Consider the following 57,671-nt stretch of genomic DNA (forward strand, 5'->3'; position numbering starts at 1 on the left):
CGGGCGACTGGAAAGACCTGACCCGCCGCACTCCGTTATCGCAGGGTGAACAGAAAGTGGTGTGCTATCTTCCGCTGTTCGCGGCCGCGTCCGCACATTTCACCGGCATCGCCGGGGCATCGGCTTACGCACCACAGTTTATCCTGCTCGACGACGCATTCCCCAAGATCGACGTGAAAACCCACCCGAAACTGTTCGGACTGCTGGTCGACTTCGACCTCGACTTCGTGATCACCAGCGAACGACTGTGGGGCGATTACGAGACCGTGCCGAAGCTGGCCATCTACGAAGCGCTCCGGTCACCGACCGAACGGGGGATCGCCCAATACAAGCACCTTTGGGATGGGCGTAGGCTGCGCGCGGTGGGGATGCAGTCGGTATGACCGAGGTACCCAGGTGGCTGGCCGATCCCGCACTGGAACCGGTATGGCGCCGAGTGTCCGATGCCCTGGAACAACGCGGACTCCTACCGACCGGGCGTATCGTCTTGACCGGCATGGAACGGACCACTCGGCACGCCGTTGCTGGAATCCTCGGTAGACCAGTGCTCACTGACCGGGCACGGATCGACCTTGCGGAACTGGACCAATTCTTACGCGAACGCTCCCGGATCGGCGGACTCCGCGAGGTCGTGGAAGCCATCCAGGGCGAACCGCTGACCGACAAGGCAGCGCTGCGATCCGCCCACGGTACCTCCCGGCAGGCACCATTTGCAGCAGCGCATGCCTGGCTGGCCGCCCATCCCGAGACGCGACTGCCATGGGCCGACGAGTGGCTCGCGGGCTTGCGCCGAACCGGATACCTGACCAAACGGCGCAACCCCGTAGCGTTGATTGAACGCGCACTGGAAATCCTGGCAGAGCGGGACAGCGGAACAGACATCATCTCCCGCGCCGATCTGGCGGCCCGGACCTGCGGAGACGCACACGCCCTCGACGACGACCGCCCACTGACCCACCTGGTACTGCGTGGACTGGCAACCGCCTATGAGATGGAGTATCCGATATCGGCCACGCAGCGGCGCACACTCTGGGAACGCGCCAGCGTCCAAACGGACACCGTCTCCTCCACCTGCCTCACCTTCGGTCTGCGCGACGGACTGGCCCACCTCACGCTATGGGACCTCCAACGAACAGTGGTGCATGTGCCTTCCAGCAAGATTCTGGTGTGTGAGAACCCCAGAGTGCTCGAAGCCTTCGCCGAACAACGTCCCGAGGTCGCCGTGGTGTGCACCTCGGGAGAGCCCAACCTCGTCACCCTCGACGTACTACGCACATTGCGAGACAGCCGAGCCGAAATGCGATACCACGGCGACTTCGACTGGCCCGGAATCGCCATCACCAACCGACTGATACACGCCCTCGGCGTGTGTCCCTGGCGCATGAGCGCCACCGACTACCGACAGGCAGTCCAAAACCTCCCCGACCAACTCGAACTAACGGGAGCCCCTGTCATTCCCGACTGGGAAGCCGAACTCGGCCGTGCGATGGTCGAATTAGGGACCGCGGTTCACGAAGAATCCGTTCTCGAAACACTCATCACCTCATTTTGATCAGCTAATTCGACGTTTGAACATCTCACAAGGATCTGTGGCAGTCACCAGCAAATCATAAGGACCCGCCCTTTTGCGTCGTGGTCCGTTGAGTGTCAGATGGACTGCTCTGTCCTGATTTCTTCCCGCAGTACGTCGTTCGGTTCAGGATCACGGGGTGTGGTGTGGTTACCTGGCCGACTGGCCCTCGAAGGGGACAGCGGTCCATAGGTTTCGCAACAAACTTCCGCGGAGACCGCTGACACCCCAGGGCCACTGCTTCATGGAAAGTGCGACAGAGGGGGGCGATTGACACATCTATCACAGGTTCTCATCGGCGCCAAGAGATGAATCGGCAATGTCGTCCTCGTCTTGATCCTCGGCGGCGACTGGTTCCTCAGTGTTGTTTTTGGCTTCTTCGCTGCGGTAGTCGGGGTGGTCTTCGTCCGCGTGGGCAGCATAGTGGAGTGGTTCTGGGTAAAGTGTTCGTCCGTCCCATGATGCTGATTGGTCGCATAGGCGCGCACTTAGCGCGGTCAGGGTGGTCGGTTCCCAGGTGCCAGCGTTGATGATCGCGATTTGGATTGCTGTGTAGGCGTGCCAGTTCCGCCTTTTCTGCCACTCGAGGTCCTCGGGTAGGGTCCATCGGGTAAATTTCGCTCCGGTGTCGCCCCATTTTGCCGAGTAGGTTCGGGATACACCGGCAAGCAGCCAGACGGGATATTTTCCTTCTTCGAGTTTGTAGATTTTCCGCCCGGGAGCGGCGGGCTGTTGGGGATCGGCGGGAAGGTTAGCCCTATCGAGTCGAGTTACTGGGCGCCCGATTTCGGTGACGTCATCATTGCAGCGGATGACCGCAACGTCGGTTCCGGTGGCGCGTAGGCTGTCGCCGGGTAGCTCGGCGTTGGGAGTGCTGCTGTTTTGGAGACCCGGCCAGATCGTGCGAGTAGCTTGGGCGTCAACGAATATCACGACCGGCAGGTTTGTGTTGTCCTGGTCGCTGCTGAGTTCGGCCAGCGCATGCTCGACGTGCTCGCGAGTGCGGGCCGCCTTGTCAGCGTAGCGGCCGAGTAGCCTGTCACCTAGTGTGTTCGCGTGAAAGTTCGCGAGTGCTGGTCCGATCGGCTGCCATGAATTCCGGTATTCGCTATACATGGAGACTGGCCAACTTGCCGCTGGATCCGGTGTGGCGCGTAGGGCCACCATGGTGAGGATCAAGGGTGGATCCTCGTCACCAGTACCAGTTTGCTGGCGGCGGGCATGGATACCGACCAGTAGAGCCGGGCAGTTCAGTTGCTGTCGCAACCTGGGGTCTGTGGTGGCGCGGGCGACGCGGTGATCGATGATCCCTGCGTTGAGAAGTAGGCCGCGCAGGGATGCTCGGGTTGCTTCTCTTTTTCTTTTCGGGGTGGCGGGTTGAGCGTCGTCCGGAAGGTTCACCGGTTCGGTGGCGAGGAACTGTACCGGTATTGTGAGACGTCCTAGAAGTCGACGGAGGTGCGGTTTGGCATCGTGAATGATCTCGAGTTGGGGATGGTATTCGGTTTCTATCCACGCGGCGACGAGTTCGTCGTCAGTGGTCGTGACCGGCAGTCTGGCGCAGAGCGCGGCCCTGTTCACGTGCCCGTGGGCGAGTAGCTCCGGGCAGTGGTGGGCGAGCAGGTCGAGGCGCTCGTTGATGGGTGTTCTGTGGTCGTCGGCCGTAAGGGCGAAGGGGCGTCCTGCAAGTGCCTGTAACTCGGTGGTCATGCGCGTGCGGGCCTCGACCGTAGCGTAGAGGCAGAGGATGACGGTCCGGCGGTGACCGGTGGAATTGATTGCGCTTGCAGGCAGTCCGCCGGGGGTGTGTTTCCTGATCGGCTTGATGAGTTTTACTTGGTCGTCGATGGTGTAGCCGAGCGGTTCGAGTTCGGGCAGGTTTTCACGTACGTGCTCGTGCAGACGAAGCATGAATCGTGCGCCCAGTCCATATCCGAGTGGATGATGTCGGTTCTTCGCGATCTGGGGCCTGATCGGTCCGGGGGTTGACGGTAGCTGTTCTGGTAATGATGGCAATGGGTCAAGATCGCAGGTTTCGACGATCTTGGGGACGGCTTGGTTGAGATGATGCGAATAGGTTGTTGTGTCGGTTTCTTTGTCGTGGTGCGGACGGTGCTTGACGGGCAGTCGCAGCATTGGCGTTTCCGTACCTGTCCGCGCAATCCAAAGGTTTCTGGTGCCGGGCCATCGGTTGGCGATCCGAGTGAGGTGGCCGTCAAAGCAGACGATCAGGTCGTCGATGCCACGCATGGTGGCTAGGCGTAGATCGACGCGTGCCATCGCGTGAGCAGTGTCGTCGTTGTTGCGGATGAGGTCACGTTCGTCCCAGGTAAGGAGGCTTCCGTCGGTGTCGAGGCGGAGCGGCATCGGTCGGTGCCCGTCAATGCGCAGGACGGTGCCGGCGAGGTGCTGCATGATCTGCCATGCGGCGATGCGGAAGACCCAGTTGGGTGCCGACGGGGCTTCACCAGCGTGGTACGTGATCGCCTCACGTACAAGGCGATGGGGATCGGGTTCGGGTAGTAGATGCGCCAGCTCTGGTTGGCCTCGGCCCCTGCGGTGGTGTCGTTCCCAGGTGTCTACCGCGATCCGGAAGCTGTGGTTGAACGGTCTGCTAGTGACCAATAGCATGCGTTCACCAGCTGCACGTTCGGAATCGGTGAGGTCGGATTCGGCGAAGAGCCTCACGAACTGTCCGGTGGTGGCGCACAGCGCTGTGGTGAGCCAGCTGTAGCTCGGGCGTGTCGGCTTCCCCCGGTACATGTCAAACGGTAAGGCGTCCCAGGCGTCTTGGAACTCCGCCGTCAGTGGGTAAGCGGTGATCGTGCCAAGCATGCGGTCGAGGTGGCTTCGCGGAAGGCGGAAGGCGAGTGTGGACAGCACGGTCACTCCATTGGCGATTGCACGTGGGTATCCGGTGTGATGTTCTGCCTGGCGTATGCGAAGAAGGAATCCAGCGTCGTCCCGTAAAATTGGCGCATGGTGTCCAAAACTCCCATTTCGGCCCAGGCGTCGCTGAGTTGGCTGATGAGAGTAGCGAAACTAGTGCCGCCGTTCGGGTCAAGGAAGGCACCGTCGGCGAGATGAAGAACGGCGGACGTGCCACCGCGGCGGGCGCGTCCGATGAGTTGGATGGCACCGTTGACGATCTCCGCGACCACGGCGAGTTTGACCTCGTGGGGTTGTGCTTGGAAGTACGGCGGTCGTTTGATGATGTTCTCGAAGTAGGTTCCCGCCGTGTCGCGCCGATTGGCGAGCACATCGAGAGGATCGCTCGTGGGCCCGGGATGGTCGATCAGGGCCTTGGCTTGAAGCTGGGCGACCATCTCGGCGGGTTCATCGATCAGCGGGATCGGGCGGACGAGCAGCCATACCGAGCCCAGCGCTGATCGGTCGTCCTCGCCGATGATGTTGACTCCGCGCTGCACGCGTGCCAGAGGGGCGACGAGAATGTCCGCCTTGTCGACAGCGGGGAATTCCTCCAGTTGGTCTGCGGGGATTTCCAACCACTGCCCGGCATCAGTGACGATCTGTCCGTCTGGGTCATAGGGCGCGTCCCGACGAGGCCGCACGGCTAAGCAGATGCGGTGTGCGGGAACACCGGCGATTGCCAGGCCCTCGGCAACGTGTCGCGCACCCTCATAGGAGGTCGTGGCGAGCAGGATGCGTGCCCGGTTGGGATCGTTGTCACGGAGCCGACGTAATTCGGCGTCGAGTTCGCGGTTCCACAGGAGACGGGCAAGTAGTTGGGCAGCTTCCCGGCGGGCGGCGCCGTCAAGGCCTGAGATCTTCACCAGCGAGGCATCGCCGCGGGTGATAGGAGCGGGCTTGATTGTGACCGTTCCGGGGTTGTCGTCGCTGATCCACCACCGAGGCAGGGTGTGGACATGGTGGTGGGGTGCGAGTGGGAAGTAGGAGGTCGCCGAGAGTCCGAGGACGATGCGGCGGGTCTTAGCTAGGGCCAATGCGGTGGTGTCGCCGAGACTGAGTGTGTGGACGTGCGGGTCGCCACCGAACGCCGCGGTGGTCAGTCGGGTGGGTTCGTTACCGGTCTCGTCGTGGTGTTCGGTGAAGGCGAAGACGAGTCGCCCCAGTGGCCCGGTGGGAGTCACTCGCCATTTGCCGTAGTTGCCCAATGCATCGGCGATCGCCTCGGTGGATTCGACACCGACGGCAACGAGTTGCTGCGTGTTGGCCATGAGGCGGTGCAGCGACGTTCGGAGCTGTTCGAGAATCGCCCGACGGAGGATACGGTTGATCACTGTGGGACGGGTGGTGGCATCGATGTGTTCGAGCAGGTGATCCAGTTCGGCTCGGGCGCGATCGACGGCCGCGCCGCCGCCAGCATTCGTGGTCGCCTCGTGGATTAGCGGCCGGATCTGCTCGAATACGGGTGGTTCGTCGGGAAGTGTGTCAGCCTCGCCGGGGAACAACGACTGGAACATGTTCATCTGTTCGGCTGATACCGGCGTGTCTTTCTCGAGGTCGAACAAGCGGGCCGTTAACCAGGCATCCCACCGGCGAGGCACAACCCAGTGTCGGGCTGGCCCACGACGCGGGCGGCGTGCCGGCCGGGTTCGTGGAAGCCGGTCGTAGGCCAGGTGACTAACGTAGTTCTCAGCGAGGAAACGGATGTGGAACAACGCCGCCCGGACGCTGGCATCGACCTCGTCACGCACCCGCCCAAAAGCTCGCTTGAACTCCTCGTCGAACAAGCGCAATGGGGTTTCGGCGTTACCGGCGTGGTCGAGAACCAGGCCGCGGCCAGACTGGTCGATCGCCGCCTGCTGAAAGGTGTCGATTTCGTCAATGACGACCAGGTGGCTACGACGCAGCACCAGTTCCTCGACGGTGATCTGGTCATTGTCGCCGAGGCCGTCGTCCACCGGGACCTGGAGGCGACCGAGTAACAGGTTGGCGTGGGAGGTCACGATCACCCCGGCGGTGCAAGCGGTGCGAATAAGGCGGAACTTGTCACAGCACGTGCGCCACGGACAAGCCACCACACGATCCTTACGAGCCCGACCGCGCGGCGGCGCATGCAGGCTGGCGCAGGCTTCCTGCCCAGGTTGCCACGCATCGACCCCGCTTGTCGCTGTCGATGCCAGGGCACACCCATAGCCAAGCCGTGACCAGACCCAGTCCGCATCCGGGCCATGCCCTTCAGCCCGGTGGGCGTAGGTTTCCGCCGCTGTGAACGTTGACCGGGGAGACATCAGCGGGGTGACTGCGGTCTCGCATCCCAGGATCGCCAGGGATCGCTCGATGTGATAGGCGTGCCGGATCACGTCGGCGTTGTTCGGTACGACGAACGCGATGGTGACATCGTGCTGGGCCGCCCAGCAGGCCAGCGTTTCCACCAGCACGACCGACTTGCCGAAGCCGGTGTAAGCCAGCAGCTGATTCAGCGAGCCAGCGGTCAGATCGAGTGCGGCGACCGCCTGATCGCCGTGCTGACGGGCCTGTCGGATGAACCGGTGCACAGCCCGCGTGCGGTACCCCTCAGCGCCGTCGGAGGAATCGCCATAGGCTGCATCGAGTTCCGTGGCGATCACCTCCAACTCGGCGAATGGCACGCACAGTGTGGCCATGGGTGCTGCATTGGCGATCGTGGGGATTACACCGGCGCGCGTAACGTGGTGGGGACGGAGGTCGTAGTCAACGTCGATGAGACGCTTGCGGGCTCCGTCCGCGCCGACGAGCCGGATCGTCGTGTGGTGAGGTTCGGCCTCGGCCACGGGGCGACAGCGAGGTTCTTGCTGATGAAGCTCGTCAAGCTGATTCAGCGCGGCGTCGATAAAATCCCTCAGGGGCATACCCGGCGTGACGGCAACCAGCCCATCAGCCGTGTAATTCTCGGTGGGATCGCAGCCAGGTAGTTCCCCAGCCCACAACAAGGTATCGAACTGAGGACCGGCGAACTCGCCGTTGGCCAGTTGGTTGGGACGGCGTCGCAGCAGCCGCCCGAAACGGCATGCGTCCTCCTCGGCCAATGCGGGCCAGCCCGCCCAGGTCTCAAGGTGGCCATCCAACACGAAACACACGTGGTCCCGCGTGGTCAGTCCCTCAGCTGTGGGAAAAAACAATGCGGCTAGCCCCGCAGCAGCCCGCAGGGCGGTGGGATGTACTCGTGTCGCAGGGGTATCCGCCGGTGTCGGAGTCATCAGGCTTCTCGGGCAGCGCGCCGGACTGCCCGGCGGACCTTGGTCTCTGTCGTCACCCGCACCGAGGACTGCTCAGCGAGGAGAGCTTCTTGATGCTCGTGGCTGCGGGGCAACAAAATCTGGGCCCTCGGCGGTCGCTCGCGCAGATCATCGATCAAGCGGCGCACGGAGGTGTACTCCTTCACATCCAGAAGCATTCGCAACGATCCGACCGCGACGTCGAGGTCGTAGCTGTCCAGTTCCGGCCACAACGCAACCTTCGCTCCCAAAGCGCACAGTTCATCGGCTAGTCGAACCTCGTTCGCGCCCGGTACCACAACCGAGCGCCACACCTCCTCCTCCACACATACCGCGTCCTCTACCGATCGCGCTGCTGGCCCCGCCTTACGCGCCGTCCCCATCGAACTGGCGTCACGAACAGGCACGAGCCTTGGCGCGGCCGCGGGCCGCGAATTATCGGCGATGTGGAATATCGCGCCGTGCGGGCGATACCGACAGCGCACCGTCATGCCCCGGACCGTCATCGGCCAGCGGCAACGCGGGCATGGCCACCACCACCGCCCTACCGGCCGGGGATACTGCTGGTCTGAAGCCAGATCCCGGTACCGCGCCGCCAATCGGGCGTCGGCTTCGCGGAGGAGATCCTGCAATCTTGCGCGGAAACCGGCAGGATGCTCCACAAGAAAACGGCGTGCACGCACATAGCCGGCAGCGTCACCGGCCTCGATCAACGACGTGAAAACCTCCCGACGGAGCTGTTCGGCGCGCATCCTCGTCCAGCCTGGAAGCCATTGCGAGGTCGCGAACACCTGACTGAGCGGCGTCGCATACTCGGCTGCGACGCCAATCGCATCGTCACTGAGAGCGTCGTTAGTATCGAGCAACACGACATCAGTTACTTCGGTATCCGTGTCGCTCGCAAAGCGAAGCAGGGTGCCGAGCGGTCGGCGAAGCTGTTCGACCAGCTGCATAGGAGATGTTGGGCCGCGGCCGGGACCATGGGCCTCCATCATGACACCGGTCATGCGCGCGATCTCGCGCATCGCGTCGGGCTGGCGCTGCCGCACCGACCAGGCGTAGGCCGCACGTAACGCTGCAGCGACTACCCTTGCCTGCCGCTCGTTGAGGTCGTCCTGCTCCCGTATGATCCTGGTCATCAGTAGTCCTCGTCGTGCGGTCGCATGAACGCCTCCGGGCACCACTGGCTGACCGCACAACGGTGGCATTCCGGCCCCGGCTGCGCGCGGGCGGTGGTGTCTGCGTGCCAGCTCGCCGCCAGATTGTTGATGACCTGTCGCGCTTGCTCCATGTGATCGCTATTGGTCGGGTGGAAGCTTTCCACGACCGGCCCTGCCGGAGTCAGTCGTTCTAACTCGACACGACCGTTCGCTGAGCCGTCGCCGAGCACAGCATGAGCCAGGAGTAACAATCCCAACGACAATTGAGGGTACCGAGCCAGCGGATCGCCCCCATCCGTTCCTTCCGTAGTCTTCATTTCGCGGAGGACGCAGGCCGGACCATCCCGGTACACCAGATCGATTTTGGCGATCACCACCACATTCGCGTCGGCGTCATAAGCCGTCACCGTTCGTTCGACACCCACAGGGGAATCCGGCAGCAGATGGTGCAGCGGACACACCAAAGCATGATCCCCGATCATCTGGGCACCCAACAGCGCCTGGGAACCTGTCACCTCCCATGGCCCAGCCTGCCACGAGTCCGCGAACGGAGCCTCAGCCGCCGTACAAGATCGCACCGGCTGGCGACGATGATTCTGTTCAATCCAGGTATGGACCGCCTGTCCGCGAGTCGCGGATTCGCCGTACTCCACCGCTGACGCCCGCGGTAGGTTCAGCCGGGTCAGATACTCCTGGGCGGGGCAACGGATATAGGCACGTCCGTTTGTCACCGACCATGTTCGGCGTGGCCTACGGCGTTCAACTATGCCCAGGATCCCGTCAGCTCTTGGCACGGCCGTACACCCGTCGACTAGCTTGCACTTCTGGCACGAACTCCCCGGATTCCGTTGGCCACCTCCTTGCACCACCTCGCGCGCCCGGTGCTGCCCAGACTCCCGATACCGCTGTCGTGCCCCGTCGACATCGACATCGTCGAGAATATTGACCGATCCATCCTCGCAACCGATCTCAACCACCCGGAGCCGACGTGGCTGCTCTACGGTGTCGACGAGCGCGTGTGGTAGGTCAAACCTGGTTCTGCCCCGAGTGGCCCGGCCATGTGCGAGCACGTAGAGCGCGGTGGCTATCTCGGAATCATCCCGCTGTCGGTCTTTCACTGAACGACGACGAAGCAACCGTAGCTCCCGTACTTGCCGGTCTGCGCTGCAATAACGGCGCCCCCAAGCAGCAACCTCCAGGATCGGGGTTTCGAACCCGATCTCGCGCGGATACTGCACCACCCATTTCGGTTTGTGGGGTACCAAACGCAGGCAATCTCGATCCCACAGGAACTGGTGAGCCTCGAAGTATTGGATGACGGCGTGCCGGACCCACGTGCGCAGCCCCGGATGCACGGGACCACGGTTGGTCTCCACTGCCTTCAACGCGCTGTCGATGGACAGGTCTTGGAACTCGGCCGTATCCAGGACATCATTCACAATCCCCAGGTCGAACAGCTGCAGTCCTGGCAACCGCGGTTGCTGCGGCTCCGCCATCTGCATCGATGGCCGGGCCTTTGCTGCCAACTGGTCAGCACACGTCCACGGCCAAGATCTCGTATCGCTCACCATCACTCGTCGAAGTGACCGATCTTCGACGAAACCCGATGGTAGAGACCAATCAGTCATCGTGATCCGACCAAACCATCCATCCAAACACAGCAACTCACCATCGCATCCCATGGTCGCGTCTAGCATCCAACTCTGGGTAACGTACGCAGAAAATCCAGGACAGATTCACTCGATTGCACTAATCCGAGAAGACGCCCGCTGCATTTGACAGCGCGATCCGCATGTCAAATTCCGACCGAATATTGAGCTGCTCTTCCAGTTAGGCACCAACTTTTCCCCACGTTGATCACGGTGCCAGGTCTGCAATGCGGGTTCCGACGCATCACCTTCTAAGTTTGGCATGATTGTTCGCATGACGATCTACGCGGTTGAGGCGGCTCGCGGTGTTCTGCTGGCCACGTGGGACACGGGAGTCGGGTCGATTGCGTCTATGGTCGCAGGGCTACCGAAGGGGTACGCGGACGACAGCGCGGTCCGCCTGGCGTCGTATTTGACCGAGTTATCTCGGTTGGCATGGCATACCTATACACATCCGCCGAGTGCCGCTCAATCTCTCGAAGCCAACGGCGAAGGCTAGCGTAGGCAGGGTGAGCGTGACGCTTTTGCTGAGGTCGTCGGGGCGGTGCGGAACCCGAACTTGCCCGAGGGTGGCTATATGGAGCAGTCGTACATCCTGGTGAAGGAAGCTGCCCATCGGGTAGGACGCGCTCTGCATGCGCTGGGAGATCAGTCGCTGACTAATCAGGTGGTTGCCGATATCGAGGTGGAGCTCGCTGGGGTCGAGCGGGCTGAACGTGGCGAGTTGTCCGGCCGGGCGAAGCAGGCGGTGTTGCTCACCCGTGCCGATCCGTCACCGTTGCAGGTGGGTGCGGCGAATGACCTACTGCATGCGGATCCGCTTGGTTCGTTACGGTTACTCCAGGAGGTTGATCCGGCTGCGGCAGCTGTGGCTGCGGCGCATTGGCTTCAGGCTGCGGCCGATGTTGCTGCTGAGGTAGCGGATCTCCATCCGGCTCGGGTTGTGGCCGAAGCTGACGACATCGAAGCGCTGGCAGTGCAGACCCCTACATTGGTTCTCGAACGGCTTGATGCGGGCGAAACACCGCGGGAAGTCGTAACCGACCTGATCGCCACTGCGATGATCACCGCTGAAGGGAAGCTCGCAGCACCCGATGTACTGGTACGACAAATTGGCGATGCCAAAGAGAAAGCAAAACAGTGGGGACCGGGCGATGAGGAGCTACTCGCCGGGCTGATGCCCCGGATAACACCACTGGATCCTCAGCGTCCTGCGCGTGACCTGCTAGAAGACCTGCTCGACGGGATTCGCGGTAGTTGGCTGCTGTACCGTGAATACGTCGAGCTTGAGACCATCGACGACGAAGAGTGCGAAGATGATGAAGACATCGACGACTGCGGTGACACAGATTTCCTCGCGATGCTGAGAGATGAAGCGGCAGCGAATCATGAGCGATTGCTCTGACCACGAGTACGTCTAGCATTAGTCAGCCTCGGCGAGGCCTGTGGCTTCACACTGATTGCGGGTGGAGCAGATCTGGAGCAGAATGGTGTACTGAATGGGTTTAGACCGCATACAATGGCACTGAACGGTAGTGTTTTTCCTGCGGTTTCTCTATTCCCGCAGGTCAGAGGCGCGTGCCTACCACACTGGCAGTGTGGGGGTCACGGGTTCGAACCCCGTCAGCTCCACCTTAGAGGTACTACTAGAACACGTGCCTGATTGAAGGCCCTGGAGTAGTACCGCGACGCCGGAAGGCGAGGACGAGCCACGCGCTTGGCGGGTGGCTCTTTTGCTGTCTCGGGGCACCGGAACGGCGGGCATGCTGTGCTGTGTGTCGCGCGTTGACCGTTGCGTCTGCTGGATGGCATGGAGCTGACTGAACGGTTCCTGGAGATCGTGGTCGGTGACTTCCTCGTCCTCGATGTAGATGTTGTGGAAGACCGCCTGGTTGAGCAGGCGCCGCTGCTCGTCGTTGCACCGCCGGTACAACTGTTCGGGCCGTTCGAGCAGCTTCAGGCTCACGTCGATCAAGCGGGCGGCATCGGTGAGGTCGGCGGAGGCGGTGTCGAGGCGCTGGTTGAGGTGCCGTCTCTGGCGTTCGATGTCGCGGAGCTTGGCTTTGACCTTGGTCTGCGGCAAAGTGCCGTCGGCTGCGAGGTCGATCAAGTTCTCCTCCTGGGTGTCGAGTTCGGCAAGCTGGCTGGACAGTTGCTGGTGCAGCAGTCGTGCGGATTTCTCCTGTTCGCTGATGACGGTGTCGATCTGGGCTCGGACATCGCTGATGAACGACTGGCTGAAGCGGATCGTGGCGTAGTGCCGTTCGACGGCGTCCTCGACCAGTTCGGCGTTGACGTGCGGGGCGTCGCAGCTGCTGTTCTGCCGGTTGCGGCAGAAGAAGTAGAGGTATTCGGAGCCCTTGGAGTTGACGGTGCGCTGGATGATCATCCGTTGGGTAACCCCGGCTCGTCGGCAGCGCCCGCAGAACAGCGATCCCTTGAGGTAGTGGTGGTGCACCCGCCGCCGCTCCTTGGCCGCGGACCGGGCGGTGATCCGGTCCTGAACCCGGTCGAAGAGGTCTTCGTCGATCAACGGTTCGTGCCGGCCGCGGACCTCTTCGCCCTTGTAGGTCACGTAGCCGATGTAGTAGCGGTCCCGCAGCATCTGGGAGAGCTTGTTGATCGAGACCTTCTTCGCCGGGTGCTTGGCGGTAGGGCGGGTGCGTAGGCCGCGGTCGTAGAGTTCGTCGGCGAGCTCATCGAGCGTGTAGTCGCCGGTGTCGTATAGCTCGAAGGCGAGCTGCACGAACGGTGCCCGTTCGTCGTCGAGGACGATGGTGCGGATCACCCGGCCGTCGGAGTGGTCGATGTGGTTGAGATACCCGATCTTGGCGCGGCCGAGAGTGCCGCCGGTGCGGGCTTTTTGCCCCATCTTGTTGGCGATGTCAGCGCCGGACTGGCGGGACTGGTACTCGTTGAAGGTGGCCAGGATGCCGTGCATGAGCTGTCCGACGGGCGAGTCATCGACCGCTTCGGTGGCGGAGACGAGCGTGACGCCGCGCTTGCGGAGGTCGGCCATGACGATGGCGTCGTCGTAGCGGTTCCGCGCCATCCGGGAGAGCATGTAGACGATGACGTAGTCGACATCACCCTGAGCGCGCACGCGTGCCAGCATCCGCTGGAACGCTTCCCGTTTGGTCATCTCCGTCGCCGAGCGGCCGGGCTCGACATACTCATCGATGACGGTCAGGCCCAAGTCCTTGGCCTTGCGCAGGCACGCCTCCCGCTGGGCCGGGATGGAGATGCCTTCGGGGTCGTAGTCGGTCTTAACCTGCCCAGTCGAGGACACGCGCAGGTAGATCACCGCCCGCGCGCCTGGTTCCACGTCGTCCGCGGGGTGCTCGACAGGAACAGCGATGTCCTGCTGCAACTCGTCATTGGAGTCAGTGTATGCGCTGGTCATGACAGCCCTTCGTGATTCGGTGTGAGCAAAGGGGTTTCGTCCAACGGCTCACTGGTCAACAGCGGGTTGAGATCCCGACCCGGACCGGTTCCAGGAGGTTCAGGTTCGATTTCCCTCTGAGGTCGTGTCGTTGAGGCGGTGCGTGGGACATCGTCAGACCTCCTTGCGAGTGTTGCGTAACCGCGTGCTCGGTGTGGTGGCGGTGCGTGTTGAAGGGGGAACCCCCGGACCTACGCTGCCCGGCGAGGTTGTCGCTGGTCAACCGTCGTTGCGCTGTCCGATGCGTCGGTGTCGGCCAGTGCCGATTGCTCATCGTCGGTCTCGTCCTCCAACATCTCTGCCGCGAGGCTGGCGACCACTTGCGCGAGCTTGTGGATATCTGGTGGATCGCGGCGGACACCGCGAACGACCAGGTTCTGGCCGGTCCGGCGGGCGGTGCCTCGCCTTCGCGTCTTCCTGGCTGAGGCGCTGGCGTTGCCCCGCGGCTGGGGTTCGGTCGGAACCGTAACGCTGGCGCTGTCGTCGAGGTGGGGCAACTTGGCGACGGTGCCGGGTTCGTGTTCGCCTCCATCGGTCGAGGCGTGCTGGGCGTGGGGTTCGTCGGAGCACATGAGCGCACCTTTCGAGCCCGCGAGCCCGCTGCCGAGCGGGAGGTCGCGGGCGCTGGTCGGCCGGTTGGGCAACCGTCGACGCAGCGGACACACCCCAGCCGGGTCACCCGCGGCCCTTACCACGGGGGCTTGATCGGGCGCGGGCACGCGCCTTGACGCGCGCTGTGGTGGGTGGGGGTGTCGGCGTGGACGATCAGTGGGACTTCGACTCCCCGACTGCTCTCGGGCACACATCGGGGCCAGTACTCCACCGACCGACTGGACCTCGGCGCCCCGAGGCACACCCGTACGCGAAGCGCTCGGTACTGGGTGGGCGGCGCGGGACGGTCGACGCGCGGTCCAGATTTCAGTAAGCGGGATCAGGCGGTCTCTGTTGATTCGAAATCACGGTTCAACTCGTGGCTCGTACTCCTTTCCGATAGCGCGTTATGGCGCTGGGGACGCGGTAGTTTCGGATCGTCCGCTTTTCGGTCAGGCCGCCTCTCCGGCACCGCTGGGTAGCTCACCGAGAAGCCGACGAATGAATATGTCGTGGTAATCCGGCCGCAAGTCAATTCCTTGGAAGGATCGGCCCAACTGTCGCGCGGCGAGGCCCGTCGTGCCAGCGCCAGAGAAGGGGTCGAGGACGCGGCCGTTTTCGGGGCAACCCACCGCGATACACCGCTGCGGAAGGTCGATCGGAAACGGAGCACAGTGCGCATCCGGTAGCGGTCGTGTGGAGAGCGACCAAACGTCGCCGACGTTCTTCCCGGTCCGCCGCGGCTGCCACGGGGACCGGACCGTGTGCGGCTTGTTGCCCCCTCGATGGTTCTTCCGATGCTCCGGGCGGCTCTGCGACAACGGTTCGAGCGCGCGGGCTGCGTCGAAGTAGTAGTCCGGCTGCTTCACCAAGAGGAAAACTATCTCGTAGCGCACGGAGAACCGATCCGAGGCGGGGTCCGGTATGCCGTTGGGCTTGTGCCAGACCATCGCGTTGCGAATGATCCACCCGTCTTGTTGCAAGGCGAGTGCAGCCCGCCACGGAATTCCCATGAGGCTTTTGTGGCGAACGACCGAGGGCGCCTGTTCGTTTGGTATTTTGCGCGTGCTTCCCGTGCCGCTGTTGTGGTAGCTGAAACCATCTCGGAGATTGAGCCAATACGTTCCTCGTGGGGTCAGCAGGCGCCAGACTTCCGCGCTCACCTTCCGCAGCCGATCAACGTAATCATCGATCGTCGGCTCCAGGCCGTATTGCTGATCGTGCGCGAGAGCGCCGCACTTCCTGCAACGCTTGTTCGCGCTCGAACGAAGCCACGAGGATGTACGTTTCTTGGTGGTCCGGCGTTGATGGGGTGTTGTTCCCAAGGTGTGCCGGCATTCCGGGTTTCCGCCGATCCAGACCGCAGTTCCGTAATCACGCAATCCCCAGTGGGGCGGCGAGGTGACGACACAATCCACCGAGGCACTGGACAGCGATTCCATGACCTGAAGTGCATCGCCAACATGCAATTCGATGGCGTCCTCACGGTAATAGAGCCTGTTCATGCGACACCCCGCTGCGGAGTTTCTTGACGGCGTGCGGTTGCGGGGAGGCGGAAAACGAGCACGTCAAGGTGAGCAGAGATGGCGGTCATGTGGCCGTGAATATCTGTGCTTTCCGGGAGGTGTCCTGCGCGGCTGACGATTCTCGGGCGCACCCGGTTTCCTCGAATGGGCGCGGTCAGGGCGATGCAGTGGTCGGCGGGGACGAGCCCGATCGCGTCGGCGGCGTCGTGGATCTTGCCGGGCAGGTCGAGCAGCCGACCGTGACGGCGCCACGGGCGGCAGGTGATGACGATGTGCCCGCCAGGCCAGACCCAGTCGGCGACGGCGTCCAAGTCCTCATACAGCCCGACCAGCACCCGGCTGGGGTCGCTGCGCGGGGTGTGCCGCAGCCCCGTGAGCACGAGGTCGACGGCACCGGGCAGCTCGGCGGCGCGGGGATCGTCGACGCTGTCCAACAGGGTCGCGGTGCCGACCGGGCCGGCGAGGCGGGCGAGGTCGAGGTTGGCTTCCAAGGCGGATTCCCACCGAGGATCGGCGGGCAGGCCGAGCGCGTCCCGGCCCGCCCGGAGGGCTTCGGCCAGGACCAGTCCCGGTCCCGGGCTCGGGTCGCAGACGGTGTCGCCGGGAGCGGTGTAGGTAGTGATGATCTGCCGCGCGACCTCCGGGGTCAGCGCGGTGTCGCCGCGGGTGGCCCCGACGTGTCGGTCCGCGACCTGCTGGGCAGGGGTGGTGCGGCCGGTGTCCCAGACGCTGCCGGGGCGCAGGGCGGTCTTAGGCATGACGGACCTCCGGAAGCGGGGTCGAACGACGGAACACGGAGGCGGTGGTGTGGATGCGACGGTGGCCGCCGAGAGCGATCTCCCGGCGCCTGCGCCGGGTCGCCGGCCGAGGGGCGGACGGGGGTTCGTGAACCAGGATCAGCCGGTCGCTCAAGATCAATCCGGCCAAGGCCGCGGCCCGCGACAACTGCCCCGAATGGCCCACTCGCGCCCGCCAGTGATCGCTACTGTGCGTGAGTACGACGACAGTGCCGGTAGGAGCTAGCGCGGCCGTGAAGTCCGCCATCGCGAACGGGTCCGCGGGCTGCTCGGACCAGCCCGTAATGATCAACTCGAAGCCGTCGGAACCCGGACCGGACTGCTCGCCGGGGGATGGCCGGTCGGTCGGGTTCGCGACCGGATCGGTCGTGTCGCAGCCCCGGGGTCCGGGTCCGGACCCGGACCCCGGGGCTGCGGGCAGCTCCCCACCCGCCGCGGCGAATTCCTGATCGCTGTGAGACCGGAAGTCCGGATCGGTAGTCGCGCCGCGGCCGAGTCGGAGGACGGACTCCACGAGTCGGTCCCGACGCGTCCGGCTCGAACCGGTCGTCGGGGACTCGGGGGCCGCGAGCATGATCCGGTCGCCGGGCGCCGTGTAGGTGGTGGTGATCATCGAGACCGCAGCGGTGACGATCTCGTCGGCGTCTGCGGCGGGGTCGACAAGGCACAGCCGCACCGTCGCCGACACCGGCGGGCCGGTGCGTTCGCGGTGTGGTTCGCGGACCACCCCAAGGCGGGGGCTCGGTTCGTGGCTGTCGGGGGTGTCGGGAGGTGGTACCTCCGGGAGCGGGAGGGCAGACATCGCGTGCTCCGGTGATCGGTCGGTCTTGCCAAGGACACCCCTGAAGTCCGCGAAAACGGCCTCGATTCGCCACCGGCCTCCAAGATTTTTTGATGAACCCTCAGCCGGAGTGGACACCTAGCGTCACTGACTTCGTTCCCGCCGCCGTCCCGCTAGTTGATCTTGACCTGGCACCATGCAAGATCAACAGCCGCTCCGGATGGCGGGCGCCATACGAGCCCGCGGTGGGCCTGTCCAAGATCGCCCCGGAAATTTCCCAAGATCCTTTTTCTTGTTCCTTCTCTCCGTCTGGCCGGGGTGACAGCAACGGAACAGCGTCTGACTAACGTCGCAGCGCACAGGCTTGCTGTTCCTCTAGGTCGCGATCTTGGAGTTGATCAGAAGATGATCTTCTTGTTTCGGAACAAGGAGATCATTTTAGTTTCGTCTTAGTACGGAACCGTGCGCTGCGCTGTTCCTCGCCTGGCTCTCTCGGCGGCGTCATCAACCGCCGTTCGAGAGGAGTCGAGCAATGGCTCTCCCCACGCACTCCGAGCACGAAGAGTGGCCAAGCAACCCTCTGGACGCCGCCCGCGTGGCGTTCGGGTGGCTGACCGCGGGCGATCACCCAGTGGCTGTGGACGGCCGCCTGTTCGATCACCTGCCCGCCCGTGAGATCCCGGTCGACGAACTCCGGGACCTGCTGCTGGACCAGCGTTGCCCCCGTCGGGTGTGGGACCAGGTCTGGACCCACGTGATCAGCCGCGCCCGCATCGAAGGCAGCACCTGGACGATCACCGCGGTCGGGCTGGCGCTGCCCATGCTGACCCCCTTGGCGGCCCGGCTCACCGAGCGCTACGCCGACGACCCCAGCGACATCCACGCCGAGGTCCTGCGGGGGTTCCTGGACGCACTGCACACGGTCGATCTCGCCGAGGGGCGGATCACGGTCCGGCTGCGGTGGGCGGCCTACCGCGCTGGGCACCGCGCGCTGCTGGACGGGATGGACGGGCCGACCCCGAAGCCGCCGGGGTTCCACTCCAGCGAACCCAAGCCCCCGTCCGGGCATCCGGACCTGGTCCTGGCGCGGGCGGTCGAGGCCGGAGTCCTGACCCGGACCGAGGCCGAACTGATCGGCGCGACCCGTCTGGAAGGCATCGAGCTGGCCGACTGGCCCCGCCCGCCGGGGCTGACCTACAAGACCCTCGCCAAGCATCGGCGCAAGGCCGAGAACCGACTCGCCGCGTGGCTGGCCGAGTCCGACACCAGCCCCGACGACGGCGATCCCACAGGCGCTGCGGCCACGACGTGGCAGACCTCCAACGAGGTGACCGGCGACGAGAGCCAGTCACAGAACGTAGCGAAAAAAGTTGGGGTCGAACCGGCGAATCAGACCCCGAATTCCGGACTTCAGGGACGCGGGTGAGCCCTACCCGCTTCGCGCTCCCGCTGCCTCGCACGCGCTCTCTGGAGGTCTCTCTGATGCGCTTCTTGTCTACCCCATGCCGCTGCCGGCGCGGTGGTCTCCGGCTGCTGCTGGTCGCCGGGCTGGCCGCCGCCGGTCTGCTGGCGATCTCGGTGCCCGCGGTCGCCGAGACCACCCACGTTCTCGCGCTGGCCCGCACGATCGACGACGTTCTCAATAACATCCGCAACTGGATCATGGGTCTGCTCGCCCTGCTGGCCACGGTGTTCCTGACCATCGGCGGCGTCCGCTACGTGCTGGCCAACGGTGATCCCGGCGAGGTCGAGAAGGCCAAGCAGTCTTTCAAGTCCGCTGGGTTCGGCTACGCCCTTGCGGCGCTGGCTCCGCTGGTCGTGGAGATCCTGCGCGGAATCGTGGGGGCCTGATCTCGTGTCGGCCGCCGGGTACTCCACCTCGGGGGCGGGCCACCGCCTGGGCCGCGTGTGCACCGCGGTGGCCGCCCTGCTCGTGCTCGTCGTGGCGGCGGGGCTGGCTTTCACCGGTGCCGCGAGCGCCCAGCCCGCCCCGCCACCACCTGCTCCGTCCGCACCCGTTCCCGCGCCGCCTCCGCCGCCGTGCCAGGGGCCGAGCTGCATTCCCCAACCCGTGCCGGTGCCTCCGGCGAACCAGCCGCCCGGAAATCAGTCGAACCCCAATCAAGCTCCGGCCGAGGAGTCCTCGTGCGGGATTACTGACATTCCGGCCTGCGTGTCGGATGCGATCGAGTCGTTCTTCCGCGATCTGGCCACACCCGGTTTGAACAGCCTGCTGGACCTGCTCGCGAAATCGCTGTTGGTGACCCCGCAGCTGGACCAGCTGCCGGTCATGGGACAGATCTGGACCAGCTCGCAGCAGATCGTCATCGCGGTGTACGCGACGCTCATCCTGGTGGCTGGCATCATCGTCATGGCCCACGAAACACTGCAGGCCCGGCATTCCATCAAGGAAATCCTCCCGCGAGTGATCGTCGGGTTTCTCGCGTCCAACCTGTCGCTGTTTTTCGGCGGCAAGGTGATCGAAATCGGTAACGCGCTCTCACGGGCAATCCTGGGGGATGGGTTGAGCCCGGAAACTGCGGGGCGCGCCATGCGCGACACATTGATGCATGATCTCGATGGGGGTGGGCTTTTCGTCATCTTCATCGCGCTCGCTCTCATTGTCATGCTCGTCGCAGTTCTGCTGACTTACATCGTTCGTATCACGCTGACAATCATTTTGCTCGCGGGTGCTCCGATCTTGCTTATGTGTCACGCGCTTCCGCAAACCGAAGGTATCGCGTTCTGGTGGTGGAAAGCATTCGCCGGGGTGATGGCCATTCAAGTGGGCCAATCGCTCGCTTTGGTTGCGGCGCTCAAGCTCTTCTTTTGGCCCGGCGGCATCACGCTGTTCAACTAACAACAAGGGGGAAGTGCTGTGATTCAGTTTCTGGTCGCACTCGCCTTGTGCTATGTCCTCATCAAGATTCCGTTCTGGATTCTCGGATCTCTGCGCGGCGGCGGAGGTCGTTCTCTGGTCGGCAGTCTCGTCCGAGGGTTCATTGCCTACAAGACCTTCGGTCTCCTCAAGGGGATGGGAGGTGGCGGCGGCGGAAAGAGCGCTCGTTCCCGTGGCGGTCAGAAATCGCCCGAGTCGCCGGACCCGTATGCCACAACGCGGGCCACTTCCAACGGGCAGTACATGTTGCCGCTGAACGTCAAGAGAGTGCGGAAACCGACCCAACAGCGACCGACGCCGCAACCGTCCTCACGTTCGCGCTCCGCTGGGCAGGGCAAGCAGTTGGAGCTTCCGCTGGACGGCGAGTGGCCGGAGAACAAACCGCGGCTCGGCCGGGACGGCCAATACCAGCTCCCGCTGAACGTGCAGCGGCAACCCAAGCCGAAACCGGCTCCGGAGCCTCCCCCGGAGCGGAAGTCCTCGACGGGACCGCGTGGCCGGCAGATGAAATTCCCGCTCGACGGTGAATGGCCGGAGAACAAACCACGAGTCGGCCGCGATGGGCAATACCGGCTGCCGATCGAGGTGCAGCGAGTGCGGCGACCCGCGCCACCCCCGGAGCCGCCGAAACCGACCCGGCCGGCAACGCGGGGGCGACAGACGAAGCTGCCCGTCGATGGCGAGTGGCCGGAGAACAAGCCCCGGGTGGGCCGGGACGGGCAGTACCAGCTCCCGCTGAACGTGCAGCGCACGCGGAAGCCACCCCGCAGNCAGCCNCAGGCACCGCCGCCTCCNCCGCAGCGGCCGGGGCCGCGTCAGCAGGAGTTGCCGCTGNACCTGCCGAAACTCCACCCGCNTCGACCCACNACNCGCAAGAACGGAGGTGACCACAGGTGAGCGTCCGGATTCCCGCCGACGTCGATCGCGAAGACCGCATTCTGGCAGGNTTCACCGCCCGTCAGGTCGCGGTGATGGCGGTGACCGGCCTGGTGCTCTACGGCGGCTGGCAAGCCACCCGCGCCGTGATCCCGGTGATCGCCTACGTCGCCGTCGCGGTCCCGATCGGGGTCGCGGTGACCGCGCTGGTCGTGGTGCGCCGCGACGGCGTGACCCTGGACCGCCTGCTGCTGGCCGCGCTGCGGCAGCGGCTCCAACCGCGGCGCCGGGTCGCGTCCGGCCAGCAGCCCGCCGAAATACCGGAGTGGCTGTCCGGAGTGGCCCACGGACACGAAGCCGTCGCCGCGGGCGGACTCGACCTGCCCGCCCAAGGGGTCGCCGAAGCCGGCATCGTCGACCTCGGCGACGACGGAGTGGCACTGGTGGCCGCGTGTTCGACGGTGAACTTCGCGCTGCGCACCCCGGCCGAGCAGGAAGCACTGACCGCAGCGTTCGGCAGGTACCTGCACAGCCTCGGCGCGAGCGTGCAGATCCTCATCCGCGCCCAACGGCTGGACCTGTCCGGCCAGATCGCGGAACTGCGCGAGCGGGCCGCGGGATTGCCGCACCCGGCGCTGGAATCCGCCGCACTCGATCACGCCGACTACCTGGCCCAGCTTGGGCAGCAGGCCGACCTGCTGCGCCGTCAGATCCTGCTGGTGGTCCGCGAACCGGTGCGCACCACCGGCAAGGACTCGTTGACCCGGCGCCGCCGCTTTGGTCGCCCGCGCAGCGGTGCTGATCAGCCGTCGGACGGAGCGCGCCGGGCGGCGGCCTCCCGGCTGCTGCGGCGGATGAGCGAGGCCACCGAACTGCTCTCGCCCGCAGGCATCAGCGTGACCCCGCTGGACGCCGCCCAGGCAACCGCCGTGCTGTCCACCGCCACCAATCCGGACAGTCCACTGCCGCCCTCGGCGGAGATGGCCGGCGCCGGCGAGGTCATCACCACGCCCATCGGCTCGGACTGGGACCTCGATACCGAGGAGGATTTCTCGTGATCACCGCCAAGAAGCGTCGCGAGCAACCCGCAGCGGCGAGCGCGTTCGCGCCGGACGCGATCGAGGTGCACCCGCGGCACCTGCAGATCGGGCAGGACTGGGTCGCCTCGTTCGCGGTCACCGGCTACCCGCGCGAGGTGTATCCCGGGTGGCTGCAGCCGTTGCTGACCTACCCGGGCCGGTTGGACGTGTCGTTGCACATCGAGCCGATCGATCCGCGCATCGCGGCGGACCGGTTGCGCAAGCAGCTCGGCAAGCTCGAATCCGGCCGTCGGCACTCCGCGGCCCACGGCCGGTTGCAGGACCCGGAGGTGGAGGCGGCCACCGAGGACGCCTACGACCTCTCCGACCGGCTCGCCCGCGGCGAAGGCCGTCTGTTCCGCCTGGGGCTGTACCTGACGGTGCACGCGGCCTCGGAGCAGGAACTCGTCGAGGAGATCGGCGCGCTGCGCGCGCTGACCGCGTCGCTGCTCATGGACGCCAAGCCCACCACCTACCGCTCCTTGCAGGGGTGGATCACGGCGTTGCCGATGGGCCTGGACCAGATCGGCATGACCCGCACCTTCGACACCGCAGCCCTGTCGGCCGCGTTCCCGTTCACCAGCCCGGACCTGCCTCCGCCGGATGTCACCTCCGCCTCGACCGCGGCCGGTGTGCTCTACGGCTGGAACCTCGGCTCCCAGGGACTGGTGCACTGGGACCGGTTCGCCTGCGAGAACTACAACTCGGTCATCCTCGGCCGCTCCGGCGCGGGGAAGTCGTACCTGGTCAAGCTCGAAGCGCTCCGCAGCCTGTACCGGGACGTGGAGATCGCCATCATCGACCCCGAGGACGAGTACGCTCGTCTGGCCGGCGCGGTCGGCGGGACCTACTTCCCGCTGGGTGCTGAGGGCATTCACCTCAACCCTCTGGATCTGCCGATCCATGTCCGGCCTGATGGGCGCCGCTCCGCACCCGCCGATGCGGTCACCCGACGCAGCTTGTTCATCCACACATTGCTGTCAGTCCTATTTGGGCAGCCGTTGTCCGCGGACGAACGGGCTGTGCTGGACCAGGCGGTCACCGCCACCTACCAGCAGGCCGGGATCACCGACGACGCCCGCACCTGGACCCGGCCCGCACCGCTGCTGTCCGACCTGCGTGCCGTCCTTGCCCACCTCGGCGGCGACACCGCCTGCGGGCTGGCCAGCCGGTTGCAGCCGTTCACCGACGGCGCCTTCCGCGGGCTGTTCGACGGACCCACTACCGCACCGCCGGAGGGCCACTTGCTGGTGTTCTCGCTGCGGAACCTGCCCGACGAACTCAAACCCGCCGGCACCCTGCTGACCCTGGACGCCGTGTGGCGCCGGGTGTCCAACCCCGCCACCCGTCGGCCACGGCTGTGCGTGGTCGACGAAGCCTGGCTGCTTATGCAGCAACAGGCCGGCGCTGAATTCCTGTGGCGCATGGCCAAATCCGCCCGCAAACACTGGGCCGGGCTCACCGTGGCGACCCAGGACGTCGGCGATGTCCTGGGCACGGATCTCGGCAAGGCTGTCATCGCCAACGCCGCCACCCAGATCCTGCTGCGCCAGGCACCCCAAGCCATCGACGACATCGTCCGCACCTTCGCGCTGTCGGAAGGCGAACGGCAGTTCCTGCTGTCAGCCGGTACAGGCCAGGGCCTTTTGTCGACGGGGACTCAGCGGGTCGCCCTGCAAGCCATCGCCTCCGACGGCGAGCACGCATTGATCACGACAGATCCGGAGTTCCTCGCAAAATCGGAGGGTTCGGAGAACAACTCCGGGTGGGTGGATCTGCCGTGAGCGTATATGTACTCGGAAGTTCGGGAACCTCGGAACGTTCAGTCCGTTGTGGACGACGCCCATTGGGCGATGCCGGGGTGGTCGACGGTGGTGGTGTAGCGGTAGGCGCCGGCGATGGACAGGCCGAACAGGGCGCAGAGTTGGCGGACGTCGCCGCCGGTGGCGTGGGCTTCGTCGAGGATCCGGTCCTGGCGGATCGACTGGGCCGAGATGCCGAGGCGCTTGTTGATCCACCAGGGCGTGACGGGCCGGGTGGTGGTGGCGTTGCGGTAGTGGATGAACAGGTGCGGGTTGGCGGTGTGCGGCCAGCGTTGTTGCCGGTAGTCCAGGTAGGCGCTCAGGCGTTGTCGTACCGGTTCGGCGAGCGGGACGACGTGGTCGTCGAGCCAGAGGCGCCCGTCACGGGCGTCGGTGAGATGCAGTGTGCACAGCTGGTAGATGCGGATCGCGTGGAAGGCCAGCAGGCCCGCGAGGGTCGCGGTGGCCGGGTCGGGCGAGTTCAATGCGGCGGTCAGGGCGGACAGATCGACCTGCGGCGGAGCGGGGTTGTCGGGGGCGGTCACTCTGATCCGTGCGGTGGGGTTGATGAAGGTCAGTTTGCGGGCTTTGAGCACGCGGAAGATCGAACGCAGCCCCTGCATGGTGGTCGATCGCTGCCTGCCGCTGGCGGGCAGCGCGGAGTGCACGTCGTCGCGGCCGATTTCTCGCAGCGAGGAGTGGGTGCGTGCCCAGGCGCGGATGGCTGGGAGCGCGAAGGCAAGTTGACTTTGCACTGTGGACTCCGCGCGGGGCGTGAATCGTGGCGGGGTGGTGCTGCCGTGGCGGGCGATGTCGAACCACACGGTGAGCTCGTGGCGCATGGTTGCGGGCAGTTCGGCGATGTGGAGGGAAAACCACCGCTCGATCGCGGGGATGCGGTCGTCGGCGAGCATGCCGGCGGCGGCCACGACGTCGAGCACCGGCCGAACCGGGTGCCGGATCCCCGACAGCGGCAGGACGTCGCTGGCTCTGATCGCGGCTCCGGAGGTGTCCTGCATGCCCAGCAGCATTCGAATCGCGCGTTGGGTGCGTTCGGTGACAGTGCGGGCCCACCCGTGCTGGGCGGCGTAGTCACGGACGAAGGCATGCCAGGCGGATTCCCGCGCCGTATCCGGTGGGAGCGGGAATCCGTGATGCATCCCCGCTTTCAGATCCCGGGGAAGGTCAAGCAGCGTGAGTTGCTCGTGAGTCACCGGAGTCAGCAGCGACAGATCGGGTGGCCGTGTTTTCTTGATATACGGTCGTTTTCCGTGTCCTTCGCGGTGCCACATGCTGGCGAAGAACAGTTGCTGCCCGCGTTGGTTGGCCTCGGCGAGGCTGACGTCACGGGGACGCTTGCCGAGTTGCTGGGCAAGCAGGCTGCGCGTTTTGCGGCACAACCGGCACGATCCGTCCTCGCCAACAGGCGCGGTGTGCCCGCAGGTGCGGCACTCGGCGAACCGGCAGTGGGTCTCGCGCCAGGACTTGCATCCCGAACACAACCACCCGTAGGTGCGGGTGGCGCCCCACGCATGGCAATCCCGGCACGAAGCGATCACGACGCTGCCCGGCGCGAGCAGGCCCGGATACTGCCACAGGGGCGATTTCTCGCCCGGTGCGTGCGAGTGGCAGCGGGCGCACAGCCCGGAGGTGAAGTAGTTCTCGGCCGAGCCGCACTTGCGGCATGGCGGTGGAATGACCGGACCGCCGGGCCAGCAGGCGAAGCAGAACGGTATCTCTCGCATGGCCGGTGGCCGCAGCCCACACACCTGGCACCGGCGCGGGTAGCCGGTCATGCCGGAGGCACCGATCGGTGCCGGCCCAGCCGCGGTGTGAACGAGGTGACCGTGCCGGTCTCGGCCTGGCGCGGCCGACGTGCCTGGACCTTCTCCGGCTCCGGCAGCAGCAGATCGGCCGGGGTGCACTCCAGTACGGCACAGATCACGTCCAGGTCGTCGAGCCGGATCGTGGTGGGATCGCCGACCCACAGGTTCGACATTTTCCCGTGGCTGATCTCCAAACCGGCCTCGGCGAGACGGTGTCGCATCTCCGTCGACTTCCAGATCCCGGCCTCAGCGGCTTTCATCCGCAAGTTCCACCGCATCGGTTCATCCCTTCCCCACGGTCAGGCGGGCGGCCACGCGCTCGTTGGCCGCAGACCACGCCCGCTCCACGTGATCCGCTTGAACATGGACATAGCGGGTCGTGGTCGACAACCACTCGTGACCCAGAATCTCTTGGAGTGCCTTGAGATCCATGCCGCGGACATACAGCGACGAGGCGCAGAAGTGCCGCAGCACGTGCGGTGTCAGCGCACCAGCCCACTTCGGCAGCCACTGTTCGGTCGCCGAGGCAAGCCCATCCCGCAACGCTTGATCACAGACCCGTTTACAGCCCCCGGTATGCGTATCGCGGCGTTCACTGGGCAGCAGTGGGGCGTCGGGATCGGCCCAGTCGTCGTCGAACTGGTGACGCACGTCGATCAGCCACCAGTCCAGCAACTCCGCCACACCGTTGATCGCGGGAACCAGCCGGGTCTTCGGTCCACGACCGCGGCTGCCCTTGCCGAACCGGACGTGCAGTTTGCCGAACTCGCCCAGATCCCGCCGCCAGTCCCGAATGTCGAGCATGTAGGTCTCCTGGATCCGCAAGCCCGCCCGGCGCCACAACGACGCCGCCAGATAATCCCGCGCAGCGGTCCGGAACTTCCGCGTCATCGCGAGCGCGTCACGCCAGCGGCCGAACAACGCCTCGATCTCGTCCTGCGAAGGCGGAATCCGCGCAGCCCCGTAGTCGGCCTTGGCCGGCCGGTTGTACTCATCGATCGGCTGGATGACCACATGCCCGGTCAGGGCATGAACGTCGCCCTGGTATCGCATGAGCAGGAAATCGAAAAAGTGGCTGATCGCCCACGCTTTGTGTTGCACGGTCAGCCGCGCTCTGCCGAGGTCCTTGCGCTGATAGGTCAGGAACCGGTCCGCATCATGCGGTTGCGCGGTCCACACCGGACGCCCCAAAAACCGGATGAACTCGAAGATCACCGAACGGTCATGACCGACCGAGCTGTCGCCGAAACCGGCGCCGACTGACGCGAGCAAGTACTGATCCACCAGCTCCTGCTCAAAATCCTCCAGCTCTTCAGCTGTGCTCAGCTTCCGCGGCCCGCCCAGCGAGCGGACCACCGCCAGTTCAACAGCCATGAACACCTCAGATCACCGGAGACGACCATGTGTCATACACATCGGCAACCCGTCGACAATCCTGACGATCTGCCAGAAACCGGCCCCCATCGAGTGATCCCCTCCTGGCCTGGCCTGCAGCGACATCGCAGAACCTCGCGGCAGCACCAACTTCGGGAACTTCCCGCAACGGACCCAGCCGAACTGGCCTCGCTGTCCGAATCCCCCGACGAGACAAGCGAATTCGCCGATATCGGCGGCTCCCAAGACCTTCTTCTCGACGACTGAAGCACACAAGGAGGAATGCCCGTGTCTTCCCTACTTGCCACCCCAGTAGTCGACCAGGACATCTTCGGTTCGTTCCTGGACATCCTCGTCCACGACTTCCTCCCTGTCTTCGCGCTGGCGGCCGGATTGATGGCCGTGATCTGGGTCGCCTGCGCGGTGATTGTGATCGCTGGGTACCTCATCGGCGGCGTGGTCGTCTTCGGGGTACGAGCACTGGTCCACGCGTGCGTGCGGTACGTCCGTCGCCGACGGGACGTCGAGTACGCCCAGCTCGTCACTGTCGACGCCGACGGCGCCCACACCAAGGTCGTCAGCCTCGATCGCTACCGCCGGCGTCGCCAGCACCGACGTTCCGACCGATTCCGGTCCGACGGCACGCCCCAGCCTCGCTGCGACGACGATCCGGCGTAAGCGCGAATACCCCTTCGTCATCTGACGATCCACTGTGGATTGTCATTCAGTTTCTTGAATTGTCCCTATTTCCACGGAGGACACGCATGTCTTCATCTGCCCACGGCCCGTCAGAGACTTCCTCTGCCGGGCGCCCGCGTCGGTTGCTGACTCAGAACCGGGAAATGCGGGCCATCGGCGTGCACAACTGGTCCCTGCCCGCCTGGGCCGGACGCCTGCCCGATGGCCGCACCTACAACACCTGCCCCAGCGCGGGGATTTGCCGCCACGTTTGCTACGCCCGCCACGGCACCTACACCTGGCCCGCGGTGCGGGCCAAGCACGAATCGAACCTGCGGTTCGTCCTCGACGACCTGACCGGATGGGAGCAGGCCATGCTCGCCGAGCTGGCCGCACCGAAATTCCGCGGTAGCTGGATCAGAATCCACGACTCAGGCGACTTTTTCAGCGCCCCGTACCTGGAGTCTTGGCTGCGCATCATGCGGGCACGTCCAGACACCAATTTCTACGCCTACACCAAGGAAGTTTGGCGGTTCAAAACGGTGGTGGAGCCGGACCCTCCGGAGAACTTCCTGTGGGTCTACTCCTATGGCGGGACGCAGGACGTGCTGCTGGACCCCGCGGTGGATCGAGTGGCCGATGTCTTCCCGGACGAAGACGCCATCGTCGAGGCGGGCTGGTCGTCCCAGGAAGCCTCGGACCTGCTCGCGGTGCTCGGCCCCCATCTGGTCGGCGTTGCGGCGAACAACATCCCGCACTTCCTGAAGAAGCTGGCCGGACGTCGGTTTTCGGAATGGCAGGCCGAAGTCGACGCACACCGCCGCACTCGCGGAGACGCGGCAGTTCGTCCGATCACCAGTGCCCCATCGGCTCGCGGACGCATTGTCCCGGAGCCCGACGACCAAGCCGCGTGAGCACAACCGAGTCCGACGCCTTCTCTCCTGACAGGAAGGAGATTCCTCGCATGGATTTCGCAAGTCCGTCCGTCATAGACAGTCCACTGGGGAGGTTGTTGACCGATCCGTGGGGCGTGATTCAGGCTGTGCTGGAACAGGTGTGGTCGTGGCTGCAGACCTGGGGGCTGATCGCGGTCCCTGCGATCGCGCTCGTGGCGACCGGGCTGGGACTCCTGCGGCGGTGGTGGTTCCTCCGCTGCCAGGACGCGCTGCACGAACGGTCCCGGGTGATCACCATCCTGGCGCCACCCACAGTCGACGCCGACGGTGCCGAAGCGGTGTGGTCGAACCTGGTCGGGCTCGTGCGGCCGATGGTGCAGCGCCTGACCACGGGGCAACCCCATTTGACCTGGGAATATGTGTTCGGTCATGACGGGGTGCAGATCCGGCTGTGGGTACCGGGCGCGGTGCCCCCAGGCATGGTGGAACGCGCCGTCGAAGCCGCCTGGCCGGGCGCTCACACCTCCACCGACGAAGCCGACCCGCCGATCCCCGCGGCCCCGGACGAGGGGGGCCGGCAACTGGTCACCGGCGGCACGCTGCGCCTGGCCCGGTCGGAAGCCTTGCCCATCCGCACCGACTTCGACGCCGACCCCCTCCGTGCCCTGCTGGGCGCTCCCGTGGGACTCGGTGTGCGCGACACCGCGTGCGTGCAGGTCCTGACCCGTCCGGTCACCGGGCGGCGGGTCAAGCAGGCGCGGCGAGCCGCCCGCCATCTCAACGCCGGACGGTCCACCCACCTGGTAGGCCGGCTGCTCGACTTGCTCACGCCAGGCCCTTCGGGCATGAAACCGTCGAGCAGCCAGTCGAAGCTGGACCCGCAGACGTCCCTGGAGTTCCAAGCACAGAACCGCGCGATCGTCGGGAAACAGCGCGGGGCGCAGTGGGAGACGCTGATCCGGTACGTGGTGGCCACGACGGTGCCGATCGAGACCCCAGGCGAGCAGATCGCGCGAGTACGTGAGCAGGTGCGGGGCCGCGCCCACGCCATCGCGTCCGCGTTCTCCGGGTTCACCGAGCACAACCACTACCGCCGTCGACGGTTGCGCACCCCCGTGCGCACCTTGGCACGTCGCCGCCTGCGGCGGGGTGACCTGCTGTCGGTGCGCGAGCTTGCGGCCGTGGCCCACCTTCCCACCGACGAGGCACTACCCGGGTTGGCCCGTGCCGGAGCGCGGGCGGTGCCGCCCCCGCCGAATACGCCCACCGAGGGTGAGCTGATCCGCCCAGTCGGAGTGTCCGACACCGGCCACGCACGCCCGGTGGGTCTGCAGGTCTCCGACGCGCGGCACCACCTGCATGTCCTCGGCGCCACCGGGTCGGGTAAGTCGACGATGCTGGCGAGGATGATCCTCGCCGACGCCGAGTACGGGCGCGGGGCGGTGGTCATTGACCCCAAGGGCGACCTGATCACCGACGTCCTGCAGCGGCTTCCCGAACACGCCGCCGACAAGGTGGTGCTCTTCGATGCCGACTCCCGCGGGCCGACCCCGTGTCTGAACCCGCTGGAAGGGCCGAAGGAATCCGCGGTCGACAACTTGGTGTCGGTGTTCTCCCGGGTGTTCGCCTCGGCGTGGGGGCCACGCACCGAGGACATTCTCCGCGCGGGGTGCCTGACCCTGCGGGCCGCCTCGGACACCCCGACGCTGGCCGAACTGCCCCAGCTCCTCACCGACCCCGCCACGCGGGCGCGGCACCGGGACCGAGTATCCGTCGACCCGACGCTGCGGGGGTTCTGGGACTGGTACGACCAACTCTCGGATGCGGCTCGTGCCCAGGCGACCGCCCCCTTGCTGAACAAGTTGCGCGCGTTTCTGTTGCGGCCGTTCGTGGTCAAGGCCGTGGCCGAAGGACCATCCACTGTGGATCTGTCCAAGGCGTTGGACGGTGGACTGTGTCTGGTGCGCATCCCGAAGGGCAGTCTCGGGGAGGACACCACACGGCTGCTGGGGTCGCTGATCGTGGCGCGGGTCTGGCAGGCCACGACCGCCCGCGCCGCACTGGCCCAGCGCGAACGCCGCGACGCCGGACTGTATGTCGACGAGGCGCACAACTTCCTGAATTTGCCGTATGCGATGGAAGACATGTTGGCGGAGGCGCGTGGCTATCGGCTCTCGATGACTCTGGCGCACCAGCACTTGGGGCAGCTTCCCAAGGATCTCAAGGAAGGCATCTCCACCAACGCCCGCAGCAAGGTGTTCTTCACCGCCAGCCCGGAAGACGCCCGCGAACTGGCCCGCCACACCGCACCGCGGGTTTCCGATCACGACCTCGCGCACCTCGGCGTGTATCACGCTGCCGCGCGGCTGGTCGTGGGCGGTGAGGAGACCCAGCCGTTCACGGTGACGACCCAACCACTCCAGCCGGCCATTCCCGGGCGATCCAAGGCCGTACGCAAAGCCGCCGCGGCCCACACGCGCCCAGTGGAGCCCCGTGCCGAGGACACCGGCGACGGCTCAGGGACCACCGGCACGGACCCGCGTCGCGCACGTCGCGCGGCCTGATTCCTGATGTCCCCGGGGCGGTCCTCCCAACACCGGGAGGACCGCCCTTCTTCCTGCCTGCATTCCATCCCGAGGAGGACGACCTTGTTCGCCCATCACCAGCAACGCGACATGCGCGCTCCCATGCCGGAACGGCCCAGCCTGCGCTTCGCGGCCTCGACCGAGCACCAAGCCCAGGTCGCCGCCCACCTCACTGCCCGCGACCGGTGGCTGGCCCGGATGCTCGCCGAGCACCGGGTGCTGACCTCCCCACAGATCGCGGCGATCGCCTTCGGCTCGCGGCGCTCGGCCAACCACCGCTTGCAGAAGCTCTACACCTGGCGGGTGCTGGACCGCTTCCAGCCCTACATCGGCCGCGGCCGAGCCCCCATGTGCTACGTCCTGGACACCGCGGGCGCCCACCTGCTGGCCCACGAGGACGGGCTCGATTCGAAGGACCTGAAGTTCCGCCCCGAACGCTCGGTCGGCATCGCCTACAGCCTGCGGCTGGCCCACCTCATGGGCGTCAACGACTTTTTCATCGCGCTCCTGGCCGACGCGCTTGCCCACGCCAGCACCGACCGCGCGGTCACGGCGTGGTGGTCCGAAGCCCGCTGCACCCGGCACTTCGGCGACCACGTCCGCCCCGACGGCTACGGCCGCTGGCACGAAGCAGGCCGCGAGATCGAATGGTTCCTCGAATGGGACACCGGCAGCTACCAACTCAGCCGGTTCGTCTCGAAACTGCCGGGCTACACCAAGCTCGCCACCGCGACGCATATCGTGACCCCGCTGCTCGCGGTCTTCGCCACCCCGGCCCGGGAAGCCCACGCGCGACGACACCTCGCCGAGCACCTGCGCACTGATCCCCGGCGGCACGAGCTGCCGATCGCCACCACCACCGCCGAACACCTACGCACCGCAGGCAGCCCGGCCCACGAGGTGTGGCTTCCCCTGCACCACACCGATGCCGGCCGCCATCGGTTGATCAGCCTGCTCTCGGCTTGGCCCCACCTCGAAGGACCGGCCAGCTCCACGGGCACGAGCACCGATCCCAGCTCTGCGGACACCAGCGGCACCGATCCGAGCCCCGTTCCGCGGTTGAGCCCGCCGGCGCCGATGCCGCCCTGGCAGGCCGACGAACTGACCTGGAACCCGATGAGGTGATCCGTTCATGGCCAAAATCGCGGCCACAGCGATGTTCGCGGTGGTGGCCTTGATCGCCATCATCGCCGCTGCTGTGTCCGGAGTCGTCGCCGCGATTTTCGGCGGCGGAAACTCCACAGCCAGCAGCCAACCCAGCCCCGCCGCACTGGCCGACATCCCCGGCAACTACCTCGCGCTCTACCAGCAAGCCGCCACAACATGTTCCGGTCTCGACTGGACTATCCTCGCAGCAGTCGGAAAAATTGAGACCAATCATGGTCGCCTCAATGCCGACGGTGTCCATAGTGGAGAGAATTTCGCGCACGCTGGTGGGCCGATGCAGTTCCTGCAGCCGACTTTCAGATGGGTGCTCGATCAATCCGCAAAGCAAGGGAAACACATTCCGCCAGGCGGTTCCACGCCACCGTCGCGATACAACGTCCACGACGCAATCTATGCTGCCTCGTTCTACCTCTGCATGTCCGGCGCGGACCGAGGTGATCTGTACGGTGCGATCTTCACGTACAACCATGCTGACTGGTACGTGCGCAAAGTGCTCGACCAGGCCAACGCCTATAAGGCGGCACAACAGAGTGCGCCCCAGCAAGGAGGATGGACCGTGCCGGCGCGCGGTACCTGCACATCGGGATTCGGATCACGCGGCGGCGAGTTTCACCGCGGACAGGATATCGCCGCGCCAATCGGTACCCCGATCGTCGCTGCTAGCAGCGGCACCGTGATCGACTCCGGGCCCGCGACGGGCTACGGACTCTGGGTCCGCATCGAGCACGCGAACGGCGTGATCACCACCTACGGACACAACGAGCACAACCAGGTGCATGTGGGGCAAAAAGTCCAGGTAGGGCAGTTAATTGCGGAAGTCGGCAACCGAGGTGAATCCACCGGATCGCACTTGCATTTCCAGATCGACGTCGGCAATCAGTCGGTCGATCCCGTCGCGTTTTACCATGACCAATCAGCACCACGGCTGTGTGGCCAGAGCCAGCTTGGGCCCTGACGTCGGCGCGGTGTTCACCGTGCATGGGCGGATGTGACCGTCATGGCGTGCTGATCGTGTCCTTGCAGCGGAGCCCTGCTAGCGATGCCGGTTGGTTCCGTGCTGTCGGCCTGGGGGTCGCTGACAGCACGGAACCAACCGGCACGGTACATGATCAGGACGCTGCTGAGTCGCCGCTTTGGGTGTCTTCCCCGGTGGTGACGGTCTCGGTGAGGTGTTGTGCGGCGCGGACGGCGGCGAGCATGAGCTTGTCGCGTCGGATGGTCTCGGAGAGTTTCACGATCTCCTCGCGTTGCGCCTCCGCGCGGGTTGCCCAGTCGCCTTCGGTCAGGGTGTTGGCTACGCACAGCAGGGTGCGTGGGCCGAGGCCCCACAGCAGGCTGTTGACAGCGCAGGCGGCGATGGCGAGGTCGTCGATGTCCGCGCCGTACCAGCTCACCGTAGCAGGGTCTTGGCCGTTGCTGCGCATCACCTGCGCGGCGGCGCGGAACAGCCCACCGGTGCCGACCGCGGGGTCCATCACGCTCTGGCCCTCGCGGGCCGGGTTGATGCCGGCCAGCAGCATGTAGCTCATCGCGTCAGCGATCGGGTCGGGCGTGTAGATCTGCGCGTTCGCACCGGTTGCGTTGTCTGACTTCAGAAGGGCGAGCACGACGCCGAGCAGGTCGGTGTCGTACCGGCTGTCGGTTCCGGTTAGGTCGAGTTGGCCGGCGCGGAGTGCGGCGTCAGCGGTGTGCTTGGCCGCGTGCTGTAGGGCTGGGTCTGTTTCGTTGAATAGCCACTCCATGAGCGGATAGATCAGGTGGATCAGGTCGGGGCGAGCGTTGACCAGGGCGGTGTAGATCTGCCGCAGCGTGCTGGCCAACTCCTCCGCGCTCTGTGATTGCAGTTGCTCGGTGAGGTCGGGTCCGTGCGGGTCGCGCTGCTCGGCGAGGGACAGCGCGGCGACCACGGACAACGCCACGTCACGGCGGCCGGAATGGTCGGACTTGTTCCAGGCTGTGGCGACGGCCTGGGCGATCTCCATCGCGTGCTGTCCCGGGTTGCGTCGAGCCGGCCTGCGCTTGGTGGATCGGCCCACGGTTCAGCCCTCCTCGTGTGTTGCGCGACCCTCGTCGGACACACGTGTCTCCGACGAGGAATGGGGAAATAGATAGGAAAACTCAGGAAACGACGAATGCTGTTGTGATCTCTATGCGGGATGTCTTGCTGGTTCAGTCGTCGTAGGGGTCGGTGTCGATCACGTGATGGGCGTGTTCGTGTCGGTCGTCCAGCGGTTAGGGTGGCTGCCGACCTCGGCGTGTTCGTCGGTCTGGGCGGGTTCGTTGTCGGTGTCCGCGCTTTCCGGTACCGGAGACTGCGTGGTGGCGGGCATTGCTGGCTGCCAGGGGCGTGGCGGTGTGAGGCCGGCGCGGAGTCGGGAGTCGAGATCGCGTACGGCGTCGGCCAGCTCGATGGCAAGCCTTCGCACATGTCGATCCAGAGCGTCTTGGGGCAGGTTGTGCAGGGTCGCCGCGGCCGTGATCATGGCCTGGTAGGGGCGTTCGCAGTGGGTTTTCATCGGTCGGCTCCGGTGGTGGGGTCGGTGGAGACGTTCACGGTGGCCACGATGTGGGCGGTGACGCCCCAGGGATGGCCGGCGGCTTCGCAGGCTTGAGTGGAGATCAGCACGGAGACGGCGCGGGCCGAGGGCTTCCAACCGAGGCGGGGCAGGATCTCGGCGGCCCAGAGTCCGTCCAGGTCGCCCACGTCGGCCGGGCTGATGCCCCAGAGGTCGAAGGCGAAGCCGACCAGGACACCGGGGTGTCCTGGTCGTAGAGTCGTGGCCGATCGCCGAGGTGTACGGACGCGGTGCGGGTGTCTGGCCCGTGCTGGTGCGCGAGGTAGGCCACGGTGGCGATCACGGTCAGATCCCCGAGGTGACGGTCCTCGGGTTCTTCTCTGCGCAGGGCCGCGAACGCCAGGCCCGCGTCCAAACAGGCGGCCCAGTTCTGGCCGTTGCGGTCGTATTCGTCGCTGACCTGGGCCAGCGTCCTGGCCCGTGGCGTGAGGTCGTAGCCAGCGAGCGCGTAGATCCGCTCGGCGCTGTCTGCGCGGCGCCCTCTGGTCACATCTGCCTCGGTGTGGCCAAGGCCGGCGAGTACGTGGCCGTGCAAGCCGTGCAGATCGTTGCGCGAGGTCGGGTCCGGGGTGCGGTTGGGTTGATTGTCGGGGCATCCGTCGGCGTCGTTGATCGCTGCGAGCAGTCGGCCCAGCAATTCGGTGTACCCCAGTTTTCGAAACATGACGATTCTCCATGCAGAAAGGGGGAAATCAGCGCCATGTCGAGAAGGGGAGGCCAGAATTCGTCGCCCTTGGCGCGGAATTTCTTGTGCGCGAGTCCGACATGGCAGTGAGCGACACGGAGAACCCAGCGACTCCAAAAGTGGGGCCGGCGGACCCACCCGGAACGGGTGTTGGCACGGTCCGCCGGCCTGTCACAAACCCTCTGAAAGGGCACCATCCCCGAAGGGAGGCACAGGCCAGGGTAGTCCACCTGGTCGGCAGGCGTCCCGCGCCGCTCGCGATGGAGTTGTGCAGCAGTGGGCTGGTCGGAAATACCGTTGATCAGGTCGTACGCCCGATGCCGGGTCGGTGCCGAGCGATGACCTCCCACAGCCGTCGGTGATGACTGCCGCCGGCAAGCGCGGCGGACCCGTGTCCCGATTCGCCGGATGCGGCACCTCGGGCGCTTGCGCTCATGCTCGGGTAGCCGGCGCCCGCGCCGGCCGCGATCGCTTCGGCAACGTCGCCGTGCGGGTCGGTGCCGGTGATGTGCACCTGGACGTGCGGCGTGTGGCGCCGGGCGGCCGAGACCACGTCCCGGGCGGTAGGCCCCGTGGCGGTCCGACTCGACACCGGGACGATGACCAGGTCCAGACCGTCGAGCAGGGCTCGGGTGTGGGGCTGGTGCGGGTCGAGGTGCACCAGCGTCACCGCGTGCTGATTGGCGAGATCCGTCATCATCTGCCGGATCGCTTCCCCCGAGGGCGGGCGCTCGTCGGGGGCGAACAGGGCGTGCACGCTGCCCCGCCCAGTGGCTGGCGGATCGAATCGTGTGCTCGTCAGCGCTTCGTGCAGGTCCACGCCGCTGCGTCGCGCGTCGAGCAGGCTGAGGTGTTCGCCGGCCGCCGCGCCGGCCAGAGCGAGGCACGCGGTGGTGATCGTGCCGGTCTCGCCGGTCGGGGCGGGATCGAGGATCGCCACGACCATGCGCGGACTCTCGGCCACCATCGATATTTGCGTTCGCAACGCGCTGGCGCCGTCGGGGACGGTGACCAGGTGGGAGGCGCCGAGGTCGAGGGCGTGCCGGTACATGTCGGATTCGGCTTGGTCCTCGGGGTCTACCAGCAGGGTCACCGCGTCGCGGTGCGGCAGCGGTTCGGGCCGGGCGCGCAGGATCGGGGCGGTTTGGGCGTCGACCAGCACCAGGGCGGCGCTGTCCCAGTCATGGCGGGTGAGCTGGTGCGGTTCCCGGGTGACGAGTCGGACACTGCGTGCGTGGCAGGCGATTTCGTTGTGTACGGCGGTCAGGTCGGTGATCAAAAGGACGAAGTGAGACACCGTGTTACTCCATTTCGGACAGTGGTGAGCTACGGAGACAGGCACCGTTGCGGGCGCGTCGCCGTGTGATCGGCGCGGTCCGGTGACGTCCCCGGGGGCGGTGGCGGGCACCGCCCCGGGGACCGGCGGGTCAGGACTCCGAGGGGCGCACCGGCATGAGGAGGTGCCGGTACCACGGGGCATCGGTGGCGGTGAACAACACGGGGCGCGTCACGGTGGCCAGCTGCATGGTGAGCGTGTCGCCGTCGAGGGTGTTCAAGGCGTCGCGCAGGTAGGACGCGGCGAACAGCACGCGCACGGTGTCGGTAGCGCCGTCGACCTCGGCGGGGTGATCCGGCGCGGTCACCGCGTCGGCATGCTCCCCGAGCACGGGCGCAATGGAGACCGACCCGGTTGGGTCGACGGTCACGGCCACCTGTGCCGCCGTGCGGCCGTCCCGGGTGTGTTTCTTGGCCTCCAGAACGGCCGTTGCCCGGGTGGTGGCTTGGGTGAGCGTGGCGCGGTCAGCGCGTGCGGTCAGGGCCACCTCGGGAAACAGCCGCTCATAGTCCGGCAATTGCGCGTCGACGGGGCGAGTCAGCACGGTCAGGGCGCCGCAGGACAGCGACACCCAGTCGCCGGCCGTGTCCAGGCCGAGGCGCACCCGGTCGGCGGTGCAGTGTTTGAGCACGGCCGAGAGGACGCGGCCCGGGAAGGACACCGAGTGGCCTTCGGTGGCCGCTGTCGTCGCGGGGACCTCGGCCACGGCCAGCCGGTAGCGGTCGGTGCCGGCGAGCGTGAGGGCACCGGGCGCGGTCTGCATGTGAACGCCCGTGATCATGGGGGTCGTGTCGTCGGTGCCGACGGCGACCAACACGCGCGCCGCGTCGGTGGCGAACCGATCCCGGTTGACCTCGGCCACGGTCGGCGGAGTCTCGGGCAGCGTGGGGAACTCCTCGGCCGGGTACGTGGTGACAGGCATGGTGTAGCCGGCCAGTTCGAGCACGGCGCTTCCGTCCACAGTGGTCCAAAGGGTGACCGGAATGGTGTCCGCGTCGCGCTTGCGGGTGCCCTTGACCAACGCGGCGAGCAACTTGGTTGCTTCGGCGTGGTCGATCAGCAGCCGGCCCGGGGTGCGCACCACGTCGGGCACGCGCACGGACACGGCGGTTTCGTAGTCGGTGGTGGTCAGGGTCAGGTGACCGTCGCGTCCGTCGAGCAGAACGCCGCCCAACGCGGGAACGATCGGCCGACGCGCCACGCCAATGCCCACGGTGGTCAAGGCGTGCACGAGGGTGGCACGGTCGGTGCGGCATTCCAGGCTCGGCGCAGGTGCAACGGTGGTTGTGCTGGTGTTGGTGGCAGAAGTCATCGCGAACGCCTCCACAAAGGGACGGAAGAGGATTCAGGAGCAGGAAGAGGGGCGACGGTCGGCAGCGACCGACCCCCGGGGGGGACGGGGCGCCGCGCGTCCGGCAAAGGCGGGCGCCCCGCCGTGCGGTCAGCTGACCCAGTAAGTTCCGGCGTGGTCCTCGATCAGGTCGCGGTGCGGCATGGGCTCCCCCGGGTATGGGGTGTGCATGATCAACCGGCCGCCGTTCGTCGGTGCGTCGTCGGGAATGCGGCGCACGGTGAAGGCGAACGCGCCGCGTGGATCACCGACCGACACCGTGACTGTGATCGAGTCCTCATCGGGGTCCGTGCGGATCGTCGCGCCGTTGGCCCAGGCCAGCGGCACCCGCTCGACGCGGTGCGGACCTTCACGGAAGTCCGGTGCCGTCTCAATGTCGTCAGTCTCGGGGTCGTCGTACGGGTCGTAGGCGTCGCAGACCAGCGACCCGGATTCGTCGGCGTACCCGTCGACCTCCTCAGACAGCGCCTCACCGCACGCGGCGCACCGCCATGCGGAGTCTTCCGCGTTCTCGAACGTGATCATCGACGAGTCGTCGTCGAAGTCGGTAGAGATCATCTCGCCGTTGACGGACAGGACGAACACAACACACCTCACAAGCGAAGATCAGGAGAGAGAACAGCGGGGGAGGTGCGGCCGGCCGCTGCACGCGCAGGGATCGGGGGCGCGGCCGACCGCGCGAGGGGCTAGAACCGGTTGTCGAACCGCACAGCCTTGCCGCAGGTGGGGCAGGCCACATAGGCGCGGTCACGGTCGCCGAACGGCACGCGGACCAGGTTAGGCACGCGATACGTGGTCAGGTCGGCGCCGTCCCAGGCGTGCAGGTTCACCGTGTCGTGCGTCTGCCACCGGTGCCCGTTGGCGCACTCACCGGTTGCGTCGGAGTAGTCGGCCCACTCCTCCAGCTCGTCCACAGTGGAGCGATAGACGGTCGGCGAAACGTAGCAGCCGTGGTGATCGCTCACGGTGATCATCAAGTCGCCAAACTTCGCAGACGACAGCACCACGAAGCCAAGATCGTCAATGAGGTGATCGGAGAAGTTGCACAGGTTGTGGTGCCACAGATCGCCGTCGCCGTGCAGACCGGCCGGCGGTTCCCCAGTCCGAGCCTCTACCCAGGCGGCGATCACGCTGTCATGCGGCCAGTCGTGGACGTTCTCGTCCATCCAGTCGCGCAGGTCCTCCGTGAGGTCCTGCGCGAAATCGCCGCGATCGTTGATCCACTCTTGTGTGTCGACAGTCAGCCAGCCGTCTCTGTGAGACCAGGCTTCCACGTTCACAGAAGTCATGAGAACGCCTTTCAGGGAGATGTTTGCGACTGCGGGGATAACGGGGTGCCAATCCCTACCCGCGATGTTCGGAACTTCTCGGTTCTTTCCTTGCGTTCCGATGAATCTATCGTAACGCCGGCTCCGCAAGTGCACAACCTATATAGGGCCTACTTTTCCGTTCGGATTTTTCGAGGTTGGACAAGCGGGTTCGCGCATGTCAGGCAGGGCTGAGTTTCGAGGCCAGAAAGGGAAATCGAGTGCGACGACCGCGAGGCCGAATGGACAAAGGAAGGGGGATGGAAGAAAAATGACGAGAATTGGATGTCCGAAATCCCGCAGGCGAAGCGCTAGCTCTCATAAATGGAACTCATCCGACACGCTGTCGGCCACACCGCTTCTTGTTGCGCTCCTTCATATTCCTCCCAGTCGTCAGCAGGTTCCCGTGGGGCACCGAGGCTGGGTAGGCTCAGGAAGGGCCAGCGACGCGCTGAACTGCGACAACGTGGCGCGAGGGGGCTTCCTGCTTATCGGGTAGATGAGTGAGCGCATGAGTGAGCGCATGAGTAGGTAGATGAGTAGGCATGGATGTTCTGGATCGGTGGAGCTTAAACCACATCGCCCAATCTGCTCTCTGGCAGTGCGAGTTGCCGATCTCGACGAGGTCATTTGTCATCCATCGGGGAGGGCGCGGGGTGGGTCAAGCGTGAATGGTCTACAGTTTCGATATGAGGAAGCAGCTGCGGGCGAAGAATAGCTCCCGGTCGTATGTGACCCCTTGGTATGAGAAGGAGCCGGACGCGTGCAGGTTCTTCGATATCCCAGTCTACGACCAGGCGGAAGACGCGCACTACCGAATGAAGGAAAAGCTGCTTGCTCCATTCGAGGAGCGAGCCGTGCAGCGGGGAGGAACAGTTGATCAAGGTCGACTGATCGGAATCACGGGCTACTATCATTCTGAGGAAACGAGTATCTGGCGCTTCAACCACATCATCGGCTGGATTGACCTGCGAGCGAAACATGATGTCGTCAAGGGATACCTGTGGTGGGCTAAGAGTCAAAAGATCTATTTGCGCCGCAAGGAAGGGTATCGTTTCCGTGAAGTCGGGAGATGTTTCGATGTTTGGGTCGACGATGCAATGTCCTCAACGGACATTTTGAGGGATATTAACGATCAACTGTCACGTGTCTCGCGAGAAGAGCCGGTCGCTGGACGCTTCGTCGATCGAACCTCGTGGGATATTGTGTCGTCTGCCGTCGATTGGCGGACTTTCCTTGGCTGGCAACCAAGACTGCCGCCGGGAGAGTAGGGCTCTTCCTCTCAGCTGGCTGCCCGGTGGTGGCGTGCTTGGAGTGCGCGGGCAAGGGTAAGGGTGCTGGGGTCGGGTCGTTCGCCGATGTCGGCGAGGGTCGTGGTGAGCAGGTGGATGGTGCGGCTGATGGCGTCGATGTGTCCGAGTTCGGCTTGCACGCGGATGATGTCGCGGTAGATGTCCTCGTTTTCCGGGTTGAGCAGCCGGGCGTGTTCGAGCAGTTGGAGTTGTTGTTGGGGGGCGTGGCCGCGGTAGTGGGCGGCCATGCCGGCGAGTGCATCGACGACGGTGCGATGTGCGGCTTCGCGGGGGCCGTCGAGCCAGAGGGCTGACATGCCTTCGGCGATTTCGCCGTTGTAGAGCGCGGCGATTCGGGACCAAGCGGCGAAGCGTTGCTCATCGGTGCTGGCGATGTGCCGGTCGTGTTCGGCCTGGTTGAGCTGCCAGTAGTCGACTGCGACCAGGTCTGGGTTGAGGGAGACGTGCTCCTCGTGCTGGAGAATGAGGTCGGCGGTCTGCTCGTCGGTGGCGTCGGCGAGGGCTTTGCGGATCTGGGACAGTCCGGCATAGAAGGCGTTGTAGGGGCGGCGTCCGCGGGCCTCGGGCCAGAGCGCTTCGCGCACGGCCCCCCGGGATGTCCCGTTGGGGTGCAGTGCGAGGAACACCAGCAGTGCCTTGTGCTTGGGCGCAAGCGCGGACGTGAGGTCCCGGTCGGTGCCGTCCGCCGTATGCCAGGTGAGGATCAGCGGGCCGAATACCGCCAGGCTCAGGGGGCGGTCCGGAGGCTCAGGGGTGCTGTCGGCGGTGACCAGCTCGGTGTCCGCGGGCCGGTCAGCGGTATCGAAAACGGGATCGTGGCGTTCCTCGGTGGCTGACGGCGTGTCGGAGGCCGTTGGGTCCTGGACTTCGTCTACGGCGGCGGCTTCGGTGGCCTGGTCTTCCTCGACGTCGTGCTCGTCCAGGTGGGAATGATCGTTGACCGGGGGGTCGGCACCGAGGTCCTGTTCGTCGTCGATGTCGTCGGCAAGGATCGCCTCGGTGGGGTCCACGGTGTCTGCCGACCCCCCGCTCGTGGTGTCGGTGAGCAGGTCGAGGAGATCGCGGGTGTCGGAGGCGTCGAGGTGGAACAGCCGAGCGCCGCGGAGGTCGCCTACGGCGGGGCTGGCGCCGGTGACGATCCCGTCGGCGCGGATGCGGACGGTGGCGCCCGCGGGCCAGTGACCGAGCAGGATGGCCGCCGTCCCACGGGCGGCCCCGGTGTCGAGGACGGCTTGCAGAGGTTCGTGGGGCTGGTTGATGGTGGACACGAGAACGATGTCCAGTGCGGTGTCCTGGCCATCGGTGCTGTCCGGGTCCTGGCGGTCGGCGAGCACGGTAATGGCCTCGTCCAGGCCGTTCGTGACGCGCAGTCGGGGCGAGGTGGGAGGGGCGTCTCCGAGCAAGGCGCGGCCGTCCTCGCTGGGGATGAGCACCGTGGCGTTCGTGGTCGCCAGCAGGTGCACCAGCAGAGCGCGGGCGGTGGCTTCCGCGCCCGCCCCGGTGAGCCCGAGCCCGTGGAGTGCGGCGAGGTCGAGAGCATGGGCACGGTCGTCACGGATGCCGACCTGCACGGCCGGATCAGGCTCGGACTCGTCGGCTGCTGCGTCGGGCAGGTCGGTACCGGCAGAGGGAAGAGCGATCGGGTCGGCCTCGTCAGGTTCGCTGGTGTTGTCCAGGTGCGATTCGTCGTAGGCCAGTCGGAGCGCGTGGACCGCGGGTGCGGGTGCGGGTGGTGGGGTGCGGTCTCCGCTGCCGGGCTGGTAGGTCCGCATCCGCCGTCGCCGCCGGATGAGCATCCCCAGGGTCACCGCGGCGGCCAGCGCGGCGGCGACGAGGCCGCCGCTGGTGAGCGTGATGGCGGTGCCCGAGGTCGGAGCGACGGCGTCCGACGGGGCGTGGTGACGGTCCGGGACGGACTCCGCCGGTGGAGGCGCGGGTACGGACGGCGAAGGTTCGACTGAGGGTGCCGGTGGCGGCAGGGGTTCCTGCGGCGGTGGTGGCGGAGCGTGGTCCTCGACTGGTTCGGGCAGTTGCAGGACCCACCCGGGGCGGACGAGGTGCGGATCGGTGAGCGTGTCGCCGTCGGGTTGCGGGCGCCCCTGGTTGAGGGCGAAGAGTTCGGGCCAGCGGTGGCCGTCGCCGAGTTCGCGTTCGGCGATGCGCCACAGGCTGTCGTAGACCCCGGCGCGCGGGGGCTGCACGATCACGGTGCCAGGTTCGTTCGTGGCGTTCGTGTGCTGTGCGTGGTTCGTCGTGGAGTACAGAGTGGGTGCGGGCTGCTCAACCGTGACGGCCGCGACAGGCTGGACCGGAGGAACAGGTCCCGCGGCGGCGACCGGGGCTCGCGGTGGGAGCAGCCCGAAGACCGCGGCGGCGACGAGCAGGCCGGCCAGGGCGTGGACCGGCCCGATCGCGGGCGGGCGCACTCCGCGCACCGCGTCGGGAACGCAGCGGGCCACGTCGAGGGCGAAGGTGAGCCAGACCGGCCAGGCGATGCAGGCCAACAGGTCCAGCAGCATGGTGACCGACAGCGGGTTGAGCAGGGCGGCTTCGATCTCATCGCCGGTCGGCAGATGGTCCGGCAGCGGCCAGCCGATGAACGTGACCAATCCCCAGGGCACGCCGACCAGCAGCGCGGCTAGTGCCGCGAGTGCGGCCAGCGCGCCGACCAGCCGCAGCAGTCGGGTGGTGATGCGGGTGAGCAGCCTCATCCAGCACCTCCCAACGCCCCTTGGTCGGGGCGGGCTTGGCCCTCGGCGGACACGGCGATCTCGCCGAGCCCGATCACTCCCAGGATTTGGGTGCGTTGCTGTGCATCGACATGCACGCGAACGGTGGTGGCATCGGCGGTGACGGTGCCCGTGGCGCCCACGGCTCCGAGATAGCGCTGCGCGGCGGCCTGCGCCGCGCTCGGGTCCAGCCGAGCATCGCCGCCGGCGCGGTAGGAGGCGAGATCCAGCTCCTGGGCTCCAGCACGGGCGGCTTCTTGGGCGTGGCCGATCGCCTTCGTCTTCGCGGCCAACGCCAGCCCGCCGTCCAGAACGAGACCAGCGAAAAGCAGACAAGCCGTGGTGATCACCACCACGAACGCCGTCACCCGGCCGCGCTCGTCGCGTGCGAACCCTTGCCACCGCCCCAACATCACGCGCCTCCGGGGTCGGTCCCGCGCCACTGGTCCACAACCGACGACGCGGTGGACTCCGCCGTGGTACTCCCCGGAACCCCCAACATCGCCAAATCCGACAGCCCGATGTCGCAGGTCACGGTCACGGTCACGGTGCTGCCCGGCTGCAGACCGGCGAGCTGGGCGGACACGCCCAGGTTCTGGCAGCGCACCCCGGCCTGGGAGAGTGCGACCTGCGCGGTGGCGTGCGCATCACTGCTGGCCTGACTACTGCTGCGAGCCAAGGTCGCCGCGCGGACAGCCTGGTGCGCAGCGTCGTCGACACGCAGCCGCGAATCAGCCAGACGCCCGCAGAAGACCACAAACAACAGCAACACGATCAACACGGGCACCAGCAGGGTAAGTTCGGTAGCCACCGAGCCCCGTTCGTCGCGATGCAGTCGGCGCAGCAGGGACCTCATCCGTTTCCTCCCGGGACGACGAACCGTTCGCTCGGGCCGGCCGCGCGGCCCCGCACCGGCAAGTCCAGGAACGGCACGACCGGAGCAGCTTGCCCCGTGATCTCCACAGTGGACTGTTCCGGTTCCCGATTCACGGTGGCGTGCGGATTCTTCAGCGGCCCGGCGCCGAGCTGGCTCAGCACCGCCGCGGCTTCGGCGTGGCCATCGGCACTGCTGGCTCCCTGCACACGTGCCGCCGACAGCGCCTGGGATGCGGCGGCCTGGGCGATGTGAGTGGCGTGCGCCCAGATCGCGAACTGCGCGATCAGCAGGATCAGCAGCAGCAACGCCGGGACCGCCAGCACCAGCTCGGCGGTGACCGCACCGCGCTCGTCTCGGCGGAACCGCCGCATCGATGCGCGAAACCGGCGGGCAAGGCGTGCGGTCATCACATGTTGCCCCCGATCTCGTTGGCCTTGCGGGTGACTGCGGCGACGATGATCGCGATCACCGCGATCGCCGCGGCGACCAGCAACGCGGTCACGAGCACGGTTTCCGTGGAATACCCACGTTCGTCAGCCCGGATCGCGTCGATCCGAGCCCGCGTGGTGGCAATGACAAGCTGGATGTAGTTCAGCATCAGCGGTTCCCTTCGGGATCTACAAGGAGCCGAGCACCGTGGCGACGGCTGGATAGGCGATGAACAACAAGAATCCGGCGAACAGGCAGATCACCGGCAACGACATCCGCTCGGTGGCGGCCTGAGCCTCACCTTCGGCCTCGGTGAGTTCGTGCGTGCGCATCGCCGCGGCCTTGGCCGCCAAGCTCGCCCGCACCTTCGCGCCTTCGGTGCCGGCCAGCGACACCGAGGACGACAACTCGACCAGCTCGCGCACATCCAGTTCCTCGCCGAGCTGCCGCAACGTCTCCCACGGCGTCGCCCGGGTCATCCGGGCCGTCGTCAGCGCACGGCGAATCCGGGCGAACGCCCACCCTTGGCCGATCTCGGCGGCGTCGGTGAGCGCGCCGTCGACCCCAGCGCCCCCGGCCAGCGAGACCCGGACCAAGTTCAGGTAGGCCCCGAGGGCATGGCGAAACGACGTGCGCCTGCGTTCGGCCTGCTGTCGCACATCCAGGTCAGGCAGGAAGAACCCGCCAGCCGCGCACGCGAGGCCGATGACGGCCGGCACTTGCCACGGCAACCCCACGCCGACCGCCCACAGCAGCAGTGGGACCAGGCTGGGCAGCAGCACACCGGCGACGGCCAGCACGCCCTTTTCCGCCAGCAGCGCTTCCGGTGCCCGCCCGAGCACCAGCAGATCACGCTGCTGCCGGGTGCTGGGCAAGCCGAGTGCGGCCAACGGCCGCACCGCGGGGCGGCCCCATCGTGCAGCCCACCCGCCAGCGTCGGTGTCGGTGATCGTGGGCTTGCGCGATGGGGGGATGCGGCTGGCCTTCAGCGCACTGGCCAGTGACGGCGCCGGAGGCAGCAGCCATACCACCAGCGCCCACAGGCCGACACCGAGCCCGGCACCGAGGAGAACGACCGTGGTGATCACAAGCGCACCTCCATCCGCGCACTGGCCGCCGTCGGTTGGGTGAGGAAGCGTTCGGGCTCCTGCATCCGAGCGATGCGGCCCAGCCACCAGAACGCGAGGGCGAACAGCCCGCCAACGGCCAGCAGCATGATCTGTCCGAACGCTCCGTCGTAGGGGTCGAGGTAACCGCGATTGAGGGCGACGAGCCCCGCCGCGAAGAGCAGCGTGGTCGCGACGATCACGCGGACGCTGGTGCGGGTGCGCGCCCGTCCGGCTTCGACTCGCAAACGCATGGACACCTGCTCGCGGGCCTCGATCGCCAGCTCCCCGAGGAGGTCCGCGAGCTGGCGGGCCTGGTGCTGCGAGGCCAGCACCAACGCGGAGATCACCAGGTCCGCGGTGGGGTCGGCCAGGTCGTCGGCCAGCCCCGCCAACGCGTCAGAGAGCTTGTCCCCGCGCTCGATGCGCATCGACAGCTCGCGGACGTCGTCGCGGATCACGGCCGGGGCGGTGTCGACCGTGGCCTGGATCGCTTGTTCCAGACCGGCCGCCGCGGACAGGGTGTCGCGCAACATCTCGGTCCACGCGGCCACTGCTTCAATCCGGGCGGCCCTACGCGCCTGCTCGGAATCCCGCCCCAGCACCTGCGGCAGCGCCCACACGGCCGCCGCCGTCAGCACGCCCCCGATCACCCAGCCAGTGACGACAGCGGTCAGCAGGCCGGCCGCGAGGCTGATCACTGCTCGCCGGGCCGAGGCACCTTCCCGGAGCTTATGAAGATGTTCCCGCCAGCGCGACGGCTTGGCGGCCGACTCGGGAGCCTGTCCACGGAACCCGAGCACGAGCAACAGCCCTCCGAGGGCCACACCGAGCCCGCAGACCGCGGCCAGTAGGACAGAACTGGTCATGGCCGCCACCATCCTTCGGTACGCTCCAGCACGTCCGGGTCGAACCCGGCCTCGGCCAGCCGCTCCACGGTCTCGGTGCGCAAGGGCACCCCGGGGACCGCGCGGCCGGTGGGGTCGGGGCGATAGACCTCGTTGGAGATGATCTGCTTCTCGTCGGCGTCGACGACTTCGCGGATCGAGGACACGACGCGGGTCTTGTCGTCTCGGGCTTCGGCCAGGTGCACCACGAAGTGCAGTGCGGAGGCCATCAGGAGGTTGGTCGCCTCCAGCCCCAGCCTCTCCGGGGATTGGGCGGCGTAGGTGGCGAGCTTGGTGAACGCCCCGCGCGAGGTGGAGGCGTGCAGGGTGGCCATCGACCCGTCGTTGCCCTGCGACATGGCGTTGGCCATGGGCACGAGTTCCGCGCCGCGGACCTCGCCGACGACGACCCGGTCCGGGGACATGCGCAGTGCCCACCGCACCAGCTCGGCCTGTGAGATCGCGCCCTCGCCCTCGACGTTGGCTTCCCGGGCTTGCATCGCGATCACATCGGGGTGGGCCGGGTCGCGGTCGAGCGCTAGCTCGAAGTTGTCCTCGATGGTGATCAGCCGCTCGGCCGGCGGGATCGCCGAGGCCAACCCGCGTAGCATCGTCGTCTTCCCGATTGCGGTGCCGCCGACGACGAGCACGTTGAACCGGGCGCGCACCATCGCCGACAGCAGCGCTTCCAAGCCGGCGTCGATCGTGCCCAGCGAGTGGAGCTGGGGGAGGGTGACCTGTTGGAACCGGTGCCGCCGGATGGACACGCTCGGGCGGCCGGTGACGGCCATGACCGCGAACATCCGCGACCCGTCCGGCAGCTCCACGTTCACCCCGGGCGAGCCCCGGTCGAACCGGCGCTCCTCCACACCAGAGCGCGCCGCCAGCGACCGCACCAGGTCGATCAGTTCCTCGTCAGAGTCGGCCACCGGCGGCATCTGCGCCCGCCTGCCGTCGGCATACCGCACGAAGACGCGATCGGCACCGTTGACGTTGATGTTCTCGATGTCCTCGTTGGCCAGCAACGGCTGCAGGCCACCCATGCCGAATACTTCGTCCAACACCGACGTCACGACCCGGCGTTCCACCTCATCCGGCACCAACCCGGCCCCGCTCGGACGGGTCAGCTCGTCGTTGGCGTAGGCGTCGGCGGCGTCCGCGGCGAGCCGTTCAGCCAGGGTGCGCCGGGTCGGGTAGTCCATCGCGGGGCGGTCGTCCTGTTCATCGGCGCGGATGCGTTCGGCCAGTCCCTCCGAGACCGCCTGACGTACCCGTGCCCGCAGCGCCGCTGCTCCGGGGTGGCTGTCGTTGCTCTCCCCGTGCCCGGTTTCCGGACTGATCGGCTGTGACGACCAGCTAGGCTCGCCAGTTCCACTGAGAAAGCGGTGCGCGTCGGTCGTCATCACGGCACCTCCCCATTTCCTGTCGCCGGTGTCGTGGCGGTCTTCAGTTCGTCGTTGCTGGTGTGGGACGTCTGAACGTGGCCGAGCAGAGTACGGTCCAGGCGAGCAGCGGTGCGCCCCAATGCGGATCGATCCGGAGTTCGTCCCCGAGGCTGTCCGCACAGGACCGCCGCGCCTTGCGGATCGTCCGGAAGTGAGGCCATAACCGGGACTCCCAGTTCCCGTTCCACCTCGGTGCGGCTGTAGCCATCGCCGATCAAGACCAGGCCCGGCGTGGGGGTCCACGTCGACACCGACTCCAGCAGGGTCGCGACGTGGGACAACTCGTCGGCTCGGGGCCGCGTCATCACCATCAGCGCGTCCGCCCCGCGAACCAGTGGCAATGCTGGGGAGGCCGCGTCCAACCGCCCGACATCCACCAACACCGCGGACTCCGGGGACCGAGCGGTAGCCCACAGCGCGCGAAGCCCGCGGTTCGTCAGCACCCCCAACGCGGCCCGCGCTTGCTCGGCCGCCACGGGACCGACGACCACTCGCAGCCCTCCGGGAAGGCGCTGGCAGTGCTCCGCCAGCAGCTCTGCCGACGATTGCCGCCGCGCCGCCGCGGCCAACGACACCACTCCGGGCGTGGCCGGAAGCCGGAACCGGGCGGTGAGATCACCGCCCGCCGGGTCCGCTTCCACCACGACCGGATCACCGCCGGGCCACCGGGCGGCCATCGCGAGAGCCGCGGTCGTGACCCCCGGCGAGCCCTTCACTGAACACAGCCCGACCAGCATCACTGACCCCCAGCCGGAACGGCGACCAATGACAACTGTCCGGGCGGCACTGCGGCCACCTGCCGGGCACTGGTCACCGGCAACTGCAACGAGACCACCGTGGACTGATCACTGCTCGGCGCCCCGACGCTGGTGACCACCGCCGACCACGGACCACCGGAGGCCGGACTCTGGGTCGAAGACGTGCTGCTGCCCGAACCCGGAACCACGATCACCGACACCGTGGTGCCCGGCGCCAGGTCGGGAGGAAACTGTCCCGGTTTCGCCGCGACAGCCACCGTCGCCTGGCCCGTCGGCGGCACCTGCGGACGACCGAAGGCCGAGCGGGGAAGCAAGGTCCCTGCCGGCAGCGAGTACGCGACAGGACGACCCAGCACCGTGGCCGCCTGGCTGGCTGGCACCAGATCCGTTCCCGAATCCGAGGACAACGGAACTTGCCTTAGGTCCTGTGGCGTCAGCACATCGCCGACGTGCACCGGTCGCGCCAGGCTCAGCATCGGCTCCCGATTGCCAACCTGCAGTACGGTGATCACCGCACCCGCCACACAGATCAGCACCAGCAGCACCCCCAGCACCAGATACGGCACCCGGCGCCGCCCTGTTCCCCGTGCGATCCGCGCGGGCTCGCCAGGCTTGCGCCCTACCCAGGAGCGGGACGGAGCCGGCGGCCCCTGGGAGGGTTCGGTGGTCGATGTGGATGTAGACATCGGGCGCCTCCAAGCAATGCGGTACCCGCACCCCATTCCATGCGGAACGACGGGGTGTCCGTTGATCGAAATCAGCTATTCGAACTGTCTAGAGAAAACCGTGGAATTTCCTAGTTGGGGGCGTTGTTGAGCGCCTGCGATTCCGCGACCGCGAACGTGGCGGTCGAGGTCGTCGTCAGGTTCGGGAAGGATCCGCCTGTCCCTGCTCCCGACCAGGTCACCGTCCAACTCACCTCGGCCGCGACCGGATACGCGTTTCCCGGCTTGCCTTGCGACGTTTGGTGGTACGTGTGCCCGCAGTCCGGCGACGCCGACCGCGGGTCGGCTCCGGACGGGAAGGGTGTTCCCGCTCCGGGGCACGTCACCGTCGACCCGTCACCCATCGACCATGTCACCGAGTTCGGAACTGCTGTCGCCGTCACCGAAACTCCAGGCACAGACGCGGTCGCCGATCGCGGACGCCACTGCGCGGGGTCCATCCACAACCAGGTCGGCAAGTTAACCAACTGCGTCTCCGCGGGCGAGGCGTGAATCTGGGGCGACGGCAGGCGCAACTGGTTGTACGCCTGCTTGGCCACCTGTTCCGGCGAGGGAGCCGGCTGGGGCCCGTCGGGAATCCAGATCGGCGGCCGGTACAGCGCGTCGGCATAGCCCTGGCCCGAGCACTGGTACACGTACCAAGCTCCCGACTGCCCCGGCGGAGGCTGTTGCTGGGAGAACCGAGTCTGGGATGTCGACGTGAACGGCCGGTATGCGGCCGGGGTTACCGTGATCGAGCCGCTGCTCGTCGGCGGGTGGTATGCAACCGTGGTTGTCCCCTGGCTCGGTGGCTGGTAATCGCTGGGTACGTACCGGCAGTTCGCCAAGTTCGGATCTCCGATGATCTGGTCGCCCTGCTGGTGCTGAGGATTGCCACCGTCGGAATCCGAGCCGTCGCTCTGCCCCGGTTGCTGGGGGCGAGACGGGGGGTTACCGGGTTGACCGCCCTGCCCTGCTCCGAGTTGGCACCCTGCGTAGTTGGCCTGGCTGCAATCGACCCCGCCCCACACGTCCGCCAGTGCGGTTCCCGAGGTGGCAGCTAGCAGGGTGGACACCGATAGGGTCACGACCACAGAACTTCTTAGCTGCATGTGCCCACCCCCTGGACGGCAAACTGGTTCACCTTCCAAGTGCCGTCCGGCTGCTTCTTGACCTCGGCCACGATCGATCGACGGCCGCCAGGAGCGTCGCTAGGAGCAGGCTGGCCGTTCTTCTCCATGACCTTCGAGGTACCGGTCGAGTCACCGCAGTCGGAGATCATCACGGTTTCTGGGGAATCCGGCGGCTCGACCGACGTGACCTTCGGGAAGTTCTTCGGGGCGCCGCGGGTGACGACATGGTTGAAGTGGTCCGCGTACAGCGACCTGGTGATCGTCGTCAGGGCATTTCCGGTGGCGTAGCGGGCCAGCTCGGGCGACTTCCAATCAGAAGTCCGACCGGCGCGCGCCATCGCTTGCCACATGCCAACGTAGGCCGACGTCGCGTGTTCCTTAGCTGCGTCAACAGGCGACGGCGCGGTCCGCGGCGGTGGCGCATCAACGGTAGGGCTCGGCGAGGACTCTGGAGCTTGCTGACCTTGGGTATCACAGGCGACGACCGCGGTCAGGCACAGAGCCGCCAAGCCCGACACTGCAACCGCCGGGATTATCGGACTACGCATACATCACCTCGCGAGGGTCGAAGAACTCCTGATCTGTTGTGTGAGCGAGGCTGGACGTCGTACAGGCGAGCAGCCGGCTGGCCCAGCCCGGAGCTTGAAGCCACTATGCTGAGCTAGCCCGAGAGTAGACCTACTATGGTGAGCTATCAACCCGATGTGCGGTGTTGCGATGTGTGTCGGCCCGATATAGTGAGTCCGGTAGGCGAGTCAAAGTGGCTCGTCGCTGCGGGTCATGAGGAGGCCGAATGCGCGGAGAACATGCTGACGAGCACGGAACGTCCGTGTTCGTGGCACGACTGCGCAGCCTCTTCGACGAGGTCACCTACGTCGACGAGGCGGGGCGACGTCGTCGATTTTCGAATCAGTACGTCGGTGAACAAACCGGGTTGTCGCGGAGTTACATCGACGGGCTTCGCAACGGGCGCAACAGCAACCCGGGCCTGAACGTTCTGACCTCGTTGGTGAAGTTCTTCAACGATCACCGCGACCCGAACAAGACGCCCATCACGGTTAGCTACCTCGCTGGCGATGATGATGGCTTCGCCGAGGTTGAAGACGATTCGTTGCGTAGTCGGCTGAATGATCAGGAAGTCCGTGCCATCGCGATGCGTGCAGGCGAGGCTAGCCCTACGACGCGTCGGCAGATCTTGGCGATGCTCGATGTCCTGGAGAACGGAGATTCCGAAGCTCAAGGCTGAGCTGGCTTCCCTACAGGGCGCGGGACAGCTCCACAAGCCACCGGATGTCGTCGTCCATTCTTCCGCTGAGGCCGCCTTGCGGTACCGGCGCTTGAACCGGGCCACCAATGGGTTCGCTGCCGTCTTCGCGGGCCTCAGTCCGGGCCCGTAGCGCCTCGCGAACCTGCTCCGCGAAGTCGGTCACCGTCGTCAATGAGGCGTTCTTACCTGGCCGATGGACGGGGTAGTAGGGCGAGAGCATCACGAGGGCGTCGCGGATCTCGCACGCACGCCGATAGCGGCGGGCGTGAATGCTCCATGGGCGGACCGCGCCGAACGTTCGCCGGAGCATGATCGTGGGAAAGGCTCGACGCATTTGTCGCCATAGCGGGCGCAGGGCGTGGTACTCGCGCCAATGTTTCCACCAGGTCGGTGCGGCACGTGCCATACCTGCAACGATCGGGTAGGCCAAGCCGATAGCCAATCCGGGAATCGCGACCATGATCACTATCAGGTAGGTCGCTCGGGCAGCCGCCACCACCGGGTGATCGCGTGGCAAGGCAAGCGAGAGCAGAGTGACGCATGCTGAGAGCATGTTCGCCAGAAAGGCTGCGGCGAGCCCGGCAGCGAGAATGCGGAGGCCGACCCGGAGATGCCGCCTGTGGCTGGAGTTGACGTACCGAAGAACGCGACGAAGCCCTCCTGCGATGGCGTAGATCAGCGCTAGAACCGCCAGCAGCTGGAAGGCTGTTCCTGGAAGAAGGCCGGCGCTGGCTGCCGTGCGCGGATCGGCGCGGATCTCTGCGGGAGAGACGGCCCAGACGATGGTCGCGAGGGCAGCAAGGCCCCCGACGACGGTGCGGTGTACGCGCATCTCCTTTGAGACGTATGCCGACTTTGCCGCACTGTATGTGAAAAAGGCCAGGAGAGAGTAGAAGGCCGCAATCATGCCGAGATTTCGGATTAGGCTCGGCAGCCCCAGTACGAGTCCATCGAGCCACGCCTCAACGGGGCGCCGACCTACCGTGAACGCGATCGCCGCTGCTGCGAGTCCGCCTGCCACTGTGCGCAGCAGGCGATCGTCCGGAGCACGGAGAAGCTGGACGGCCTTGACCGCCGTCGCGGCCCACAGGAGAACGGTGAACGCGAGGAGCACTATCGCCACCCCTGGTGATGGGTAAGGCTCTCGCTGATGCGTTGCTCACCAGGGTCGCTGATGGGAGTGGGGTCAGCAGTGAGAACTGAACTCCATTCCTGAATGATCGTGGCGCAGAGCTCTGCCTCGCGCTCGTACCGATCGTCGTAGCAGGTGCGCCGACGTCGACCTACGTCGCCGTTGTCGCCCCCTTCGTCCTCTGTGGTGTCCCACTTCAGGCCGGCGGGCGGGTTTCTGCGAATGGCGTCAGTTGCTGAATCGACGATCCCGGTGTCGCTTGGGTGCTCGCAGAGCAGGTGCCCCAGTTCATGCAGGACGATATGGTCCTGGTGCCATGGGACGCTCTCCTGCTGGTAGAAGATGGCGTCGCGATCTCGCAGGTTGAACCAGAGACCAAAGGGCCCGGGTACTTCGATCGGGTACTCGTACAGTTCGATGGGACGTCCGCGGGACTCGCCAAGTCGCCGACACAGGTCGTGCACGTTGAGCGGCGCCGGCACGTCCAAGTCGCGCAGCAACGAACGGCACCGGCGGCGCAGTCCCCACTCCCGCAATCCCCCAAATGGTGCAACCATAGCTCCTCCCGGCGCCAGTGTAGCGACGGACTGGTGCTCGGCAAGAGGTTTCGACTACGCGCTGCGAGCGGGCGTAGTGTGCCTCCCCGTGCAGCTCTTGACCGCTCAGCAAGTACTCATCGGACCGAGTGGAGAGAAGCTCTCCCCTGGCGCGGTGCTCGTCGACGGAGAAGTGATCGTGGCGGTCGGCACCGTTCGCGACGTCGAGTCACAGGCCCCCCGTAACGTCCAGCTATTGGAGTTTCCTGATGGCACGATCCTGCCTGGATTGATCAACTCGCACGTCCACCTGGCATTTGGTGCCGATAAGGACATTGTGGACACGCTGGTTCGCATTGATGATTCTGATCTTCTTCAGTCCATGGCCGACCGCGCAAGGCAACATGCAGCGGCTGGAGTAACGACGGTGCGTGACCTGGGGGATCGACGCGGGCTCATCACTCGATTGCGTGATTCGATCGAGCGAGGCGAGCTTGTTGGGCCGCGCATCCTCGCGGCCTGCGCACCGTTGACGCCACCAGGAGGGCACTGCCATTTCCTCGGAGGTGAGGTATCTGGGGCTGAGGAGATTCGCACGCGCATCGGGTACAACGCTGAGCTCGGCGCGGATGTGATCAAGGTGATGGGCAACGGGGGTCAAATGACCCCCGACGGCCCAGGGATGGCCGACGCGCAGTTCGAGGCGGAAGAACTTCGCCTGATTGTCGAAGAGGCGCACCGGCGAAACCTGCCTGTGGCAATCCACGCATACGCGACAGAAACCATCGCTGCGGCCGTTAATGCGGGCGTAGACACGATCGAGCACTGCACCTTCGTTGGGGTGGACGGCAAGCCTGACGTGCGGGATTCGATCGCTAAGGCGATGGCAAGCGCCGGCATCGCGGCTTCTCCTGCCTTGCCCTCCGGTTGGCGGCAGATGTGGGACATGCTCGGCCCTGAGCGCTCGCAAGCCATCGCCAGCCGTTTGAAATGGCTTATGGCACAGGGGGTCCCGATCTTGTTCGGCAGCGATGCTGGCGTGCCGATCTCTCAGCACGGAGATCCGGTCAGCACCTTGGAGCTGTACGAACACATCGGCGTGCCGCCCTCAACGGTTCTGGAGCTGGCGACGACAGGGAGCGCCCGGACGCTTGGCCTCTCGGATCGTACTGGATCGCTACGGGCCGGTCTCGCGGCAGACCTCGTCGCCGTCGACGGAGATCCCCTGGTCGACCTGCAGGCACTTCGCTCCCCGGAGCTGGTTCTGAGTCGTGGGCGTGCTGTGGTCCGGCCTCAAAGCTCGGCTTGACTGCGAGGATGCGGGCTGCCGCTTGTATAACTCACTATGCTGTGCTTATGCTGCTTAGCAGCTCGATATAGTGAGCTATTCCGGTGGTCACCATGCTTCGGAGGCAACCATGTCAAACCGGACTACATACGCGATGACCTGGGATGATGGCGAGTGGCTTGGCTCGCTACACACCATCAACGAGGCTGCGTCGCAACGGCGGCCCGCTGGTTTCCCCTTTGCTGATCTTGGGAGGGCGGCGTGAAGGAAGTCGTTTCGACCACCGTCACCGTAGTGACTCTGGCAGCGTGGGCCGCGGATCGCTTTCTGGCAGAACGGGCCTTGGCATGGGAGCGCGAGCGGCACAGGCAGGAGCTTGAAGCCGCAGACATGCGGCGGCAAGCCGATGTTGCTGCCGCGCTGACCGATCCGACGACGGGCCTCCCGACTCGTCGTGCATGGGAGCCTGCTGCAGCTGAGCGCCTGCGCACCCCGGTCGATCTTGCTCTGCTGGACATCGACGAGTTCAAGCAGATCAATGACTCTTACGGACACCTTGTCGGTGACTACATACTGTGGCTGGTGTCATCAAGGATGCGTGACGCGCTCGGCGCCGACGCGCTGATCGGCCGTGCAGGTGGGGACGAGATCGTGATCGTGGCAGTCCCCGGGACCGCATGGGAGCAAGTTCTCGCGACTGTGGAGGCGTCTGTTCGTCACCCCGGGAATGGTCATGCGATCCCCGTCAGGGTTTCGCTCGGTGTGGCCTGTACGAGTGGTCCAGACGGCAGCACTGAGCTGAGTCAAGCACTGAGCATTGCTGACGAGGCAATGTACGAGGCTAAGAAGGCCGGCGGTGGGTGCCAGAAAGTAGCCCTTCCGCGCTCTTGCTGGCGTGATGTTGAGTCGGTCGCCTATGCCAGCCTGGGGTCATGATCCCGTTCGTCGGGCTACTCGCTGCGTTGCTCGCCGCGGGTTCGCTCCCGTTGACGGTTGGTCGACGCGAGCGAGGCGTTCCCGCACGGCAACTCGTCATGCAGATCGTTCTTACGGTCGGTGCTCTGCTCGTCGCCGGGATTTGGGCCGATTCCGTGTTTCCCTTCCTGGTCCCGGCAACCTTCTTTATCACCGCGGTGCCGCTGGCCGTCCATGACCTGTGGACTGGCCGTATGCCGAACCGGCTCGTGGCAGTCAGCGGCGTTTCAACTTCCGGCGCGGTGCTCGTTGATGCACTCTGGCGACAGCAGTGGGAATCTGCCCTCACGTCATTGCTTGGAGCTGCGGGTTTTCTGGTCTTCTACGTTCTGCTCTATATCTTGGCCCCCGGCCAGTTGGGCGGGGGTGACGTGAAGCTCGCCGTGGTGGCGGGGGCCGTGCTTGGCTGGTCTGGATGGCCGAGTCCGTTTTATGGCCTATTCCTGATCTTTCTTGTCAGTCTGGGTGTGCACTTCATAGGATTGATCTGGGACAGAAGACGAAAATCGGGTGGCACTCATCCGCACGGGCCAGCCATAGTGGTCGCTACGTTCTTGACTGCCATGGTCCCACTTGGATCACACACAGTTGAGTTGCTGAGCAGGTACAACATTTTCGGGTGAGGTAGAATAATCGCGATCATTGTTGACCGAAGTCCGACCGCCTTCGGGTCGGCTGAGGGGCGAACCCGAACAGCCGTCGCTTGTTCGGTGACACTCGCTCGTCAGCGTCCACGTTCGTCGCCCCATAAAATGATGTGCAACCGAGTTGAGAGATTCCAGTTCCTGCGGACCGCTTCATCGGCAAGCCATGGCATCCGGCTAAGAACTAATTCTCGCGTCGTTCCTTCTGGCATGATCCAAACCGGGGAAAGATCGAATTCGTATGCGCACTGAGAAACCTCGTCGAGGTCGCGCTCGTTGGACACCACGAACTTGAAAATCGACTTCCCTGACG

At 66.0% G+C, this 57,671-nt stretch carries 51 protein-coding genes, 1 tRNA gene and 1 pseudogene (2 of these 53 cut by a window edge); 18 read left to right on the top strand and 35 right to left on the bottom strand.

Annotation, left to right across the window (positions count from 1 at the left end; all coding sequences use genetic code 11):
* On the top strand, positions 1-383 hold the end of the coding sequence (locus A37U_RS0112270) for a TIGR02680 family protein (protein ID WP_040587437.1). The gene continues 3,715 nt to the left of window position 1, outside the view; the window shows 383 of its 4,098 coding nt (coding positions 3,716-4,098); its start codon lies off the left edge, out of view; the stop codon is at positions 381-383.
* Complete coding sequence (locus tag A37U_RS43330; RefSeq protein ID WP_020496940.1) at positions 380-1,552, top strand: TIGR02679 family protein; 1,173 nt, start codon at positions 380-382, stop codon at positions 1,550-1,552. Before A37U_RS0112270 ends, A37U_RS43330 begins: the two co-directional genes overlap by 4 nt.
* Before the next feature lie 300 nt (positions 1,553-1,852).
* Here the strand turns inward: A37U_RS43330 and A37U_RS43335 are convergent, their stop codons facing one another.
* The 4 genes from A37U_RS43335 to A37U_RS49085 all read right to left on the bottom strand — a co-directional run bounded on the left by A37U_RS43335 (position 1,853) and on the right by A37U_RS49085 (position 10,438).
* The gene (locus tag A37U_RS43335; RefSeq protein WP_169526853.1) at positions 1,853-4,453 is read right to left on the bottom strand and encodes an RNaseH domain-containing protein; all 2,601 of its coding nucleotides are present in this window, start codon (positions 4,451-4,453) and stop codon (positions 1,853-1,855) included.
* Positions 4,454-4,455: 2 nt separating this feature from the next.
* Positions 4,456-7,563: a hypothetical protein gene (locus A37U_RS43340; RefSeq protein WP_240437561.1), complete on the bottom strand. Its 3,108-nt coding sequence runs from the start codon at positions 7,561-7,563 to the stop codon at positions 4,456-4,458.
* A gap of 170 nt (positions 7,564-7,733) precedes the next feature.
* Entirely contained in the window at positions 7,734-8,891 is a 1,158-nt protein-coding gene (locus A37U_RS0112295) for a pPIWI_RE_Y domain-containing protein (protein ID WP_020496944.1), read from the bottom strand.
* Positions 8,891-10,438, bottom strand: coding sequence for a PD-(D/E)XK nuclease family protein (locus A37U_RS49085; RefSeq protein WP_157182778.1), 1,548 nt, complete (start codon positions 10,436-10,438; stop codon positions 8,891-8,893). Before A37U_RS49085 ends, A37U_RS0112295 begins: the two co-directional genes overlap by 1 nt.
* 700 nt (positions 10,439-11,138) lie before the next feature.
* Here A37U_RS49085 and A37U_RS49590 point away from each other — a divergent pair.
* The gene (locus A37U_RS49590) at positions 11,139-11,966 is read left to right on the top strand and encodes a hypothetical protein (RefSeq protein ID WP_240437562.1); all 828 of its coding nucleotides are present in this window, start codon (positions 11,139-11,141) and stop codon (positions 11,964-11,966) included.
* Between the two features lie 160 nt (positions 11,967-12,126).
* Positions 12,127-12,193 (top strand) — tRNA-Ala (locus A37U_RS51425).
* 685 nt (positions 12,194-12,878) lie between these two features.
* On the opposite strand, the pseudogene A37U_RS53575 reads toward A37U_RS51425, so the two are convergent.
* The 5 genes and pseudogenes from A37U_RS53575 to A37U_RS0112340 all read right to left on the bottom strand — a co-directional run.
* Positions 12,879-13,964 (bottom strand): annotated as a pseudogene (locus A37U_RS53575) (recombinase family protein); the annotation flags it as partial.
* A gap of 230 nt (positions 13,965-14,194) precedes the next feature.
* Positions 14,195-14,575, bottom strand: coding sequence for a hypothetical protein (locus tag A37U_RS43350; RefSeq protein ID WP_157182779.1), 381 nt, complete (start codon positions 14,573-14,575; stop codon positions 14,195-14,197).
* Between the two features lie 471 nt (positions 14,576-15,046).
* The gene (locus A37U_RS49595; protein WP_083933421.1) at positions 15,047-16,099 is read right to left on the bottom strand and encodes a DNA-methyltransferase; all 1,053 of its coding nucleotides are present in this window, start codon (positions 16,097-16,099) and stop codon (positions 15,047-15,049) included.
* Entirely contained in the window at positions 16,096-16,878 is a 783-nt protein-coding gene (locus tag A37U_RS0112335; protein ID WP_020496952.1) for a TRM11 family methyltransferase, read from the bottom strand. Before A37U_RS0112335 ends, A37U_RS49595 begins: the two co-directional genes overlap by 4 nt.
* Positions 16,871-17,719, bottom strand: a complete 849-nt coding sequence (locus A37U_RS0112340) for a hypothetical protein (RefSeq protein ID WP_157182780.1) — start codon at positions 17,717-17,719, stop codon at positions 16,871-16,873. Before A37U_RS0112340 ends, A37U_RS0112335 begins: the two co-directional genes overlap by 8 nt.
* A 511-nt stretch (positions 17,720-18,230) precedes the next feature.
* Between A37U_RS0112340 and A37U_RS0112345 the strand changes: the two genes are divergently transcribed.
* From A37U_RS0112345 to A37U_RS0112370, 5 genes are all read left to right on the top strand, one after another.
* The gene (locus tag A37U_RS0112345; RefSeq protein ID WP_026197141.1) at positions 18,231-19,124 is read left to right on the top strand and encodes a hypothetical protein; all 894 of its coding nucleotides are present in this window, start codon (positions 18,231-18,233) and stop codon (positions 19,122-19,124) included.
* A gap of 56 nt (positions 19,125-19,180) precedes the next feature.
* Entirely contained in the window at positions 19,181-19,549 is a 369-nt protein-coding gene (locus tag A37U_RS0112350) for a pilin (RefSeq protein ID WP_020496955.1), read from the top strand.
* 67 nt (positions 19,550-19,616) lie between these two features.
* Positions 19,617-20,558, top strand: a complete 942-nt coding sequence (locus A37U_RS0112355) for a TrbL/VirB6 family protein (protein ID WP_240437563.1) — start codon at positions 19,617-19,619, stop codon at positions 20,556-20,558.
* Positions 20,559-21,490: 932 nt separating this feature from the next.
* On the top strand, positions 21,491-22,531 hold the full coding sequence (locus tag A37U_RS0112365) for a PrgI family protein (RefSeq protein WP_020496958.1): 1,041 nt from the start codon (positions 21,491-21,493) through the stop codon (positions 22,529-22,531).
* Complete coding sequence (locus A37U_RS0112370; RefSeq protein ID WP_020496959.1) at positions 22,528-24,336, top strand: VirB4 family type IV secretion system protein; 1,809 nt, start codon at positions 22,528-22,530, stop codon at positions 24,334-24,336. The genes A37U_RS0112365 and A37U_RS0112370 overlap by 4 nt, the downstream gene beginning before the upstream one ends.
* Positions 24,337-24,374: 38 nt before the next feature.
* On the opposite strand, the gene A37U_RS0112375 is transcribed toward A37U_RS0112370, so the two are convergent.
* The 4 genes from A37U_RS0112375 to A37U_RS51430 all read right to left on the bottom strand — a co-directional run bounded on the left by A37U_RS0112375 (position 24,375) and on the right by A37U_RS51430 (position 28,253).
* Entirely contained in the window at positions 24,375-26,150 is a 1,776-nt protein-coding gene (locus A37U_RS0112375; protein WP_020496960.1) for a hypothetical protein, read from the bottom strand.
* Positions 26,147-26,440, bottom strand: coding sequence for a helix-turn-helix domain-containing protein (locus A37U_RS0112380; protein ID WP_307850143.1), 294 nt, complete (start codon positions 26,438-26,440; stop codon positions 26,147-26,149). Before A37U_RS0112380 ends, A37U_RS0112375 begins: the two co-directional genes overlap by 4 nt.
* A 22-nt stretch (positions 26,441-26,462) precedes the next feature.
* Positions 26,463-27,554 carry a tyrosine-type recombinase/integrase gene (locus tag A37U_RS0112385; protein ID WP_026197143.1) on the bottom strand — a complete coding sequence of 364 codons (1,092 nt, stop codon included), beginning with the start codon at positions 27,552-27,554 and terminating at the stop codon, positions 26,463-26,465.
* A gap of 297 nt (positions 27,555-27,851) precedes the next feature.
* Positions 27,852-28,253, bottom strand: coding sequence for a hypothetical protein (locus tag A37U_RS51430; protein ID WP_157182781.1), 402 nt, complete (start codon positions 28,251-28,253; stop codon positions 27,852-27,854).
* A 65-nt stretch (positions 28,254-28,318) separates the two neighbouring features.
* On the opposite strand from A37U_RS51430, the gene A37U_RS0112395 reads away from it, so the two are divergent.
* The 4 genes from A37U_RS0112395 (at position 28,319) to A37U_RS53580 (ending at position 33,835) form a co-directional block, all read left to right on the top strand.
* A complete protein-coding gene (locus A37U_RS0112395) occupies positions 28,319-29,146 on the top strand; it encodes a GP88 family protein (RefSeq protein WP_026197144.1) in 828 nt (275 codons plus the stop codon).
* A 50-nt stretch (positions 29,147-29,196) separates the two neighbouring features.
* Complete coding sequence (locus A37U_RS43360; RefSeq protein WP_063712782.1) at positions 29,197-31,692, top strand: DUF8128 domain-containing protein; 2,496 nt, start codon at positions 29,197-29,199, stop codon at positions 31,690-31,692.
* Positions 31,693-31,776: 84 nt separating this feature from the next.
* A complete protein-coding gene (locus A37U_RS0112405) occupies positions 31,777-32,838 on the top strand; it encodes a replication-relaxation family protein (protein WP_240437564.1) in 1,062 nt (353 codons plus the stop codon).
* Positions 32,839-32,845: 7 nt separating this feature from the next.
* Positions 32,846-33,835 carry a peptidoglycan DD-metalloendopeptidase family protein gene (locus A37U_RS53580; protein WP_020496967.1) on the top strand — a complete coding sequence of 330 codons (990 nt, stop codon included), beginning with the start codon at positions 32,846-32,848 and terminating at the stop codon, positions 33,833-33,835.
* 154 nt (positions 33,836-33,989) lie between these two features.
* On the opposite strand, the gene A37U_RS43375 is transcribed toward A37U_RS53580, so the two are convergent.
* The 7 genes from A37U_RS43375 to A37U_RS0112455 all read right to left on the bottom strand — a co-directional run bounded on the left by A37U_RS43375 (position 33,990) and on the right by A37U_RS0112455 (position 40,117).
* Positions 33,990-34,862 carry an N-6 DNA methylase gene (locus A37U_RS43375; protein WP_020496968.1) on the bottom strand — a complete coding sequence of 291 codons (873 nt, stop codon included), beginning with the start codon at positions 34,860-34,862 and terminating at the stop codon, positions 33,990-33,992.
* Between the two features lie 213 nt (positions 34,863-35,075).
* On the bottom strand, positions 35,076-35,396 hold the full coding sequence (locus tag A37U_RS0112425) for a hypothetical protein (protein WP_020496969.1): 321 nt from the start codon (positions 35,394-35,396) through the stop codon (positions 35,076-35,078).
* Between the two features lie 103 nt (positions 35,397-35,499).
* Entirely contained in the window at positions 35,500-36,120 is a 621-nt protein-coding gene (locus A37U_RS0112435) for a hypothetical protein (protein ID WP_020496971.1), read from the bottom strand.
* A gap of 322 nt (positions 36,121-36,442) precedes the next feature.
* On the bottom strand, positions 36,443-37,420 hold the full coding sequence (locus tag A37U_RS0112440) for a hypothetical protein (RefSeq protein ID WP_020496972.1): 978 nt from the start codon (positions 37,418-37,420) through the stop codon (positions 36,443-36,445).
* 148 nt (positions 37,421-37,568) lie between these two features.
* Positions 37,569-38,804, bottom strand: a complete 1,236-nt coding sequence (dnaN, locus tag A37U_RS0112445) for a DNA polymerase III subunit beta (protein WP_020496973.1) — start codon at positions 38,802-38,804, stop codon at positions 37,569-37,571.
* A 114-nt stretch (positions 38,805-38,918) separates the two neighbouring features.
* Positions 38,919-39,413 carry a hypothetical protein gene (locus A37U_RS43380; RefSeq protein ID WP_020496974.1) on the bottom strand — a complete coding sequence of 165 codons (495 nt, stop codon included), beginning with the start codon at positions 39,411-39,413 and terminating at the stop codon, positions 38,919-38,921.
* Positions 39,414-39,514: 101 nt separating this feature from the next.
* Entirely contained in the window at positions 39,515-40,117 is a 603-nt protein-coding gene (locus A37U_RS0112455) for a hypothetical protein (protein WP_083933423.1), read from the bottom strand.
* A 707-nt stretch (positions 40,118-40,824) separates the two neighbouring features.
* Here A37U_RS0112455 and A37U_RS51435 point away from each other — a divergent pair.
* Entirely contained in the window at positions 40,825-41,406 is a 582-nt protein-coding gene (locus tag A37U_RS51435) for a hypothetical protein (protein ID WP_157182784.1), read from the top strand.
* A gap of 11 nt (positions 41,407-41,417) precedes the next feature.
* Here the strand turns inward: A37U_RS51435 and A37U_RS0112460 are convergent, their stop codons facing one another.
* From A37U_RS0112460 to A37U_RS0112520, 12 genes are all read right to left on the bottom strand, one after another.
* Entirely contained in the window at positions 41,418-44,159 is a 2,742-nt protein-coding gene (locus A37U_RS0112460; RefSeq protein WP_026197145.1) for an AfsR/SARP family transcriptional regulator, read from the bottom strand.
* A complete protein-coding gene (locus A37U_RS0112465; RefSeq protein ID WP_240437565.1) occupies positions 44,156-44,545 on the bottom strand; it encodes a pilus assembly protein TadG-related protein in 390 nt (129 codons plus the stop codon). The genes A37U_RS0112460 and A37U_RS0112465 overlap by 4 nt, the downstream gene beginning before the upstream one ends.
* Before the next feature lie 44 nt (positions 44,546-44,589).
* Positions 44,590-45,033, bottom strand: a complete 444-nt coding sequence (locus tag A37U_RS0112470) for a TadE/TadG family type IV pilus assembly protein (protein WP_020496977.1) — start codon at positions 45,031-45,033, stop codon at positions 44,590-44,592.
* On the bottom strand, positions 45,030-45,461 hold the full coding sequence (locus tag A37U_RS0112475) for a TadE/TadG family type IV pilus assembly protein (protein WP_020496978.1): 432 nt from the start codon (positions 45,459-45,461) through the stop codon (positions 45,030-45,032). Before A37U_RS0112475 ends, A37U_RS0112470 begins: the two co-directional genes overlap by 4 nt.
* On the bottom strand, positions 45,461-45,652 hold the full coding sequence (locus A37U_RS0112480) for a hypothetical protein (RefSeq protein ID WP_020496979.1): 192 nt from the start codon (positions 45,650-45,652) through the stop codon (positions 45,461-45,463). Before A37U_RS0112480 ends, A37U_RS0112475 begins: the two co-directional genes overlap by 1 nt.
* 19 nt (positions 45,653-45,671) lie before the next feature.
* Positions 45,672-46,568, bottom strand: a complete 897-nt coding sequence (locus A37U_RS0112485) for a type II secretion system F family protein (RefSeq protein ID WP_026197146.1) — start codon at positions 46,566-46,568, stop codon at positions 45,672-45,674.
* Entirely contained in the window at positions 46,568-47,458 is an 891-nt protein-coding gene (locus A37U_RS0112490; RefSeq protein WP_020496981.1) for a type II secretion system F family protein, read from the bottom strand. Before A37U_RS0112490 ends, A37U_RS0112485 begins: the two co-directional genes overlap by 1 nt.
* On the bottom strand, positions 47,455-48,879 hold the full coding sequence (locus tag A37U_RS0112495) for a TadA family conjugal transfer-associated ATPase (protein ID WP_020496982.1): 1,425 nt from the start codon (positions 48,877-48,879) through the stop codon (positions 47,455-47,457). Before A37U_RS0112495 ends, A37U_RS0112490 begins: the two co-directional genes overlap by 4 nt.
* Positions 48,879-49,637, bottom strand: coding sequence for a MinD/ParA family ATP-binding protein (locus A37U_RS0112500; RefSeq protein ID WP_240437566.1), 759 nt, complete (start codon positions 49,635-49,637; stop codon positions 48,879-48,881). Before A37U_RS0112500 ends, A37U_RS0112495 begins: the two co-directional genes overlap by 1 nt.
* Positions 49,638-49,657: 20 nt before the next feature.
* The gene (locus A37U_RS0112505) at positions 49,658-50,365 is read right to left on the bottom strand and encodes a hypothetical protein (RefSeq protein WP_040587445.1); all 708 of its coding nucleotides are present in this window, start codon (positions 50,363-50,365) and stop codon (positions 49,658-49,660) included.
* 110 nt (positions 50,366-50,475) lie between these two features.
* Positions 50,476-51,039: a hypothetical protein gene (locus tag A37U_RS53585; RefSeq protein ID WP_240437567.1), complete on the bottom strand. Its 564-nt coding sequence runs from the start codon at positions 51,037-51,039 to the stop codon at positions 50,476-50,478.
* A 446-nt stretch (positions 51,040-51,485) separates the two neighbouring features.
* Positions 51,486-51,866 (bottom strand): hypothetical protein, encoded by a 381-nt coding sequence (locus A37U_RS0112520; RefSeq protein ID WP_020496987.1) that lies wholly within the window; start codon positions 51,864-51,866, stop codon positions 51,486-51,488.
* A 443-nt stretch (positions 51,867-52,309) separates the two neighbouring features.
* Between A37U_RS0112520 and A37U_RS0112525 the strand changes: the two genes are divergently transcribed.
* Positions 52,310-52,762: a hypothetical protein gene (locus tag A37U_RS0112525; RefSeq protein ID WP_020496988.1), complete on the top strand. Its 453-nt coding sequence runs from the start codon at positions 52,310-52,312 to the stop codon at positions 52,760-52,762.
* Positions 52,763-52,772: 10 nt separating this feature from the next.
* Here the strand turns inward: A37U_RS0112525 and A37U_RS0112530 are convergent, their stop codons facing one another.
* Positions 52,773-53,897, bottom strand: coding sequence for an MAB_1171c family putative transporter (locus A37U_RS0112530; protein WP_020496989.1), 1,125 nt, complete (start codon positions 53,895-53,897; stop codon positions 52,773-52,775).
* The gene (locus tag A37U_RS0112535) at positions 53,897-54,415 is read right to left on the bottom strand and encodes a hypothetical protein (protein WP_020496990.1); all 519 of its coding nucleotides are present in this window, start codon (positions 54,413-54,415) and stop codon (positions 53,897-53,899) included. The genes A37U_RS0112530 and A37U_RS0112535 overlap by 1 nt, the downstream gene beginning before the upstream one ends.
* Before the next feature lie 145 nt (positions 54,416-54,560).
* On the opposite strand from A37U_RS0112535, the gene A37U_RS0112540 reads away from it, so the two are divergent.
* The 3 genes from A37U_RS0112540 (at position 54,561) to A37U_RS0112550 (ending at position 57,337) form a co-directional block, all read left to right on the top strand.
* Positions 54,561-55,760: an amidohydrolase family protein gene (locus A37U_RS0112540; RefSeq protein ID WP_157182785.1), complete on the top strand. Its 1,200-nt coding sequence runs from the start codon at positions 54,561-54,563 to the stop codon at positions 55,758-55,760.
* Positions 55,761-56,000: 240 nt separating this feature from the next.
* On the top strand, positions 56,001-56,675 hold the full coding sequence (locus A37U_RS43385; RefSeq protein ID WP_157182786.1) for a GGDEF domain-containing protein: 675 nt from the start codon (positions 56,001-56,003) through the stop codon (positions 56,673-56,675).
* Complete coding sequence (locus A37U_RS0112550; RefSeq protein ID WP_020496993.1) at positions 56,672-57,337, top strand: prepilin peptidase; 666 nt, start codon at positions 56,672-56,674, stop codon at positions 57,335-57,337. The genes A37U_RS43385 and A37U_RS0112550 overlap by 4 nt, the downstream gene beginning before the upstream one ends.
* Positions 57,338-57,438: 101 nt before the next feature.
* Here the strand turns inward: A37U_RS0112550 and A37U_RS49610 are convergent, their stop codons facing one another.
* Positions 57,439-57,671, bottom strand: the 3' end of a protein-coding gene (locus A37U_RS49610) for a 7-carboxy-7-deazaguanine synthase QueE (RefSeq protein ID WP_026197149.1). The gene runs 490 nt beyond the window's last position; 233 of the gene's 723 nt are visible here — the last part of the coding sequence; its start codon lies beyond the right edge, outside the window; it ends in the stop codon at positions 57,439-57,441.

The sequence above is a fragment of the Sciscionella marina DSM 45152 genome (assembly GCF_000379465.1).
Classification (GTDB): domain Bacteria; phylum Actinomycetota; class Actinomycetes; order Mycobacteriales; family Pseudonocardiaceae; genus Sciscionella; species Sciscionella marina.

Bases quoted from the DNA above. Each gene is read 5' to 3' on its own strand.
- A37U_RS51430 (WP_157182781.1), bottom strand. From the start codon at position 28,253: ATGACGAAGGGGTATTCGCGCTTACGCCGGATCGTCGTCGCAGCGAGG.
- A37U_RS0112350 (WP_020496955.1), top strand. From the start codon at position 19,181: ATGCGCTTCTTGTCTACCCCATGCCGCTGCCGGCGCGGTGGTCTCCGG.
- A37U_RS0112460 (WP_026197145.1), bottom strand. From the start codon at position 44,159: ATGAGGCTGCTCACCCGCATCACCACCCGACTGCTGCGGCTGGTCGGC.
- A37U_RS0112525 (WP_020496988.1), top strand. From the start codon at position 52,310: ATGCGCGGAGAACATGCTGACGAGCACGGAACGTCCGTGTTCGTGGCA.
- A37U_RS0112490 (WP_020496981.1), bottom strand. From the start codon at position 47,458: ATGACCAGTTCTGTCCTACTGGCCGCGGTCTGCGGGCTCGGTGTGGCC.
- A37U_RS0112520 (WP_020496987.1), bottom strand. From the start codon at position 51,866: ATGTGGCAAGCGATGGCGCGCGCCGGTCGGACTTCTGATTGGAAGTCG.
- A37U_RS0112385 (WP_026197143.1), bottom strand. From the start codon at position 27,554: ATGGCTGTTGAACTGGCGGTGGTCCGCTCGCTGGGCGGGCCGCGGAAG.
- A37U_RS0112495 (WP_020496982.1), bottom strand. From the start codon at position 48,879: ATGACGACCGACGCGCACCGCTTTCTCAGTGGAACTGGCGAGCCTAGC.
- A37U_RS43330 (WP_020496940.1), top strand. From the start codon at position 380: ATGACCGAGGTACCCAGGTGGCTGGCCGATCCCGCACTGGAACCGGTA.
- A37U_RS53580 (WP_020496967.1), top strand. From the start codon at position 32,846: ATGGCCAAAATCGCGGCCACAGCGATGTTCGCGGTGGTGGCCTTGATC.
- A37U_RS43375 (WP_020496968.1), bottom strand. From the start codon at position 34,862: ATGGAGATCGCCCAGGCCGTCGCCACAGCCTGGAACAAGTCCGACCAT.
- A37U_RS0112480 (WP_020496979.1), bottom strand. From the start codon at position 45,652: ATGCTGAACTACATCCAGCTTGTCATTGCCACCACGCGGGCTCGGATC.
- A37U_RS0112295 (WP_020496944.1), bottom strand. From the start codon at position 8,891: ATGACCAGGATCATACGGGAGCAGGACGACCTCAACGAGCGGCAGGCA.
- A37U_RS43350 (WP_157182779.1), bottom strand. From the start codon at position 14,575: ATGTGCTCCGACGAACCCCACGCCCAGCACGCCTCGACCGATGGAGGC.
- A37U_RS0112425 (WP_020496969.1), bottom strand. From the start codon at position 35,396: ATGAAAACCCACTGCGAACGCCCCTACCAGGCCATGATCACGGCCGCG.
- A37U_RS0112345 (WP_026197141.1), top strand. From the start codon at position 18,231: ATGGCTCTCCCCACGCACTCCGAGCACGAAGAGTGGCCAAGCAACCCT.
- A37U_RS0112435 (WP_020496971.1), bottom strand. From the start codon at position 36,120: ATGTTTCGAAAACTGGGGTACACCGAATTGCTGGGCCGACTGCTCGCA.
- A37U_RS0112375 (WP_020496960.1), bottom strand. From the start codon at position 26,150: ATGACCGGCTACCCGCGCCGGTGCCAGGTGTGTGGGCTGCGGCCACCG.
- A37U_RS0112335 (WP_020496952.1), bottom strand. From the start codon at position 16,878: ATGCCTAAGACCGCCCTGCGCCCCGGCAGCGTCTGGGACACCGGCCGC.
- A37U_RS0112455 (WP_083933423.1), bottom strand. From the start codon at position 40,117: ATGACTTCTGTGAACGTGGAAGCCTGGTCTCACAGAGACGGCTGGCTG.
- A37U_RS0112550 (WP_020496993.1), top strand. From the start codon at position 56,672: ATGATCCCGTTCGTCGGGCTACTCGCTGCGTTGCTCGCCGCGGGTTCG.
- A37U_RS0112340 (WP_157182780.1), bottom strand. From the start codon at position 17,719: ATGTCTGCCCTCCCGCTCCCGGAGGTACCACCTCCCGACACCCCCGAC.
- A37U_RS49590 (WP_240437562.1), top strand. From the start codon at position 11,139: ATGGAGCAGTCGTACATCCTGGTGAAGGAAGCTGCCCATCGGGTAGGA.
- A37U_RS0112380 (WP_307850143.1), bottom strand. From the start codon at position 26,440: ATGAAAGCCGCTGAGGCCGGGATCTGGAAGTCGACGGAGATGCGACAC.
- A37U_RS0112475 (WP_020496978.1), bottom strand. From the start codon at position 45,461: ATGACCGCACGCCTTGCCCGCCGGTTTCGCGCATCGATGCGGCGGTTC.
- A37U_RS0112505 (WP_040587445.1), bottom strand. From the start codon at position 50,365: ATGTCTACATCCACATCGACCACCGAACCCTCCCAGGGGCCGCCGGCT.
- A37U_RS0112470 (WP_020496977.1), bottom strand. From the start codon at position 45,033: ATGAGGTCCCTGCTGCGCCGACTGCATCGCGACGAACGGGGCTCGGTG.
- A37U_RS49595 (WP_083933421.1), bottom strand. From the start codon at position 16,099: ATGAACAGGCTCTATTACCGTGAGGACGCCATCGAATTGCATGTTGGC.
- A37U_RS51435 (WP_157182784.1), top strand. From the start codon at position 40,825: ATGAGGAAGCAGCTGCGGGCGAAGAATAGCTCCCGGTCGTATGTGACC.
- A37U_RS43360 (WP_063712782.1), top strand. From the start codon at position 29,197: ATGGATTTCGCAAGTCCGTCCGTCATAGACAGTCCACTGGGGAGGTTG.
- A37U_RS0112395 (WP_026197144.1), top strand. From the start codon at position 28,319: ATGTCTTCATCTGCCCACGGCCCGTCAGAGACTTCCTCTGCCGGGCGC.